This window comes from Pseudonocardia hispaniensis (assembly GCF_042658695.1).
GTDB classification, from domain to species: Bacteria; Actinomycetota; Actinomycetes; order Mycobacteriales; family Pseudonocardiaceae; genus Pseudonocardia; species Pseudonocardia hispaniensis.
Genome location: NZ_JBHSQW010000031.1, coordinates 114,931 through 172,466 on the forward strand (window position 1 = coordinate 114,931; position 57,536 = coordinate 172,466).

The following is a 57,536-nucleotide window of genomic DNA, read 5'->3' on the forward strand; positions in this document are numbered from 1 at the left end:
TCGTGGCTGTGCACAGCAACCTCGTCGAGCAGGAAGCTGCAGCGTCGCAGCACGGCGGCGAACTCGCTGCCGTGCCGCTCGCGCAGCGCGGCGAGCAGGTCGGCGATCGTGCTGCCCGCGGCCAGCGCCATCGCTTCCTCGTCGACCCCGGCGGCCGCGCGTGCCGCCGCGTAGTAGCGGACCCGGACGGTTCCGGTCGTGGTCGAAGTCACCGCGCTAGCCGCCGATGGCGCTCATGGGGCGGTCGGGCTGCAGGAAGCCGGGTTCGTCGATGCCGTGGCCGGGGAGCTTGGCCCACATGGCGTCGCGCCAGCGGTCGGCGATCTCGGCGTCGGCGGCTCCACCGCGCAGCAGCGCGCGCAGGTCGGTCTCGGTGCGGGCGAACAGGCAGGAACGAACCTGGCCGTCCGCGGTCAACCGGGTGCGGTCGCAGGCGCCGCAGAAGGGACGGGTGACCGAGGCGATCACGCCGACGGCAGCGGGGCCGCCGTCGACGAGCCAACGCTCCGCGGGGGCGCCGCCGCGCTCGGCCCGGTCGGGCTCCAGGGTGAAGGCGGTACGCAGCATCTGCATGATCTCCCCGGCGGTGACCATCTCGGAACGCTGCCAGCTGTGCTGGGCATCGAGCGGCATCTGCTCGATGAAACGCAGCTCGTAGCCGTTGTCGAGGGCGAACCTGAGCAGGTCGACGGCCTCGTCGTCGTTCACCCCGCGCAACAGCACAGTGTTGATCTTCACGGGCTCCAGCCCCGCGGCACGGGCGGCGGCCAGGCCGTCGAGCACGTCGGTGAGGCGGTCCCGATGGGTGATGGTGAGGAACCGCTCGCGACGCAGGGTGTCCATCGAGACGTTGAGCCGGTTGACCCCGGCGTCGGCCAGGGCCTTGGCACGCCGGGCGAGGCCGACGCCGTTGGTCGTCAGCGAGATGTCGGGGCGTGGGGTCAACGCCGCCGACGCGGCGATGATCTTCTCGAGACCCCGGCGCAGCAGCGGCTCGCCGCCGGTGAAGCGCAGTTCGTCGACGCCGAGATCGGTGACGGCGATCCGGATCAGCCGGATGAGCTCGTCGTCGGTGAGCTCATCGGCCCGGTCCATCCAGTCCAGGCCCTCTTCGGGCATGCAGTATGAACACCGCAGGTTGCACCGGTCGGTCAGCGAGATGCGCAGGTCGGTTGCTACTCGGCCGTACCGATCGATGAGCCGGGGATCGTCCGGCCGAGCCGGGTCTCGGGTGATGGCCTGCCGCATGGCGGGAAGGCCCAGCTCCGTTGGTGTCACGGCATGAGCCTATCCGGCGCGTGGGATCTTCAGCCACATCCGCAGAGGCTCATCTTATTCTGATCCGTACCTGCGCTGCAAGAAGGGCGATATCAACGCAAAATCGGATCTCAGAGGTCGACCTTCGCGGTCCGGGGCGCTGGGGCAAATGCCCGACGGACCGTCCCGGCCGGCCCACGGCGCGCGGCCACGCCCACCCGGGGTGACACGGCGTTACCCGGGCGACGGCGCCTCGTCGGGCCGGCTGACGAGGGCCGAGAGCAACTGCGGCAGCAACTGGGTGAGGAACGGGTCGTCGCGCGCGGGTTGCCTGCCCTCGAGCGCGGCGTGGCGCAGCACCGCCTCGTAGACCCCGGTCATGGCGATGACCGCGTCGCGCGCCGGCACGGTCAGAGTCAGTCCGAACCGGTCGAGCGCGGCGACCAGCGCCTGGCCGAAGGCGGCACAGAGCCGGTCCTGCACGGCCGCGACCTGCGCGCGCAGCCCGGGCTGGCGCAGCACGTGGACGTGGAACTCGCTGGTGAGCAGGTACCACTGCGGGTCGTCGATCGGCTCCATGAACAGACTGGCGACCTCAGCGATCGCCTCGCGCAGCGCGGCCTCGTCGCGGATTGCGTTGCGGTGCACCACCTTCTCGACGATGGCGGTGAGCCGCCGCAGGCGCCGCTCGGTCTGTTCCTCGTCGAGGGCCAGGAACAGCGCCTCCTTGCTGTCGAAGTTCGAGTAGAACGCGCCCCGGGTGAATCCGGCGCGTTCGCAGATGGCTTCGACGGGGGTGTCGGCGATGCCGCGTTCGGCGAACACCTCGTAGGCCGCGGCGATCAAGCGCCGCCGGGTGTCGGCGCGCCGCCGGGTGGTGCGGACCGGAGCCGCCGGGTCGGTGGCGGTGGCCTCGGGCTCCTGCTGCAGGCGCATGTCATGTCCTTCACTGTTGTGCCCTGAGGGTAGTGGATACGTCCTGCATTAGATACATACTGTATTCAATACGGTCTGTATCAAGTTCGGTCGCCGCGGGAGCCTGCTCGTGTCCTCAGTCCTCTACCGCCTCGGCAGGACGGCCGCGCGCCGGCGCGCGGCCGTCCTCGCCCTGTGGATCCTGCTGCTCTGCGTGGTCGGCGGCGCCGCCGTCGGCCTCGGCCGCGGCACCGACGACGCCTTCGCCATCCCCGGCTCCGAGTCCCAGGACGCCCTCGACCATCTCGCGCGGATCTTCCCGCAGGTCAGCGGCGCCACGGCGCAGCTGGTCGTGGTGGTGCCCGACGGCGCACGGGTGGATACGCCGGCCGTCGCCGCGGCCGTCCACGCGGCCGCCGAGCGGATCGAGCGGATCGACCAGGTCGCCGCCGTCGTCGACCCGTTCGGCGAGCACGCGCGCGACGCCGTCTCGCCCGACGGGCGGGCGGCGTGGATCCCGGTGCCGCTCGACGTCAAACAGGCCGAGATCACCCAGGAGACCCGGGACGCGCTCACCGGCGTTGCGGGGGAGCTGCAGGCGCAGCTGGGCGACGGCACCCGCGTCTACACCGGCGGTGACGCCTTCGCCGAGCTCGTGCCGTCGCTCGGGGTGACCGAGATCGTCGGCGTGATCGCCGCACTCGTCATCCTGGTGGTGCTCTTCCGGTCGATCATCGCGGCCGGTCTGCCGCTGGTGACCGCGGTCGTGGGGGTCGGGGTGGCCGCGGGCCTGATCTACGCGGCCACCGCGGTGCTGCCGATCTCGTCGACCGCACCGATGCTCGCCGTGATGATCGGGCTCGCGGTCGGCATCGACTACGCGCTGTTCATCCTGTCCCGACATCGCGACCAGCTCGCCGAGGGACTCGCCGTCGAGGAGTCCATCGCCCGCGCCGTCGCGACCGCAGGCTCCGCCGTCGTCTTCGCCGGGCTGACGGTCCTCATCGCGCTGCTCGGCCTCGCCGTCGCCCGGATCCCCTTCCTCACCACGATGGGCATCGCCGCGGCGCTCGGGGTCAGCATCGGCGTGCTCGTCGCCATCACGCTGGTCCCCGCGCTGCTGGCGTTCGCGGGCACCCGGCTGCGGCCGCGCCCGGCCCGCCGTCGCCTGCTGCGGCTGCGGCCGCGCGGCCGCCACGACCACGCCCGCCCCTCGCTCGGCCTGCGGTGGGTGCGACTGGTCACCAAGGCGCCGCTGGTCACCGTTCTCGTCGTGGTCGCCGGGCTCGGCGTCACCGCGATCCCGGCGGTCGAGCTGCAACTCGCCCTGCCCGACAACGCGAGCCAGCCCGAATCCAGCCCGGCGCGCGAGGCCTACGACGTCGTCTCGCGACACTTCGGGCCCGGCTACAACGGGCCGCTGCTGGTCAGCGTCGACGTTCTCGCCACCACCGACCCGGTCGGGATCACCGAGGCCATCGCCGACGACATCAGGGCCCTCGACGGAGTCGCGTCGGTCCCGCTGGCCACCCCGGACCCGAAGGGGCAGGTCGGCATCGTCCAGGTCGTCCCCACGACCGCCCCGGACGCACCGGAGACCGCGGCCCTCGTGCGGGCGCTGCGCTCGATGCACGAGCAGTTCCGCGACCGGTACGGCGTCCACACCGCGGTCACGGGCTTCACCGCCGTCGGTATCGACGTCTCCGCGCAGCTCGGCGACGCCCTGCTCCCGTTCGGAATCCTCGTCGTCGGCCTCTCGCTCGTGCTGCTGGCGATGGTGTTCCGCTCGATCGCGGTCCCGATCAAGGCCACCGCCGGGTTCCTGCTGAGCGTCGGTGCGGCGTTCGGCGCCACCTCCTTCGTCTTCGGGCAGGGCCATTTCGCCGACGCGCTGCACATCACCCGGACCGGCAGCGTCATCAGCTTCCTGCCGATCATCCTCATGGGCGTCCTGTTCGGTCTCGCCATGGACTACGAGGTCTTCCTCGTCTCCCGGATCCGGGAGCACTACGCCCACAACGGCGATCCGGAGCAGGCGATCGAGGTCGGGTTCGTCTCCGCCTCGCGGGTCGTCGTCGCCGCCGCGTTGATCATGTTCGCGGTGTTCGCGGCGTTCGTGCCGGAGGGGAGCTCCACGATCAAACCGATCGCGTTCAGCCTCGCTGTCGGCGTCTTCGTCGACGCCTTCGCCGTGCGCATGACCCTGGTGCCCGCCGTGCTGGCCCTGCTCGGTCGCCGGGCCTGGTGGCTGCCCGGCTGGCTGGATCGGCGGCTGCCGGTCTTCGACGCCGAGGGGGACGCGCTCATGCACGAGCTGCGGCTGGCCGACTGGCCCGGGCCCGGTTCGCGCGAGCTGGTCAGCGCCCGCGACCTGCGCCTGGGTGACGACCGCGGCCGCACCGTCGTCGACGGGATCGAGATCCACCTCGAACCCGGCGAGGTCCTCGGCATCCACGGTGCGGGGCCGTGCGGCAAGACGGCGCTGCTCGCTGCCCTCGGCGGCCGGGTCCCGACGATCGAGGGCGACCTCAAGGTCTGCGGGAAGGTGCTGCCCCAGCACGGGTCCGCGGTGCGCAAGCGGGTCGCTCTCGTCTCGTGCCGGGACACCACGGATCCGGCCGGCGAGGTCCGCCGCGCCCTCGCCGACGGCGTCCCGCTGCTGCTGCTCGACGACCTCGACACGGTCGTCCGGGCCGATCAGCGCCGGATGCTGGCCGACCTGCTCGCCGAGGCCACCGCGGGCCCGGACCCCGTCGCGGTCGTCGTCACCTGCCAACACCCCGCGTCGTTGTGGGAGGTCCTGCCGGACCGCGCCCGCGATGTCGCGCTGACCGGTTCCGTCCTCGAGGTCGTCTGATGCGCAACCACGTCGCCCGATCCGCCGCGGGCTCCCCGACCTGGCGGACCTGGATCGGCCTGATCTTCGTCCCGTTGCTGGTCGCGGGCCTGCTGGCCTGGGCATTCTGGTCCCCGCTGCAGCGCGACGGCGCCGCCACCGCCGCGGTGGTCAACAACGACCAACCCGTCACCGTGAACGGGCAGATCGTGCCGCTGGGCCGTGAGCTCGCCGGTGAGCTCGCCGCGCGCGACGACGGCTACACCTGGGTGCTCACCAGCGCCGACGACGCCCGCACCGGTCTTGCCGACGGCAGCTACGCCGCGGCGGTCACCATCCCTGAGGACTTCTCGGCCAAGGCCACCTCGACCGCGGCGGACCAGCCGATGGACGCGCAGCGGGCCGTCGTGCGGATCGAGACCTCGCGCAACGCCGGGCTCGTCGATCCGGTCGCGAGCAACGCGGTCGCCGGCGCGACGCTGGCGGCCCTGAACCGGCAGGTCGTCCAGACCTACCTGGAGAACGTCTACGTCGGGTTCAGCGAGCTGCACACCACGCTCGGCGAGGCCGCGGACGGGGCGGGCCAGCTCGCCGAGGGCGCGGGCCGGCTCGCCGGCGGGGCGACGGCGCTGTCCGACGGCAGCGGCGCACTGGTCGTCGGTCTCGGCCAGCTCAGTGACGGGGCCGGACGGGTTGCGACCGGCGCCGACGAACTCGCGAGCGGCGCCGGCCGGCTGAGCAGCTCGGTGTCCCAGCTGTCTGCGGGGGCCGCCGAGCTCGCCGCGGGTACCGAGCGGCTCGTCACCGGCTCGGCCCAGCTCGCCGACGGCCTCGACAAGGCCGCCGCGGACACCGCGGCGCTGCCCGCGCTCACCGCACAGCTCGCCGAGGGCGCGCGCCAGGTCGCCGCGGGTAACCGCCAGATGGCCGACACCGTGGCTCCGCTCGCGGACCGCGTCATCGCGGCGGTGGACGCGCTGCCGTCCGGGACGGCCGCGGCTCAGCAGATCAGCGAGCTGGCTGCGCGGTGCGCGGCCAACGGAGGCCAGGCCGGCTTCTGCGCGGACCTCGCCAGGGCGGCCGACCGCGCCGCGGCGTCAGCGGGGGCGATCGACGGTGAACGCGCGAAGATTCGCTCCGCCGCGACCGAGGTGAAGGCCTCGGTCGCGGCGCTGGCCGGCGGTGCCGAACGGGTCGCCGACGGCAACGCGCAACTGGCCGCCAACGCCAAGGACCTCGTGGGCGGTCTGGCCGGCGCCGCCGCGGGCGCCCGCGAGCTGAACACCGGGGTGGAGCGGGTGAACACCGGCGCCCACCAGCTGGCCTCCGGCGCTGATCAGCTCGGCTCGGGTGCCGCAGCGCTGGCCACCGGTGCCGGCCAGCTCGCCACGGGGGCGTCCGGGGTGGCCGACGGCGCCGGGCAGGCCGCAGGCGGCGCCCGGGAGCTGGCCACCGGCGCGGATCGGCTCGCCGACGGCGCGACCCAGGTTGACGGCGGTGCCGCGGAGCTCGCCTCCGGGCTCACCCAGGGCCGCAACCAGGTGCCCAGCTACTCCGACGCCGAACGCACCCGCCTCGCCTCCGTCGTCGCCGAGCCCACCGCGTTCGACTCCGGCGGGCTCGCCGACTTCAGCCGGGGCGCCGCGGCGTTCATCCTCGTGCTCGCGCTGTGGTCGAGCGCGCTGGCCACGTACCTGAGAGTCGGCGCCGTCCCGCCGGACGTGCGCACCGCGCGCGGCGCCACCTGGCGGATCGTCGCGCGGGCGGCGCTTCCGGGTGCAGCCGTGGCCACGGGCGCCGCGATGCTGCTCGGGTTGCTGTTCGCCCCGTTGCTCGGGCTCAACGCCGGCGAATGGCTCGCCCTGCTCGGCGTCCTGCTGCTGAGCGCGCTGACGTTCCACGCCGTGCACCAGGCGGTCGTGGCGCTGCTCGGGCGGCCGGGACAGATCGTCTCGGTCGCGGTGCTCGTCCTGACGCTGGCCACGGGGGTGATCTCGACGGTTCCCGCGTTCCTCGCGGGTGTCCTGCCCTTCCTGCCGACGCACGGCGCGCTGGTGGCGGTGCGCGCCGTGACCGCGGGTGCGGACGGCGCGTTCGGCGGCGTCGTCGAGTTGCTGGGGTGGCTCGTCGCGGGTCTCGTCGTCACGCTCGTCGCCACCGACCGGCGCCGCATCCTGTCGGCGCGGGAGCTGCGCCTTTCGGCGCCGTGGTCGACGGGATCACCCCGGCGCTTCGGCGAGTCGCGCATCCCCTCCCGGTGACGGGTGGTTATCGATACCGGGCTCCCGCGGGTTCACCGGGCGCCCAGAGCGCGACGCCGTTCGTCCGCGCTCAGGACCCGTCAGAGCCCGCCGGTGTAGAGCAGCCGGTTCGCCGTGCCCCCGGCGCTGCCGCCGCTGACGATGCCCGGTGTGGCGGTGTCGAGGATCCACTGGCGCACCGTCGCGCTCGGGGCATCGCCGAAGCGCTGCTTGTAGAGCGCGGCGACGCCCGCGGCGAACGGGGCGGCCATCGAGGTCCCCGAGTACGACGCCGTCCGTCCGCCCGGGGTGGTCGAGACGATCCCGGTGCCCGGCGCGTAGAGGCCGACGCAGGGGCCGGTGCTGGAACTGCCGGCGCGCTGGTCCTCGATCGTGGAGTTGGCGACGGCGAGGACGCCGTCGGCGTTCCGCGGGGCGACCGCGCAGTCGTTGGCGGCGGTGTTGCCCGCCGAGACGGCGACGAAGACCCCGGAGGCGACGAGCTGCGACACGGCCCTGGTCAGCACGTCCGATGGGCCGTAGCTCCACGACATCACGGCCACCGACGGGCCCTGCCGGTTGCGCGCCACCCAGTCGATGCCCCCGAGCAGCGAGGACAGCGTCCCGGTGCCGTTGCAGTCGAGCACCTTCACCGAGCGCACCTGGGCCTTCTTGGCCACTCCGTAGGTCCGCCCGGCCGCGATCCCGGCGACGACCGTGCCGTGGCCGTCGCAGTCGCCCGCGATGTTGTCGATGGTGTTGGTGCCGATCGTGGCGCGGCCCTGGAAGTCGGGATGGCTGACGTCGACGCCGGTGTCGAGCACGTAGACGGTGACCCCCGCGCCCGTTGCCTCGGTGCGGTACTGCCCGTCGAGCGGGCGGTTGCGCTGGTCGATACGGTCGAGGCCCCAGTTCGGCGGGTCCTCCTGCACCGCCTCCGCGGCCTCCGGCGTGGTGGACTCGAGCGATCGGGTCGGCCGGTCCTGCTCGACACCCAGGACGCCGGGCCGCCGCTGCAGCTGGGCGACCTGCGCGGGGGTCAGCCTGGCCGCGAATCCGCTGACGGCCTGGGTGAAGGTGACCGTCGGCTGGACGCCGACGGCCTGCGCGGCCGCGGTCGCCTCCGCTCCGGAGCGGGCGTGCACGACGTAGGCCGACGGGCGACCGGTCGGCTCTGCGCCTTCGGCGGCACCGCCGAGCAGAGCACCGAAAAGCTGCAGCACGATCGCGGCCGGGAGGACCCGGACGAGGAATCGAGTCACGGTGAGCGACGTTACGGCGGCGGCCTTGTGAGCAAAAGCCACACATCCGGGTTGAGTGATGCGGGTGTGTCACGTGTTGCGGCACATTGGGCAGCGCCCTGACCCATCCGGGTGGTCAGCCGCCCACGGCGTGGATCTCCACCTCGGTGGCCTTGACCGCGAACCACACCTCGGCCCCCGGCTCGACACCGAGGTCGGCCATGGCCGCGGGTGTGACGTCGGCGGCGAGCCCATCCACCCAGCTCGGGCCGCCCGGTCCGGCACCCGCGCGCAGCCGGACGGTGTCCCCGCGAGGCTCCATCGCCGCCAGCCGGACCGACAGGACGTTGCGCGGACTACCGTGTGGCCGGTCGGCGTAGACGGCCACCGCCGACGGTGGGAACACCGCTACCGCCCGGTCGCCCGCGGCGACATCGGCGTCACCGCGACCGAAGACCACCGGGCCGTCAGCGGTGCGCAGGCCGCCCGCACAGGCCGTTCCCGGCACCAGGTTCAGTCCGGCGATCCGCGCGGCGAAGGGACTGCGCGGACGCGCCAGGACCTCCCGGGTCGGGCCCTGCTCGACCACCCGCCCCGCCGTCAGCACCACGACCCGGTCGGCCAGCACCAGCGCGTCCAGGGCGGAGTGGGTGACCAGCACGGCCGTCTGTTTCGCGTCGCGAATCATCCGGCGCAGCAGCGCGCGCATCGCCGGGGTCGCGTCGACGTCGAGGGCCGCCAGCGGCTCGTCGAGCAACATCACGCTCGGTTCCGGCGCCAGCGCGCGAGCCAGCGCGACCCGCTGCTGCTGGCCGCCGGACAGCTTGGCGGGTTTGCGCCCGGCGAACTCGGCCGCGTCCACCTCGGCCAGCAGCATGCGGGCGCGTTCCTCGGCCGCCGCCGGGCGCATCCCCTGGGCGCGCGGACCGAAGGCGACGTTGGCCAGCACGGTGAGGTGGGGAAACAGCAGGCCCTTCTGGGCGAGCAGGCCCACCCCCCTGCGGTGCGGTGGCACCAGCAGTCCCGAGGCGGTGTCGGTGACCAGCCGATCCCCCAGCCGCACGTACCCGGAGTCCGGCCGCAGCAGACCGGCCAGCACCCCGAGCAGGGTGGACTTGCCCGAGCCGTTGGGGCCGAGCACGGCGAGCACCTCGCCGGGCTCGGCGGAGATCGCCACGTCCAGGGTGAACTCGGGGCGGCGCAGCTGCACCGCCAGCTCGAAGGCGGTCATCGGAGCCCCTCGGCGGCCCGCGGGCGCACCACGATGATGACCAGCAGCGAGACCAGAACGATCATCAGTGAGATCGCTATCGCGGATTCCACATCGACCTCGCGCTCCTGGTAGACCAGCAGGGGCAGGGTTCGGGTGGTGCCCTCCAAGCTACCGGCGAAGGCGATCGTCGCGCCGAACTCGCCCATCGCCCGCGCGAACGCGAGCACAGCCCCGGACACCAGACCGGGCAGGACCAGCGGGACGGTGACGCGCCGGAACACCGTCGCGGGCGACGCGCCGAGGGTGGCGGCGACGGACTCGTAGCGCTGGCCCGCGGTGCGCAACGCCCCCTCCAGGCTCACCACCAGGAACGGCATGGCCACGAAGGTCTGGGCGAGGATCACCGCCGCGGTGGTGAACGGAATGCTGATCCCGAACCACAGATCCAGGGTCCGTCCGATCCATCCGGTTCGACCGACCGTGAACAGCAGGGCGAGACCACCCACCACCGGGGGCAGGACGAGCGGCAGCAGCACCAGCGACCGCAGCATCCGCAGGCCGGGTGGCCGGCCGCGGGCGAGGACCGCGGCCAGCGGACCGCCGAGCAGCACACAGAGCAGCGTCGAGATCCCGGCGGTCTCCAGCGACAGCCGCAGCGCCGTGAGCGCGGACCGGCTGAGCAGCAGCTCGGGCATCCGGGCCCAGTCCGCCTCCAGGACGAGCCCGACCACCGGCAGCGCGACCAGTGCATACGCGGCGACCGCCGGCAGCCAGAGCCACCGGGGCAGGCCGACGCCGACGTGGTGCCGGTCGTGGGCCTTGCGCTCGGCCCCGGCCTGCCCCGGCAGGGTCACCGTCACGAGGCGGCGGGTGTCCCGAATCCGGCCGCCCCCAGGACCTTCTGCCCGTCCTCGCTACGGACGAGCTCGACGAACTGCTTGGCCAGGTCCTGGTTCTTGCTCGAGGTCACGACACCGATCGGGTACTCGTTGATCGCCTTCTCCGCCTCGGGGAAGTTCACCCCGTCCACCTTGTCCTTCTCGGCGGCGACGTCGGTGACGTAGACGAGGCCGGCGTCGGCGTTACCGCTGCTCACCTTGCCCAGGACCGAGCGGACATCCGGTTCCTCGCTGACCGGCTTGAGGTCCACGCCGGTGGCCTGTTCGACCTTCTGCGTCGCGGAACCGCACGGCACCTGCGGCGCGCAGACCACGAGGGTGACGTCCGGCTTGGACAGATCGGCAAAGCTCGCGATGCCCTTCGGGTTGCCCGGTGCGACCGCGATCTGCAGCTGGTTGGTCACGAAGATCTCCGGCTGCCCGACGATCATGTTCTGCTCGGTGACCACACCCATCTGCTTGGTGTTGGCCGAGGCGAACACGTCGACCGGTGCGCCGTTGACGATCTGCTGGGCCAGGTCCGAGGATCCGGCGAAGTTGAACCGTACCGTCACCCCTGGGTGATCGGTTTCGAAGCGCTTTCCGAGCTCGGTGAAGGTCTCGGTGAGCGAGGCCGCGGCGAAGACCGTGAGGGTCTGGTCCGGTGTGCCGGACCCACCCGCCGCATCCGAACCCGTCGAGCCGCCACCGCATGCGGCCAGCACCAGGCCGAGCCCGGCGATGACGGCTCCCAGCATCCTTCTCATGAACTTCCCCCAGGGGTTTCCACCACGACGGTCGTCGACTTGACGACAGCCACCGCCAGTACTCCGGGTTCGAGCCCGAGCTGCCGGACGGCCTCGCTGCTCATCAGGGACACCACCCGGTGCGGACCGCACTGCATCTCGACCTGCGCCATCACCGTGTCGGTGAGCACCGAGGTGACGAGCCCGACGAACCGGTTGCGCGCGGAGGTCTGCACGTCCGAGGGATCGGGCGCGGCATGGGCGTGCTCCCGGGCGAACGCGGCCAGCGCGGCGCCGTCGATGACCTTGCGGTTCGACGCGTCCGGCTGCACCGGCAGCGTTCCCGCATCGACCCAGCGTCGGACGGTGTCGTCGCTGACGCCGAGCAGCCGCGCTGCCTCGGCGATCCTGAACTGCGGCACGCGGGGCATCATATGTCCGCGCATACGGATCTCACTAGCGGGTGGTCATCGTGTGGTTTGCTGCCGGTCGTGGACTTCGAACCGAGTGCGGTGGCTGCCGACTACACCAAGCGAATGCGGGAGTTCCTCGAGGAGAAGGTGCTGCCGGCCGAAGCCGGCTACGAGGCGTGGCGGGCGCAGCGGCGGGGCACGCCGCAGGAGTGGGACCTGCCGCCGGTTGTCGAGGAGCTCAAGGCCGAGGCGCGGTCCCGCGGGCTGTGGAACCTGTTCCTGCCTGCCGTCTCCGGGCTGTCCAATCTGGATTATGCGCCGGTTGCTGAAGTGTCGGGCTGGTCGCCGGTGATCGCCCCGGAGGCGATCAACTGCCAGGCGCCCGACACCGGGAACATGGAGACGCTGCACCTGTTCGGGACCCCGCAGCAGAAGGCGCGCTGGTTGGAACCGCTGCTGGCCGGACAGATCCGCTCGGCGTTCGCGATGACCGAGCCCGACGTCGCGTCCTCGGACGCCACGAACGTGCGCACGACCATTCGGCGCGAGGGGGACGAGTACGTCATCTCCGGTACGAAGTGGTGGATCTCCGGCGCCGCGGACTCCCGCTGCACGATCTTCATCGTCATGGGCAAGACGGACCCGGACGCCCCGACGCACCGCCAGCAGTCGATGGTGCTCGTGCCGCGCGACACCCCGGGGCTGGAGATCAAGCGGCACCTGCCGACGTTCGGCTACCAGGACCAGCACGGGCATTCCGAACTGGAGTTCCACGACGTCCGGGTGCCGGTCGAGAACCTGCTGGGCGAGGAGGGCGGCGGGTTCGCCATCGCCCAGGCCCGGCTCGGCCCCGGCCGCATCCACCACTGCATGCGGCTCATCGGGATGGCCGAACGAGCGATCGACCTCATGGTCCGCCGGGCGCGCGAGCGTGTCGCGTTCGGCCGTCCGCTGGCCGACCAGGGTGTGGTGCGCGAACAGATCGCGCAGTCGCGGATCGAGGTCGAGCAGGCCCGGCTGCTGGTGCTCAAGACGGCGTGGCTGATCGACAAGGCCGGCGCCAAGGGGGCCGCCACCGAGATCGCCGCGATCAAGGCGGTGTGCCCGCGGATGGCCTGCGACGTCCTCGACCGGGCCATCCAGATCCACGGCGGCGGCGGGATGAGCGACGACTTCCCGCTGGCCTACTTCTACACCTGGGCCAGGGCGCTGCGGCTGGCCGACGGCCCCGACGAGGTGCATCTGCGCTCGGTGGCCCGCCAGGAGATCGGGCGGCACTAGCCGATCTCGACCCGGGGGCTGGGCCGGTCCGCCGGACGCCCGCCCCGCCGGGCCGAGATCGGCGTTTCGGCGGGACGGGCCGCGGAGTGCGCGGCTCCCGCCTCCCCAACGTCGATCTTCATCGGACGAGCGACCCAGGACGACCAGGCGCCGGACGCCACGGCGCGGCGCTCAGGCGGGCGTCAGGACGTCGAAGCCGGTGTAGGGCACCAGCGCCTCGGGGATGCGCACCGAGCCGTCGGCCTGCTGGCCCTGCTCCAGGATCGCGACCAGCGTGCGCCCGATCGGCATCCCCGAGCTGTTGAGGGTGGCGGCGAAGCCGCGGGTGCCGTCCTTGGCCTTGGTGCGGATCCCGGCGCGGCGGGCCTGGAACGTGCCGCAGTCCGACGCCGAGGCGATCTCGCGGTAGCGCTGCTGGCCGGGCAGCCACACCTCGACGTCGTAGGTGAACTCGGCGGAGAAACCGATATCCCCCGCGGCCAGCTTCACCACCCGGTAGGCGAGGCCGAGCCCGCGCATGACGGCCTCGGCGTGCCCGAGCAGCACCTCCAGCTCGGCGCGGGAGCGCGCCGGGTCGACGATGCGGACGAGCTCGACCTTGGAGAACTCGTGCATGCGGATCAGCCCGCGGGTGTCCTTGCCGTACGAACCCGCCTCCGAACGGAAGCACGGGGTGTGCGCCGTGTAGGCCAACGGCAGGTCCTCCAGCGCGAGGGTCTCGCGGGCGTGCAGGTTCGTCAGCGGCACCTCGGCGGTGGGGATGAGGAAGAGCTCCCGGTCGCCCACGCCGGTCTTGAACAGGTCCTGCTCGAACTTCGGCAACTGCCCGGTGCCGGTCATCGTCTCGCGGTTGACCAGCGTCGGCACCGAGAACTCGGTGTAGCCGTGCTCGGTGGCCAGGTCGAGGAAGTAACGGGCCAGCGCGCGTTCGAGCGCGGGGCCCTTGCCGCGCAGCACGGTGAACCGCGGTCCGGAGAGTTTGGTCGCCCGTGGCAGGTCGAGGATGCCGAGCCTCTCGCCGAGGTCGACGTGGTCGAGCGGCGTGAAGTCGAACGCGGGCGGCTCACCCCAGACACGGACGACCTCGGCGTCGGCATCGCTGGCGCCGTCGGGCAGCTCGTCGGCGGGCAGGTTCGGGATGCCCAGCAGGAGGTCCTGCAGCTGTGCCTCGAGCTCGCGGTGCTCCGACTCCGCCGCCGAGACGACGGCCTTGAGCTCGCGGGCCCGCTCGACGAGCGCGGGGCGCTCCTGCGGGGTGGCCGACTTGACCGCCGCCGCGGTCCGCTTCGCCTCCGCGCGCGCCTCGTCACCCCGATGAATCGCCGAGTTACGGGACGTCAGGAGCTTCTCGAGGGACTCGACATCGAGGTGGAAGCCGCGCCGGGCGAGCCTGCGCACGGCGTCGGTCGCGGGGTCGAGCAGGACGCGGGGGTCGTGCATGGTCCGAGGGTATCGCCTGCGCGGGGCGGCGATTACCGCGCGGCGTGCCCTCCCCACCTGGGGGTGGCGAACGATCTCGCCGCGGGGACACGATGAGCTCTGGAACACCCTGCGAGGTGCGAGGCCTCGCACTGCACCGAGGAGTACAACGCCGTGACTTCCGCTGGCGCCCCTGCCGTTCCGTCCTACGCCTCCGGGATTTCCGAGGTTCCGTTGCTGGGGGACACGATCGGCGACAACTTCGATCGGATGGCGGCCGCGCAACCCGACGTCGAGGCGCTCGTCGAGGTGCCGACCGGTCGTCGCTGGACCTACGGCCAGCTGCGGGAGGAGCTGGACACGCTGGCGCTGGGCCTGCTCGCCGCCGGCCTGTCCAAGGGCGACCGGCTGGGGATCTGGGCGCCGAACATGGCCGAGTGGACCCTGGTCCAGTACGCCACGGCGAAGATCGGCGTCATCCTGGTCAACATCAACCCGGCGTACCGGACCCACGAGCTGGAGTACGTGCTCAACCAGGCCGGGATCTCGGTGCTGGTGGCCGCGCGGTCGTTCAAGACCTCCGACTACGCCGCGATGATCGAGCAGGTCCGGCCGCGCTGTGAGCAGCTGCGCCAGGTGGTGCTCATCGGTTCGCCGGAGTGGGACGCGCTGGTCGCCGCGGGCCGGGACGGGGACCGCGCCGAGCTGGCGCGGCTGCAGGCGCAGCTGAGCCCGGACGACCCGATCAACATCCAGTACACCTCGGGTACGACGGGGTTCCCGAAGGGCGCGACGCTGTCGCATCACAACATCCTCAACAACGGCTATTTCGTCGGCCGGCTATGCGGCTACACCCCACAGGACCGGGTGTGCATCCCGGTGCCCTTCTACCACTGCTTCGGCATGGTGATGGGCAACCTGGGCGCCACCACGAACGGCTCGACGATGGTCATCCCCGCCCAGGGATTCGACCCCGAGGCCACCCTGGCCGCCGTCGCGCAGGAGCGGTGCACCTCGCTGTACGGGGTACCGACGATGTTCATCGCCGAGCTCAACCACCCGGAGTTCGACTCCTTCGACCTGTCCAGCCTGCGCACCGGGATCATGGCGGGGTCGCCGTGCCCGGTCGAGGTGATGAAGCAGGTGGTGGACCGGATGGGGATGACCGAGGTGACGATCTGCTACGGCATGACCGAGACCTCCCCGGTGTCCACTCAGACCCGGGCCGATGACTCGCTGGACCGGCGGGTCTCCACGGTCGGCCGGGTGCATCCGCATCTCGAGGTCAAGATCGTCGATCCGGAGACCGGGTTGACGGTGCCCCGCGGGACGCCCGGGGAGTTCTGCACCCGCGGCTACTCGGTCATGCTCGGGTACTGGAACGAGCCGCAGAAGACGGCCGAGGCGATCGACCCGGCGCGCTGGATGCACACCGGGGACCTCGCCGTGATGGACTCCGACGGCTATGTCAACATCACCGGCCGGATCAAGGACATGGTCATCCGGGGTGGGGAGAACATCTACCCGCGGGAGATCGAGGAGTTCCTCTACACCCACCCCGACATCCTCGACGCGCAGGTCATCGGCGTGCCGGATGCCAGGTTCGGCGAGGAGCTGTGCGCCTGGGTGACGCTTCGCGAGGGTGCGCCCGAGCTCACCGCCGAGGCGTTGCGCGAGTTCGCCGGTGGCAAGCTCGCCCACTACAAGATCCCGCGCTACGTCGTGGTCGTCGAGGAGTTCCCGATGACGGTCACCGGCAAGGTGCGTAAGGTCGAAATGCGCGAGCGATCGGTGGAGATGCTCGGTCTCGCCGACGCCGCCGCGATCCGTAACGCCTGACCCGGCCGTCGCTCGGACGGCGTCGTGTCACCGGACGGGCCGCGCGGAGTGTCGTTCGTCCGGTGAAGAGGGGGCATTTGGCCGGTGCGCGCAGTGGGGGGCGCTACTAGGCTGTACTGCGCGCGTCCCGGTGTCGCTCGATGAGCCGACCTGAGTAGGCGGACCAGGCACCAGGGGCGCGTTTGTCGTGTGGACGCCGGGTATCCGGCGCGCGCCGCGCGGCAGCGGGATCGATCGAGGAACGGGTGAGCAAGGTGCCGACCGGCAGGGTCAAGTGGTACGACGCCGAGAAGGGCTTCGGTTTCCTCGCCCAGGACGGGGGCGAGGACGTCTATGTCCGCAAGTCCGCGCTGCCGCCCGGGGTACAGGCGCTCAAACCCGGTCAGCGGGTGGAGTTCGGGATGGCCGAGGGCCGGCGTGGCCCGCAGGCGCTTTCGGTCCGGCTGGTCGAGACGCCGCCGTCGGTCGTGGAGGCCACCCGGCGGCCCGCGGAGGAACTACACGGCTTGATCGAAGACATGATCAAGCTCCTCGATGCGCGGGTGCAGCCCGACCTGCGCCGCGGCCGCTACCCCGATCGCAAGACCTGCAAGCTGGCGGCCGAGGTGGTCCGCGCCGTGGCCCGCGACCTGGACGGCTAGCCCTGTGAGTGCGTCACAGTGTTAGAACACTGTGACGCACTCACAGGGGCTACTGACCTGCGACAAGGACCCAGCTGCCGCGGACCGGAAAGTCGATCTCTCCGGTCTGTTCGTTCGCGACCGGCGCGGGCCCGAACTGCTGCACCTGCGCAGTGATCATCGTGTCGCCCGGGTCGGGCAGGACGAGCGTGTAGTCGCGCTGGGAATTCGGCGCGAACACCGGGGTGCGCCCGTCGACCTGCTGACCGTCCGGGCGGTGGTAGCTGAACACGATGTGCCACGGGGTGGCGGACACCTCCTGCGGGACGGCGATCCGCACCGGTGTGCCCGGGGGCACCGGCAGATGCACCTCGGCGGCCGCGTCGGCGGAGCAGTCGGCGAGCTTCAGATCGCAGTACTGCGTCGGACCGGTGGTCCGCTCCTGCCCGTTGACGGTGAACGTCACCTTCGGCGGCGCCTCGGAACCGCATCCGGCGAGGAGCGCAGCGACCGTGGCCAGCAGGGCCGGGAACAGGCGACGGGACACGACGACCACCCTACGGAGCGGGCTCAGTGCGCCACCGGCTGCGGGTCCGGTTGTGTGTCGCGAACCCCCAGCCCGGGCACCAGGGTTCGCCCGCGACTGATCATGAAGGACTGGGCGCCCACCACCGCGACGATGGCGGAGACCACCGTGAACCCGATCCAGAACGTGCTGTGCGGCATCAGCACCCCGAGCGCGCCGCCGAACACCCAGGCCAGTTGCAGCACCGTTTCCGAGCGGCCGAATGCGGACGCGCGGGACTCCTCGGGCAGGTCACGCTGGATGACCGCGTCCAGGCAGACCTTGGCCAGCGCGCTGGAGGTCGCCCCGACGAGCCCCACGACGGCGGCCGTCAGGATCCCCGGGAACAGCGCCGCGACTACCGCCGACGCACAGGCCGCGGCGACGGCGGTGACCACGACGGCGTCCGCGTGCCGGAACGACGAGCGCGAGCCCACGGCATTGCCGGTGAACGAGCCGACACCGGCCGCCGCCCCCACGATGCCGATCAAGAACAGCTGCCGCGCGGGTTCCTGCTCGGTCTGGGCCTTGACCACGAACGCCACGAACAGCGTGAGAAAGCCGGTGAGCACCCGGATCGATCCGTTGGCCCACAACGCCACGTGCACCCGCTGGCCCATCGGTGTGCGCCGCCCGCGCCGGGTGTTGCGAAGCGCTGCGGGCACCTCGCCCGCGGTGACCTCCACCCATCGCGGGATCCGCAGGCACAGCGCGGTTCCGATCAGCGCCAGCGCGGCGGTGTAGAACAGCGCACCCGACGAGCCGAACAGCCCGGCCACACCGGCTCCGATCCCGCCGAACACCGCTCCCGCGGCCAGCCCGAACACCGTCAGCCGGGAGTTGGTGGTGACCAGGGTGATTCGCTCGGGCAGCACCCGGGGGGTGACCGCCGCCTTGAGCACCACGAACGACTTGCTCAGCACCATCGCGCCCAGCGCGGCGGGATAGAGCAGCCAGTTGTCGTAGTTCAAGGCCATCACCACGGCCAGCGCCGCGCGCCCGGCGAACGACAGGGCCAGCGCGGCGCGGCGTCCCCGCTGGACCCGGTCCAGCAGCGGGCCGATCACCGGTGCGATCAGGGCGAACGGCGCGACCGTGATCGCCAGGTACAGCGCGACGTTGGTCTTGGACTCCGCCGTGGCCGCGGCGAAGAACAGCGTGTTGGCCAGTGCGACGGCGACCGCGGCGTCGACGGCATAGGTCATCATCGTCGCGTAGGTCAGCGCGGTGAGCCCCGAACGGTCGGCGCCGTCGGCGGTCGCGGCCCGGTGGAAGGTGCGGACCGCGTTCTCGGTGAGCTGCCTGCTGCGCATCGCTGCGACCCGGGTGACCGTCAGCTTGGTCGGGACTCGGGGCCCGCGCGGGCGGTCGACGGGTTCGTCGCGGTCCGGCGCGACCTCCTCCGTGGCGTTGCCGGGATCTTCGGGATCGCCGGGCTCGGGCGGCCGCCATCGGGGCGGGGGCGGCGGGTTGCGCCGGTACTCCGACGGGTCGTAGTCCGGGTCGTCGTGCCAGGGGTAGCGGCGGCGGACCACCGGCTCGACCAGTGGCGGCAGCGGGGGCGACGCCGAGCCGGACGGCTCGGGTTCGGACGGGCCGGACGGCTCGGGTTCGGCCGGGCCGGCCGGGTCCGGGGGCCGCGAATCGCGGGTCACCGGCCCTCCGTCGATGGTCACCCAGGTCCGCCGCGGGCCGGAACGACGGCCGCGGTGGGGACGGGGAAATCCGGACCTGGGCACGGCTCCATTCTGTCCCATCGAGTTGGCCGGGACGCGCTCGTCGAGGCTCAGGACACGAAGCGCACCCGGAAGGCCGCGGGCCATCGTTTCCCGGTCAGCAGGAACGTCCCGTCGCCGAGCGCGGCGATGCCGTTGAGGGCGTCGGCGCGGTCGCGCCGGGACGGGTCGAGCAGGCCACCGGCCTCGACGACCGCGCTCACCCGGCCGTCCGCCGGGTCGATGCGGACGAGCCGATCGGTCGGCCAGACGTTGGCCCACACCTGCCCGTCGACGCATTCGAGCTCGTTGAGCCCGGATATCGGCCGCTCGTCGAGCCGCACCCGCACCGAACCGGTCTCGGCGAAGCTGACCGGGTCGTGGAAGCGCAGCCGATCGGTGCCGTCGGAGCGCACGAGCCGAGCCGGATCGGACTGGCTGCACAGTCCCCAGCCCTCGCCGTCGATGCGGACTTCGCGCAGCGGCCGCAGCGTCGCCCGGTCCCATTCGAGCACGACGCCGTCGCGCCAGGTCAGCTGCCAGATCCGGGGACCCAGGACGGTGAGGCCCTCGCCGAACAGCGTCCCGGGAAGGCTCGCGGCGCGGCGGACGGCCCCGGTCGTCGGGTCGAGCTCGCGCAGCTGTGAGCGGCCCGCCAGACCGGTGCCCTCGTACAGGGCATCGCCGGCCAGTTCGAGGCCCTGGGTGAACGCGGCGGGATCGTGGGGCAGCTCGGCGAGCACCTGTGGCCGCCACACCGGGACGGGCGGCACCGGGGCGGTACATCCGGCCAGAACCGAGGCCGCGAGCAGGAACGCGGCCGGGAGCGCACACCGGACCGTCACGATGGGCGAGGGTGGCACAATCAGGCGGGTGAGCGCCGCTATGCCCAACGATCCGACGTGTCTGCTCACGGACGCGGTTGCCGTGGCCCGGTCCGCCGCGGTCGACGAGGCAGCTCTCGACGTCGGCCCGGAGGCCGCCGAGCAGGCTGTCGGCGAGCACCTGGGCAGCGAACCCGAGGGCGAGTCCGCCCGCACCCACCTGTTCGCCACCACCCACAGCGGTTATCGCGGCTGGCGGTGGGCGGTCACGCTGGCCTGCGTGGGTGCCGACGAGCAGGTGACGGTCAGCGAGGTCGTGCTGCTGCCCGGGCCGGACGCGCTCGTCGCGCCGTCGTGGGTGCCGTGGCAGGAACGGGTCCGCCCCGGCGACCTCGGCGTCGGCGATCTGCTGCCCACGGCGCCGGGTGATCATCGCCTCGTCCCCGGTTACGTCCAGTCCGACGATCCCGCGGTCGAGGAGGTCGCGGCGGAGGTGGGCCTCGGGCGCCGCCGCGTGCTGAGCCGGGTCGGCCGCCTCGAGGCCGTGCAGCGCTGGCAGGCCGGTCCGCACGGCCCGTCGGCCGCGATGGCCAAGGCCGCACCGGGACCGTGCGGCACCTGCGGGTTCTTCCTGCCGCTGGCCGGTTCGCTGCGCGGGCTCTTCGGTGTCTGCGGCAATGAGTACGCCCCGGCCGACGGGTCGGTGGTGGCCGTCGAGTACGGGTGCGGGGCGCATTCGGACGTCGCACCCGACCCGGGATCGCCGGTGCAGGTCGCCGCGGTGGTCTACGACGACGGTGTGGATCTGGCCGCCGACCTGGAGCAGATCGGTACCTGAGTGCGGTGGCCGGCTCCGAGCGCCGCGAGCCCGACGGCGACCCCTTCGGCACCGCTGCGCTGCGCGCCGCTGTCCTGGACACCTGGGGCGGGTCGCCGACCCGGTTCCGCGAGGACGCGAACGCCGAGGAGGACCTGCTGCTCGGCGGCTACGCCGACGCGTGGCTGGTCGAGCTGGCTCAGAACGCCGCCGACGCCGCCCGCGCCGCGGGTCGTCCGGGGCGGCTGCGCGTCGCGCTCGCCGGTCCCGGGGCCGAGTCCGGATGCGACACCGAGCTGCGCATCGCCAACACCGGCGCCCCGCTGAGCGCGGCCGGTGTCGCCGCGCTGGCGTCGCTGCGCGCGTCGGCCAAACGCGACGACGAGGGCGCGGTCGGGCGCTTCGGGATCGGGTTCGCCGCGGTGCTGCGGATCTCGCGGGAGCCGCGCGTCGTCAGCGGCGCGGGCCGCGGCGTCCGGTTCTCCGCGACGGCGACCGCGGCCGCGGCGCGGGTGCTGCCCGGGCCCGCGGCCGAGCTCGCCCGCCGCGGCGGCCAGCTGCCGGTGCTGCGGCTGGTCTGGCCGGTGGAGGCGGACGAACCCGCGCCACCGCCGGGGTACGACACCGAGGTCAGGCTCCCGCTCGGCGCCGGGGGCACCGAGGGTCCGGAACTGCTCACCGCAGCCGCCGAGGCGGCCCCGGACCTGCTGCTCACGCTGCCGGAGCTGACCGAGATCACGGTGGGGGACCGGGTGTTCCGCCGGATCGAGGAGGGCCAGGGCCGGGTCCGGATCGGGGACCGGCGCTGGCTGCTGGCCCGGGTGGCGGGGCGGCTGGAGGCCGCCGACGCGCAGACCCAGGCCGTCGAGCAGCGCGGCCGCCGCGCCTGGTCGGTGACCTGGGCGCTGCCGGTGGATGAGGCCGGGCGTCCGCAGGCGTTGCAGGTCGATGTGCTGCACGCGCCGACCGCCAGCACCGAGGCCCTCTCGCTGCCCGCGCGGCTGATCGCGACGGTGCCGCTGGAGCCGGACCGTCGCCGGGTCCGCCCCGGCCCGGTGACCGATCGGGTGCTGGCCGCCGCCGGGCCCGCCTATCTCGACCTGGTCCGCGCGGTTGAGCCCGGCCATCGCGGGGCGTTGGTCCCGGCACCGGGGTTCCCGCGGTCGCAGATCGACGGCCGGGTGCGCGCGCTGCTGTTCGACACGTTGCGGACGGCGGCGTGGCTACCGGCGGCGGGCGGAGGCGAGCTCGTCCCGGTCCGCGCCGAATGGCTGGACATCCCCGGTGCCGAAGGCCTGGCCCGGCTGCTGGCCGTCACCGAGGACTTCGCCGGGCTCGCCGACCCCGTCGCGGTGGCCGGAATACCCGCGAACGTGCTGGGCGAGCTCGGAGTCCGACGGCTCGGCACGGCCGACCTGGTCGACCGGCTGGTCGGTCTGCGCCGTCCGGCGAGCTGGTGGCGGGCGGTGTACGTGGCGCTGGAGCCGGCCGCCGAGACCGTCCCCGGCGTGCTCGAGGAGCTGCGCGGGCTTGCGGTGCCGCTGGCGGACGGGCGGACCGTCGCGGGGCCCGAGTCGGTGCTCCTGCCCGTCGGGGAGTCGGACGGGCCGGTCGCGGCGCTGGCCGGGTTGGGGTTGCCTGGTCTGCGCGTCGCCGACCCGGAGGCGACCCATCCGCTGCTGGCCCGGCTCGGGGCGGTTCCGGCCGATCCGGGGGCTGTCCTGGAGCGGCCCGAGCTGCGGGAGGCCGTCGAGCGCTCCGTCGACGACGCCGAGGCGGGCCTGGACACCGCGCCGCTCGCCGAGGCCGTCCTGGCGCTGGTGGCCGAGGTGGGTCCGGCGACGGCGGCCCGGCATCGCTGGCTCGGTGCCCTCGCGCTTGCCGACGACGAGGGCAACCCCGCCCGGGCCGACGAGCTCGTCCTGCCCGACGCCGCGCTGCGCCCGCTGCTGGCGGACGACGCCCCGGTCGGCGTGCTCGACCCCGGATGGGCCGAGCGGGTGCCGCGCGCGGTGCTGAGCGCAGCCGGCGTGCTCGACGGTTTCACCGTCCTCGTCGATGACGAACCGGCGGGACCCGACCACGATCTGCACGACGAGGACCTGTGGTGGGACAGCTGCGACGTGCCGCCGATGCGGATGGTCGCCGTCGCGGATCTCGACCTCGTCGCCGACGGGGCCTGGCCCGCGGCGCTGCGGATGCTGGCCGATGAGCCCGCCACCCGAGCCGCGGTCCTCGACGGGGGCTATACGGCGTGGTGGCTCGCGCAGCACGCGCGGCTGGGCGGGCGCCGCCCCGGGCACTGGCGGCTGCGGTCGGCGACCGAGCTGGCGGCGCTGTACGACCCGGCGCCGGTCGAGGACGTCGACGAGGCGCTGCTCTATGCCATCGGGGTGCGTGCAGCGCTGGCGGTGGACGGTTGTGAGGACGCTGCGGACCTGCTCGAACGGCTCGCCGACCCGGCCCGCCGCCCCGATGTCGCGCTGATCGCGGCCGCGCATACCGAGCTCGCGGAGGCGGTCGCCGATGGCTGCGTCGACCCGGGCGAGATCCCCCCGATCGAGCGGGTCCGGGCGTTGGACGGCTCGGTCATCCCGGTCGACGAGGCGATGGTGCTCGACCACCCATGGCTGGCCGCCGTGGTGCCTTCGGCCGACCTGGTGGCCGGTGGCGACCCCGGACCGCTTGCGGAACTGTTGGACCTGCCGCTGGCCTCCGACGTCGTGGAGGCCGTGGTCGTCGGCCGGGGTGAGTCGCGACGCTGGTCCGACTCCACCGACGTGGTAGTGGCCTGCGCCACACTCGGGGTTGAGGTCCCGCCCGGCGAAATGATCGTCCATCAGAACCTGATGATCGACATACATCGCCCGCCCATGGGTCGTCGCAGCGTTCCGGCCTGGCCCGATGCCGACGGCCGGTGGCATGTCACCGACCCGGTCCGAGCCCTGCTGGGCGCGCTGGCCTGCGGTTCGCGGGCCGTTCTGGGCGCCGAATGACGCCGTGGGCCGCGTGCTAGGAAATACACCGTGAACGATCGTCTCGGCCGTCTGCTGCCGCCCGTGCCCCCGAACCGGGTGAGCGTGCTGTCGGTCCACACCTCCCCGCTGGAGCAGCCGGGGACCGGTGACGCCGGCGGCATGAACGTCTACATCGTGCAGACCGCGTTGCGCATGGCCGACAGGGGTGTCGACGTCGAGATCTTCACGCGCGCCACGTCGTCAGAGCTGCCGCCGGTGGTCGAGATGGCGCCCGGTGTGCTCGTCCGGCACGTCGCGGCCGGGCCGTACGAGGGCCTCGGCAAGAACGACCTGCCCGGGCAGTTGTGCGCGTTCACCGCCGGGGTGCTGCGCGCCGAGGCGCGGCACGACCCCGGCTACTACGACGTCGTGCACTCCCACTACTGGCTGTCCGGCCAGGTCGGCTGGCTGGCCCGCGACCGCTGGGGGGTGCCGCTGGTGCACAGCGCGCACACCTTGGCCCGGGTCAAGAACACCGCCCTCGCCGACGGTGACCCGCCCGAGCCGATGGTGCGGGTGATCGGTGAGGACCAGGTCGTCGCCGAGGCCGACCGGCTGGTCGGCAACACCGAGGCCGAGGCGCGGCAGCTCGTCGAGCTCTACGGGGCCGATCCCTGCCGGATCGTCACCATTCCGCCCGGCGTCGATCTGGACCGCTTCACCCCGGGTGATTCGATGGCCGCCCGCGCCGCGCTCGGCATCGCGCCGGACGCCGTCGTGCTCGCCTTCGTCGGCCGGGTCCAACCGCTCAAGGCGCCGGACGTGCTGCTGCGTGCCGCGGCCGAGCTGTTGCGCCGCGACCCGGGCCTGCGGTCCAGGCTGGTCGTGCTCGTCGTCGGCGGGCCGTCGGGCAGCGGGCTGACCGAGCCGACGGCGCTGCAGAGCCTGGGGTCCACGCTGGGGCTGACCGGTGCCGACGGCGTGCTGCGGTTTCTCCCGCCGCAGTCCGGGGCGGCGCTGGCGAACGTCTACCGTGCGGCCGACGTCGTCGCCGTGCCGAGTCACAACGAGTCGTTCGGCCTGGTCGCGCTGGAGGCGCAGGCGTGCGGCACGCCGGTCGTCGCGGCGGCGGTCGGCGGGCTGCCGGTCGCGGTGGCCGACGGACGGTCGGGGCTGCTGGTACCCGGTCACGGCGCCGAGCAGTGGGCCGACGCGCTGGCGCAGGTCGCGCTCGTCCCCGGTCGGCGCGACGAGCTGGCCGCCGGTGCCCTCGAGCACGCCCACGACTTCTCCTGGGACCGGACGACCGATGCGCTGCTCGCGACGTACGCCGAGGTGGGGGCCGAGTTCGCGGCCCGGCAGCCGGCCGGCGTGCTGGCGAGCTGATCGACCGTGGCCGCCGTGGGTACCGAGGATCTCGACGACCTGATCGGTGCGGTCCTGCGCGGGCTGGAGGTCGACCACCACCGGCGCGAGCCGGGCCAGTTCCTGGTCACGCTGCCGGGGACCCACCGGCTGAACACCCAGTGTTGGCTGGTGGTGCGCGAGCACACGCTGTTCGTGCAGGCCTTCGTGTGTCGTCAGCCTGACGAAAACCATGAGGGCGTCTACCGGTTCCTGCTGCAGCGCAACGCGCGGCTCTACGGCGTGCACTATGCGCTCGACCGGATCGGCGATATTCACCTCGTCGGGCGGGTGGCGCTGCACGCGGTCACCGCCGCGGAGCTCGACCGTGTCCTCGGCCAGATCCTCGAGGCCGCCGACGGTGATTTCAACACCCTGCTGGAACTGGGTTTCGCCGCGTCGATCCGGCGGGAGTACGCCTGGCGTTCCGAGCGCGGGGAGTCGCTGGCCAACCTGCGGGCGTTCGAGCGCCTGTTCGACTGACCCGGTCGACACCTCCGACCTCGACCCCGGCCGGCTCGGCCTCACCAGCCGTTGGTCGTAACACCTTTGTGATCTACCTCGGCCCAACCCGCACGGCGCCGGCCTCCGTCCCATTCGTGCAGGGGCTGCCGGCCGAGGAGGCGGACGTGGGACGAGGGCGCTGGATCGTCGCGGGCATCGCGATCCTGGCGGTGGTGGGGGCGGTCACGGCCGGGCTGCTGCTCGGACCGCCCGGGACGTCGGGCGGCGGTTCGCTGAGCACGGCCACCGATGCAGCAGCGCAGGCACGCGCGGGGGCCCCGGGGTTCGACGGGGAGCTGGCCCCGGCCGCCCCGCCTGGGTCCCCGATCGTGGATCGCACGGTGGTGCGGACCGCCGAGGTCCGCGTCGAGGTCACCGACGTGGCGGCCGTCGCCCGGAGCGCGCGCGGCGCGGCCACGGCGCTGGGTGGGTTCGTCGCTGACGAGAACATCGACGACACCGGCGCCAGGCTGTCGCTGCGGGTTCCGGCCGACCAACTGGATCCGTTGGTGGAGCGGGTGAGCGCGATGGGCCGGGTGCTGAACAGCAGCGGCACCGTGCAGGACGTCACCGAGCAGTCGGTGGACCTGGAGGCCCGGGTCGGCAGCCAGCAGGCCAGTGTGGACCGGTTGCGCTCGCTGCTGGCCAGGGCGCAGACGATCGGCGAGGTCGTGGCGGTCGAGTCGGAGCTGGCCCGCCGGGAGGCGGAGCTGGAGTCGCTGCAGCGTCGCCTGACAGCCCTGCGCGATCGGGTGAGGCTGTCCACTCTCGACGTCGACCTGCGACCCGCACCCGGGGCGGGCGGCGGTTCGGGGTTCGGCAGCGGGCTCGACGCGGGTCTGGACGGGCTCCGGGCCCTCGGTGCCGGACTCGCGACCGCGATCGGTTTCCTGCTGCCATTCCTACCGGTCCTGGCCGTCCTCGCCGGGGCGGGCTGGTTCGGGTGGCGACGGATCCGCGCGCGGCATCGGAAAAGGCGTGCGGCCGCGCCGATGCCGGAGGGCTGACGGCGCGTGGTCTGATGTTCCGGTGACGGCGCAGGAGGGGCGGCCGGAGACGGCGCCGCTGACCAAACGCGACTTCGAGGCGTTGGCCGAGTTCCGCTTCGGGATCCGCCGATACCTGCGGTTCAGCGAGGAGACGGTGCGGCACCACGGTCTCACCCCCCAGCAGTACCAGCTCCTGCTGGCGCTCAAGGGGTTCCCCGGGCGGGAGTGGGCGACGGTCGGGGAGCTGGCCGATCGCCTCCAGCTGCGCCACCACAGCACCGTGGAGCTGGTCGACCGGGCGCACGGAAAGGGGCTTGTGGATCGGGTGGCGCATCCGCAGGATGCGCGCGCGGTCCAGGTGGTGCTGACCGAGCAGGGGGAGCAGGTCCTGGGTCGGCTCAGCGCGTTGCACCGCGACCAGCTCGGCCGGATGCGCACCGTTCTCACACTGCCGACGTGGCAGGAGGCCGACGAAGGATGATCCGAGCGCAGCCGCTCGGTCACCCTGCGTCAAGGGTGCGGTGGTTTCACCATCACGGTCCGAATCCGCGATTAAATGATCGCGGCCCCGGGTCGTTGCCGGAGTCGCATCTGTCGGTCGTGAGGGAGCATTGATGACCATCCGCAGCTCGTATCCAGAGGTCGAGATTCCGGACGTCTCGCTGTTCGAGTTTCTGTTCGCTGATGGTTTCGGGGACCGTGCCGACGCCCCGGCCCTGATCGACGGCAGCTCGGGCGCGTCGCTGACCTTCGCCCAGCTGCACGGAATGGTCGTGAAGATCGCGGCGGCGCTGGCCGAGCGGGGCATCGGTGCCGGGGACGTGGTGGGGCTGTTCGCGCCGAACACCCCGTACTGGGTGGCCGTCTTCCACGGGGTTCTGCGCGCCAACGCCATCGTGACCAGCGCGAACTCGCTCTACACTGCCCGTGAGCTGGCCCACCAGCTCGTCGACTCCTCAGCCAAACTGCTGATCACGATCTCGCCGTTCCTCGACCGGGCGACCGCCGCTGCCGAGCAGGCCGGGCTGGGGCCCGACGCGGTCATCACGATGGACCCGGCCGAGGGTCACACCTCGCTGGCCGACCTGCTGGCCACGACCGCCGAACCGCCCGCCCTCACCGTCACCGCGACCGACATCGCCGTGCTCCCGTACTCCTCGGGTACCACCGGCAAGGCCAAGGGTGTCGTGCTGACCCACCGCAACCTGGTGGCGAACCTGCTGCAGATCGGGCCGTTGCTGCACGTCACCCCGGAGACGCGGCTGCTGGCCGTGTTGCCGTTCTTCCACATCTACGGCATGACGGTGATGATGAACCACGGCCTGCTCGCCCGGTCGACCGTGATCACGATGCCCAAGTTCGATCTGGAGGAGTTCCTCCGGATCATTTCCACCCACAAGATCCAGCTCGTCTTCATCGCCCCGCCGGTCGCCGTCGCGCTGGCCAAACATCCGCTGGTCGACGCCTACGACCTCTCCTGCGTCGAGGTGATCCTCTCCGGGGCCGCGCCCCTGGACGCCGAGCTCGGCCACGCGGTCGCGAAGCGGCTGGGCTGCCGGGTGTTGCAGGGCTACGGCATGACCGAGATGAGCCCGGTGAGCCACTGCATTCCGGACGACCGCTCGGGAATCGATCTCAACAGCGTCGGCTACCTGGTGCCGAACATGGAGTGCAAGCTGGTCGACCCCGGAACGGGCGAGGAGGTCGGACCCGGTGAGCGCGGGGAGCTGTGGTGCCGAGGGCCGAACGTCATGACCGGCTACCTGAACAACCCGGAGGCCACCGCGGAGACGCTGGACGCCGAGGGTTTCCTGCACACCGGAGACGTGGCCGTGGTCACCGAGGACGGGGTGTTCACGATCGTCGACCGGGTCAAGGAACTGATCAAGTACAAGGGCTACCAGGTGCCGCCCGCCGAACTGGAGGCACTGCTGCTGACCAACGACAAGATTGCCGACGCCGCCGTCATCGGGGTCCGCGACGCCGAGGGTGAGGAGGTGCCCAAGGCGTTCGTCGTCCGGCAGCCGGGGGCCACCCTCACCGAGGACGACGTGATGGCCTTCGTGGCGGAGCGGATCGCCCCGCACAAGAAGGTCCGCGTCGTCGAGTTCATCGACGCGGTGCCCAAGTCCGCGTCGGGCAAGATCCTGCGCAAGGACCTGCGCGCCCGGGAGACCAGCGCACGCTGATCGGCTCGACCGGCAGAAACGGCGCCGTGACCGGTGCAAACGGTTCCCGGGCCGGGTTCGGGTGGCGGTGAGGGGCCGGAGCTTCATCCACGGGGCCGGTACGGAACGCGAGGGGGCCTCGGCCTCCACAGTGGATTGTTCGCTGTGGACGGCCGGGGCCTCCGTCGTCTCGCCCGGTGCGGTACCGCTGTGCTCGGAGAGGCGCCGCCGACCCGTCGGTGGGGTGACATCGATCCACCCCGAGGAATCCCCGTGGCCACTTCCTGGAACGACGCGGTGTCTGGCCGGTACGTAGGGTCGGGTCGTGAGATCTCCGCAGACGCTGAGTGAGGCCGACCGACGTCGTGTCGCCCTGTGGGCCGCCGCCTGCGCTGAGCGAGTTCTGGGGCTGTTCGAGGCAGCGGCCCCAACTGATGACCGTCCTCGCGCTGCCATCGCCCGCACCCGGGCGTTCGCCCGCGGAGAGCTGGATACCGCCGAGGAGATCCGCCGTCGATTCACCGGCGGTGTGCCTGCTGACGAGGTGAAGGCTCCCGCGGCAGCTGCCGCTGCCCGAGCCGCCGGTCAAGCCGTAGCCGTGTGCCATATGGGCGCGCACGCATTGGGCGCCGCCGCGTATGCCGTCAAGGCCGTCAGCCTGGCGGCTCCCGACCGGCCAGAAGCCGCCGATGACGAGATCCGCTGGCAGCTCACCCACATGACCGCGGAGGTTCGGGCTGCACTGCGGTCGCTGCCGCCTGTCGGCGAGAACCGGTCAGGCCCGCTCGGGCCGGGGCTCCTCGCATCGGGCCAACTCGGCATGATCATCCGTGACCTCCAAGCCGGTCTCACCCGGTCCGACCCGAGGACGTCACAACCCGGTAGTTGACAATCGCTCACGATGCTCGCCCGCAGAGCGCAGGGGAGGCGCGGAGGCGGTCGGCGTTTCCGGCAGCTAGAGCTGCTGGGTGAGGTTGACCGTGTTCCCATCCGGATCCTGGATGTGCGCAACTCGCTGGCCCCACGGCATGTCCTTCGCCGCGGCGCCCGTGCCGCCGAACCGTTCGACGCGGTCGAGAGCTGCATCGACGTCGTCGACGCCGATGCTGATGAGGAGGCGTTGCGGGCCGGTGGGGGCGTCGGCTCTCGCAACGATGCCGAGCTCCGACGTCCCGATCTGGAGGACGGCGTAGAACGTGTCGCCCTCCTTCGGGTACCGCATCGACTCCGTCGCGTCGAACACGTCGCAGTAGAAGCGGACCAGGCGTTCCAGGCCCGCCGTTGTGATGATCGGCTGGATGCTCATGCCGGTAGGACGCCTGGCCTGAGGTCGACTCAGCGGTCGCGTGCATGATCGCGGGACCGGAAACGGACCGCAGGAGCGGAGCCCGATGTCCCCCGCGACAGCGCTCGCGCCGCCGCGAGCATCGTCAAGGCCTACCGGCTGGCCCGGTCCGGTCGTCGGGTCGAGATCGCCTGCATGAGCATCCTCGCCGGACATCCACCCGCCGACGCCGTGAGCTGGACCCGCCGCCTCTACCGGCCCCGCGCCGTGGACCGGCCGCAGCGCTCACGCCGCGGCGGCTGCGCGCCGGGCGTGGCGGTGGTCGGCGGCCACCCGCAGCGCGACGACTGCCCAGACCGGGCCGCTCATGGCGACGACCGCCCAGGGCAGGGCGAGCCCGACCGCGGTCGCGGCGCCGATCCCGCCCAGGAGGACGCAGGCGGCCAGGACGTAGCCGAGCTTCTCGGTGGGCGCCGCCTCCAGCGGCGCGTGCAGCGCCCACACGAGCAGCAGGTAGACGCTGACGGGGACGGCGATGGCGAACCCCGCGACGCCGGCCGGCGCGGCGATGGGGTGAGTCAGTGTCTCCGCCACCACCTCCAGGCCCGCCCCGAGGGCCGCGAGCGCGGCGAAGATCCCGTAGTGGCCGTACCCCCACCAGAACGACAGCTCGCGGTGCCGGGTCAGCCCCGTGCCGGCCGGCGCGAGGAAGTACAGCCACCAACAGGCGAACAGCAGGATCAGGCCACCGCCGCCGACGAGGACGGTGTCGCGGTTGACGCCCGCCGCAACGGCCGGGGCGAGCGCGCGGGAGGCGGCCAGGACGCTCTCGCCCAGCACGATGATGGTGAACAGCCCGTAGCGCTCCGCGATGTGGTGGGGGTGCCACGGCGTGCCGCTGTGCCGTTCGGCCAGGAAGGGCACCGCAAGCTCCGCGACGACGAGGACCAGGAACCCGATGAACCCCGCGGTCTCCGGCAGTGCCAGCCGCAGGAGCCACCCGACCTGCACCGCGGCGGTGCCGAGCGCGTACCGGTGGGCGGTCGCCCGGTGCGCCGGATCGTTGCGCGCCGCGCGCAACCACTGCACCAGCATGGCCACGCGCATGATCACGTAGCCGATCGTCACCGCGGTGAAGTTCTTGTCGTTGAAGGCGGCCGGGACGCCCACCGCGAGCACGAGCACCCCGCCCATCTGCAGCAGGGTCAGCAGGCGGTAGGGCGTGTCGTCGCAGTCGTAGGCGGAGGCGAACCAGGTGAAGTTCATCCACGCCCACCAGATCGCGAAGAACACCATCAGGTAGCCGAGCAAGCCCGCCGCCGCGTGGTTCTCGACGACGGCATGGGCGAGCTGCGCCGCCGCGGCGGCGACCGCCACGACGAACGTCAGGTCGAACAGCAGCTCCAAGGGGGTCGCGGCGCGATGAGGTTCCTCCGTGTCCCGAGGCAGCATCGGAACCCGCCATCGCCGGCCGCTCGCCGCCGTCATCCCAGAATGGTCACTCATCGAGTGCCGTCCTCCTCCCGAGCTGCGTCTCGACTGCGTGCCGCCCGATCGTCGACGGGCTCGACCACGCGATTGCAGCAGCCGGTGGACTCCTCGACCGCGGTGGTCAGCGAATCCTCGCGTACGACGAGCGAGCGGCCAACACACGAATGATCGAAGATCGACATCTGCCGAGGGTTGTCTGCCTACCTTCTGGAAGGTAGTCTTCGGCGCGTGGCGGATACCAGAACCAGGCTGCTGGACGCGGCAACCGAACTCGTGCGCAGCCGTGGGTACTCCGCGTTCAGCTACGCCGACCTGGCCGCCGCCGTGAAGATCAGGAAGGCGAGCATCCACTACCATTTCCCCACCAAGGAGGACCTCGGGGCGGAGCTGGTCAGTTCCTGGCGGGCAGAGTCATTGGCCTCGATGGAGCGGATCGGCCGGGACGGTGTCGACACGTTCGACAAGCTGGAGCGTTACGCGACGCTCTACCGCGCCGATCTGCCGCACGGGTTGATCTGCCCGTGCGGCGCGCTGGCCGCCGAGGCCGATGCGATCCCGGGGCGGGTCCGGGCGGAGGTCGACCGGTTCTTCGCCGCCAGCATCGGGTGGCTGACGCGAATCCTGGAAGAGGGGGCGGCTCGGGCGGAGGTGCGGGCCGACGTCGATCCCGCCCGGTCGGCCCGGTCCATCTTTTCCTCATTCCAGGGGGCGTTGATCGTGGCCCGGTCCATGGCCGACGCCGAGTTCTTCGACGAGGTCGTCTCGACCACGCTCGCCAGGCTCCGTGCCTGAGCGGCACTGACTCGATGACATCCCGCCCGAACCCGAATCCGCCCCATGCCTACCAACTAGTTGGTAGATATCGGGGTGCGGCGAGCACTTCCCTCCACCACTGCGCCGCATGACATGCGATGCCGCGCAGGAGCACCGAAAGGAACGATCATGACCACAGCGAACACGGTCGGTAGCACCCGTCCCTACGCCGACGCGAAAGGATTGCGGGACAACGCCGAGGCGGTTCGTGGCAACCCGAGCCTCGGGCATACCGTCTTCCGGGTCTCGGGTGTCTCCGCCGGCGGCCTGGCCGTTGACGGCCGGACCGGTCCGCTGACCCAAGCCGGGCAGACCGAGCAAGCCCGGTCCGGGCGGTTCACGTTCCGGGTCGACGAGCCGGTCAGCCTGGGTGGCGAGGACACGGCGACCTCCCCGGCCGAGTACCTGCTGCAGGCCCTCGTCGGTTGCTATGCGGTCACGATCACCTCGCTCGCGGCTCTGCGGGAGATCGAACTCGACAGCTTCACGATCGAGACGGACTTCCACCTCAACCTGGCTGGTTTCCTCGGGGTCGATCCGCAGGCCCGCCCCGGTGCCGAGAGCATCAACATCGAGGTGTCGCTGGTCAGCCCCACGGCCACCCGCGCCGAGCTGGAAGATCTGATCAAGGCCGTCGAGCAGCACTCGCCCATCCGCGACACGATCGCCAACCCGGTCCCCGTCACGACCACCCTCAGGTAGCCGATCCGCACGCAGGGGCGCCGCCTGCACACCGCGCGGCCGCGCCCCTGCCGCACCGGGCTCTCGTCGTGGCGTTCCGGCGGGAGTCGACCGCACGAAAGGCGACGGAGCAGCCGATGACGCTCGGACATCGTCATGTCCAACTTGGACTTATCGCGACGGTGCAGGTGCTGGGCATGGCCATGTGGTTCTCCGCCTCCGCGGTCGTGCCCGCCCTGCGCGAGGCCTGGCACATCGGTGACCTTCAGGCGGTGTGGCTGACGGCCTCGGTGCAGGTCGGATTCGTCATCGGAGCGGCCGCCTCGACCCTGCTCAACCTGCCGGATCGCGTCCCGCCCCAGTACGTCACCGCGGGTAGCGCACTCGCCGCGGCGGCGAGCACCGCGGCCGTTCCGGCCCTCGCCGATGGGTTCGCGACCGCGGTGGCGCTCCGCCTGCTCACCGGCGCGTTCCTCGCCGGGATCTATCCCGTGGGCATGAAGCTGATGGCGTCCTGGTTCGGGGCGTCGGGCAGGGGGCAGGCGCTGGGTGTCCTGGTCGGCGCGCTCACCCTGGGCTCAGCGTTGCCCCATCTGATCAACGGGTTCGGCAGGCTGCCGTGGCACGCCGTCCTGTTCGCCGCCGCCGCGCTGGGGGTGGTCGCCGCGGCGGTGGCCGGGCTCCTGGTGCGGCAGGGGCCGCATATCGGCGTGACGGGTGCGCGTCTGCACCCCCGGTACGCGATCGAGATGTTCCGGGAGCGTGGCCCCCGGCTGGCGAACCTGGGGTACTTCGGCCACATGTGGGAGCTCTACGCCCTGTGGACGTGGCTGCCGGCCTTCCTGCTCGCCAGCCGGGCAGACAGCGGCGCGGTGGGGCCACCGCAGGCGTCGCTCGGCCTGATCGCGTTCGTCGTGATCGGTGGCGCGGGAGCGGTCGGCTGCCTCGTGGGAGGGGTGGGGGCGGACCGGTATGGCCGCGCTCCGGTGGCCGCGGCGGCGCTGGTGGTCAGCGGCGCCTGCTGCCTGGTGTCGCCGCTGATCTACGGGGCGCCGATGGTCGTCCTTCTCCCCGTGCTGCTGGTGTGGGGCGCCGCGGTGATCGCGGACTCCGGCGTGTTCTCCACCGCGCTGAGTGAGGTGGCCGACCACCGCTACGTCGGTACCGCGCTGACCGCCCAGACCGCGATCGGGTTCCTGCTGACCGTCGTGAGCATGAACGTCGTCCCTCTGCTGGCGGCTCAGCTCGGCTGGCGGTACGCCTTCCTGCTGCTCGCGCCCGGGCCGGTGCTGGGCGCCCTGGCGATGCGATCACTCGGCCGCCGGCTCCGGTCTGAGGCCTCGGACGGGCGCAGCGCCGATCCGGTGGCACGGGGGAGCTGAGCGCGGACCCGGCCGGGGCACGGCGCTCCCACCGGTGGGGAAGAGGCGCAGGAGACCCACCTCGCTCGTGCGCATCCGGCCGGGAGGACCCGGTACCCGGGTTTCGGGTCACGAGGTCCCGACATCGACGGCCGAAGTCCGGTACTCTTTTGCAAGTCTCTTGCAGTTGCTATGAGACAGCGTTGGTGGTCGTTCTGGCCGTTCGACTCCGCCGACGTCGCGGGTCGGCCCGTCCTGCGGGCCGACCTGCACTGCGCACGGGCCCGGCTCACGTCGAGGCGGGCACGGATATCCCCACTCCACCGCGGGTCTGGGCGCCGTACTCGGCGATCGCGGCATCGAGGTCGAGCGGCGCGGTGATCATCTCGACGTGCGCCGGGAGCCGGTCGGCCGGGACGAGCCAGCTGACCTCGAACTCGATGCCGTCCGGGTCCTTTGCGTAGAGCGCCTTGGTGGTGCCGTGGTCGGAGGCGCCGACGAGCGCGCCGCGCTCGGTCAGTACGCCGGCGATGCGCTTGAGCTCGGCGAGGGTGTCGACCTCCCAGGCCAGATGGTAGAGCCCGACGGTCGCCCGCCCGGCCTGCGAGGCGCCCGCCTTCTCGCCGATCGCGAACAGGCCGAGGTCGTGGTCGTTGGTCGAGTCCTCGGCCTGCAGGAAGGCGGCCCGGCCGGGGATGGAGACCTTGGTGCGAAAGCCGAGGGTCTCGGTGTAGAAACCGACGCTGCGGTCGACGTCGCGGACGTAGAGGACGGCGTGGTTCAGGCGCTGGATGGGCATCGAAGCCTCCCAAGAAAGTTGAGCTTTCAACGAGGAGTGTAGAAGCGAATATGTGAAGGTTCAAGCAAACTCGGTAGGCTGGTCGCCGTGGACGGTGGTACCCGCTGGCTGGACTCCGACGAACGGCGCGCCTGGTTGTCGTTCCTCGCGATGGTGTCACTGCTCGAGGCCGCCCTGGACCGCCAGCTGCAACGCGACGCCGGGATGCCGCACGCCTACTACCGGATCCTGGCGATGCTCTCCGAGGTACCCGACCGTACGCTGCGGATGAGCGACCTCGCCTCGATCACCCACAGCTCGCAGAGCCGGCTCTCCCACGCGGTGGCCAGGCTCGAACGCAACGGGTGGGTACGCCGTCGGCCCTGTCCGGACGACGGGCGCAGCACGCTCGCCGAGCTCACGAGCGTCGGGTATAGCGTGCTCGCCGCGGCGGCGCCGGGTCATGTGCACTGCGTCCGCGAGAACCTGTTCGATGTGCTGACCGCCGAGCAGATCGGGCAGCTGCACGACATCTGCCAGGCGGCGCTGGCGCGGCTGGCCGCGGCGCCCGGGGCGGTCCCGATCCCGGGCGCCTGCGAACCCGTGACCGACCCCGCCCCGGGCTGACCCGGATCGGTCCACCTCGCCCCGACCGAGGCTGGCAAGCTGGGCCCATGGGAATACTGGTCCTGCTCCGACACGGGCAGAGCGTGTGGAACGCCGAGAACCTGTTCACCGGATGGGTCGACGTGCCGCTGTCCGAGCTCGGTGAGAAGGAGGCGCGCCGAGGCGGCGAGCTGATGCGCGAGGCCGGCCTGCTCCCCGATGTCGTGCACACGTCCCTCCTCCGCCGGGCGATCTCCACGGCCAACCTCGCGCTGGATGTGGCCGACCGGCACTGGATCCCGGTCCGCCGCGACTGGCGGCTCAACGAGCGGCACTACGGTGCGCTGCAAGGCAAGAACAAGAAGCAGACCCAGGAGGCCTACGGCGCGGAGCAGTTCATGCTCTGGCGCCGCTCCTACGCCGTCCCGCCACCGCCGATCGAGCTCGGCTCCGAGTTCTCCCAGGACGGGGACCCGCGCTATGCGGACCTCGGTGACAGCCTCCCGCGCACCGAATGCCTCGCCGATGTCGTCGCACGGTTCCTGCCGTACTGGGAGTCTGCGGTCGTGCCGGACCTGCGGGCCGGGCGGACGGTCCTGATCGCCGCGCACGGCAACTCGCTGCGCGCACTGGTGAAGCACCTCGATGGCATCTCCGACGACGACATCGCCGAACTGAACATCCCGACCGGCATTCCGCTGCGCTACGACCTCGACGGCGAACTGCGCCCCACCAACCCGGGCGGCACCTATCTCGATCCCGACGCCGCGGCCGCCGCGATCACGGCGGTGGCGAACCAGGGACGCTGAGCGGCCGAAGCACTCCGCCGTTGCGTAAACGGATGGTAAACGGCGGCGGAAATGTGGCATCCCGGACAGTCGGCAGCGTCACGACCGGCCGTTCGGGCTGGCCGCCGGGGCGCCCCGCAAGCCTACGATGCCGCCGTGACTGCCCTGGCCTGCTCGGCGCTAGCGGCCGCGGCCCTCGTGCTCGGCCTCATGATCGGCCTCGTCTGGGGCGGGAAGTTGGCCCGCGCCCGTTCCCGGCGCCGTGACGACGAAGGGACGCCGACGCTCGGCGCCCTGCTGCAGCGGGTGTTCCGCTCCTCGGGAGCGGGGCTCGCGGTGCTCGCGGACACCGGCGATGTGGTGCTGCACAACCCGCGCGCCGCCGACCTCGGAGTCGTCCACTCGGGCCTGCCCGATGCCCGCGCATGGGCGGTCTGCCAGCAGGTTGTGGAGAAGGGGACGCCACAGGACGTCGACCTCTCACCGCTGGCATACCGCGGCAGGCAGCCCGCCGCGGTGCTGGCCACGGTCCGGCCGCTCGGCGACGGGTTCACCGTGGTGGAGGCGGCCGACACGTCCGAGGCCGTCCGGTTGGAGGCGACCCGGCGCGACTTCGTGGCCAATGTCAGCCACGAGCTCAAGACCCCGGTCGGTGCGATCGGGCTCCTGGCCGAGGCGGTTCTCGATGCGGCCGACGATCCGGATGAGGTCCACCACTTCGGGTCCAAGATCCTCCACGAGGCCGCGCGGCTCGGCAACCTCGTCACCGAGCTGATCGCGCTGTCCCGCCTGACGGGGGCGGAGCGGCTTCCCGAGCTCGCCGCCGTTGAGATCGACGAGGTGGTGCGCGAGGCGCTGACCCGATCGCGGCTGTCGGCCGAGTCCGCCGGAATCGCCATCACCGTCGACGCCTCGTCGGGTCTGGTGGTCGACGGTGACCGGACGCTGCTGGTCACCGCGCTGTCCAACCTCGTCGAGAATGCGATCGCCTACTCCCCGCGAGGTGCCTCGGTGTCCGTGACCCGGCGGCGTAGGGGTGACGTGATCGAGGTTGCCGTCACCGACCGTGGCATCGGCATCGCTCCCGAGCACCAGGAGCGGGTGTTCGAGCGCTTCTTCCGCGTCGATCCCGCTCGCTCGCGGGCCACCGGCGGCACCGGGCTGGGGCTGGCCATCGTCAAGCACGTGCTCGCCAACCACGGGGGCGAGGTCCGGCTGTGGAGCCGGCCCGGGACCGGATCCACCTTCACCATGCGGCTGCCCGCTCGCGCCGCGGTGGACCAGGACCCGCTGCCCGGTGCCGGGCACGAGGAATCGCCCGATCCGGCACGGACTGCCGAGAGAGCTGGAGGACTGAAATGACGAGGGTTCTCATCGTGGAAGACGAGGAATCCTTCGCCGACCCACTGGCGTTCCTGCTGCGCAGGGAGGGCTTCACCACGGCGGTGGCCACGACGGGCCAGGCCGCGCTGGAGGAGTTCGACCGCAACGGAGCCGACATCGTTCTGCTCGATCTCATGCTGCCCGGGATGAGTGGAACCGACGTGTGCAAGGCGCTGCGCTCCCGCTCGACCGTCCCGGTGATCATGGTGACGGCGCGGGACAGCGAGATCGACAAGGTCGTCGGGCTCGAACTCGGCGCCGACGACTACGTGACCAAGCCCTACTCCGCGCGCGAGCTCATCGCTCGCGTACGTGCCGTGCTCCGGCGTGGCGGTGACGGCGGCTCCGAGGCGGAAGGTCTTCCCGGAGTGCTCGAGGCGGGCCCGGTGCGGATGGATGTCGAGCGGCACGTGGTGAGCGTGAACGGCGAGGAGGTCTCGCTGCCGCTCAAGGAGTTCGACCTGCTCGAGTACCTGCTGCGCAATGTGGGCCGGGTGCTGACCAGGGGGCAGCTCATCGACCGGGTATGGGGCGCCGACTACGTCGGGGACACCAAGACGCTCGACGTGCACGTCAAGCGGCTGCGCTCCAAGGTCGAGGCCGATCCCTCGGCGCCCCGGCATCTCGTCACCGTCCGCGGCCTCGGCTACAAGTTCGAGGGCTGAAACCGCGCCCGGCGATCGCGTGGACGACGTGTCCGGAGCAGGGGGAGGCCCGGGGTGCTGCCCGCTCGACGGAGCCCGCCGTCGGCGCGATGTGCTACGGGCTATCGCGATCGGTCGAGACAAGATCGAAACTCAACAGTAACCTGGTCGCATGAGTCCGGGTGTAGTTGACGTGGCTCCAGTCGTTCGTCGGTCGGTGGGATCGTCGGCCCCACGGCCGCGGCCGGTCGAGAGGCGGGACGCGGACCGGCGCGCGGCTCGACCCGACGTGGCGCTGCGGCGCACCGCCGAGGCGCGGCCGCCGGGTGGCCGCCGGTGGTCCCGGCGCACACAGCGGGACGGACGGGAGGGACCGTTCGGCGCAGAACTCAGCGGGAACGCTTGGACCCTTGACGTCGTTCGAGGCACGGTGTAGCCGATGAGCGCAGAGATCGACCCGCCGCGTCAGCGCACGGTTGCGGAGCTGCTTGCCGAGAACGGCGGGCCCGTGACCGGCCGTCGCCGCCGCCGGCGCGATGAGGACGAGGCGGACGGGACCGCTCCGCCGGACCTGCGCACGGCACCGCCGGCCTTCGACCCGTTCGCGCCCGCCGGGCGCCAGGGGCGGGCGCCCGAACCCCACGTCACCGGCCGGGGCGACGGCCCCGACCCACGGCCACCGGCCGCCGAGCAGGCTCGCAGGCTCGGCAGCATCGCCCCTGCCCCCGTGGCCTCTGGGCCCACCGCCCCGGCTTTTCCGGCCCCCCCGAAGGACCTGGGGTCCCCGTCCAACGGCATCTCGCTCAACGGCGGTCACGCCCCGCCCTCGGTGGGGGCGCCGGAACAGCCGCCTTCGCGGTTCGCCGCTCCCCAGGCCCCGCCCGAGCGCCCCACCGAGGTACTGCCACGGGTCCGGGACGTCCCGAACGCCACCCCCCGGCCATCGGTCGAGGACTTCACCGGCCCGATCGACCGCTATCCGGGGACGGCGACCACCGGTCTTCCGCCGGGTGGCCAGCTCCCGCCGGCCGACCCCGCCGACCCGGACAGCCGCGGCCACCACGGCAGCGACGGCCACCCCGAGCCCGACGGCCGCGCCGCGCCCGTCGCCGACCCGGGCCCCCCGACCCAGGCGGCACGTCTCGACTCCTACGACGACCACCCCGCGGGCCTGCCCCCCGACGTCGACCCGCCGGGCGGGCTGCATCCGGACCTCGACCCGACCGAGATCCAGCCCGCGCGCCGCCTCGGCCGTCCCCGAGAGGACGAGTCCACCGGTGGGGCATGGGCAGCGGTCATCGTGCAGTGGATCGCGGGCGCGCTCGCCGGTGCGGGCCTGTGGGTCGGGTTCCGCTTCCTGTGGTTCAACCTGCCGGTCGTCGCGCTCGCCGCGGCGGTGCTGGTCACCGTCGGGCTCGTGCTCGGTGTCCGGACCTTGCTGCGCAACGACGACCTGCGCACCACGATCTTCGCGGTGCTGGTCGGGCTGTTGCTCACCGTGTCCCCGGCCATACTCGTGCTGCTCGGTCGGTGACCCGTGGTGGCTCTGCCGGTCTCGCCCGTCGCACTCTCGACCGCGTCGGTGTATCCGGAGCCGGTCGCGGCCGCGTTCGAGATCGCCGCAGAGCTCGGCTACGACGGTGTCGAGTTGATGGTCTGGAACGACCCGGTGAGCCAGGACATCATGGCCGTGCATCGGTTGGCCGACCGGCACGACCTCCCGGTCCGCGCGGTGCACGCACCCTGCCTGGCGATCACCCAGCGGGTGTGGAGCGCCGACCCCGTGATCCGGATCCGCCGTTCCGTGGCGGCGGCGGCGGACCTCGGCGCCAGCACGGTTGTCGTGCATCCCCCGTTCCGCTGGCAGCGTCGGTACGCCCGGCTCTTCGCCGGCGAGACGGCGCGCGCCCATGAGCGCAGCGGCGTACGGCTGGCTGTGGAGAACATGTTCCCGGTCGTTCGCGGTGGGCTCTCGGTCGATCCGTACGACCCCGGATTCGACCCGAGCGGCAACCCGTATCCACATTTCACCCTCGACCTTTCGCATACGGCCGCCGCGGGCACCGACGCGCTCGCGATGCTCGACCGCATGGGTGAGCGCCTCGTCCACCTGCACCTCGCCGACGGCAGCGGCGCCTCCCGCGATGAGCATCTGGTGCCCGGCCGGGGGACCCAGCCCTGCGCCGAGGTGTGCCAGCGGCTGGCCGCGGGTTCGTTCGCCCAGGCGGGTGGCACCGTCGTCGTCGAGGTCAGCACGCGGCGCCGCCGTACCCGGCAGGAGCGGGTCGAGGCGCTCGCGGAGGCACTGCTGTTCGCGACGCTGCATCTGAGGCCCACGACCGCCGCGGCCCCGGGGCCGTGATCCGCCGGTGAACCCGCTCCGTTGGGCCATCCTGACCGCTGCGGACAGTGCAGCGCTCAAGAGCGCGATCACGAGGATGCGGCCGACCAGGGCGGTCGTCGAGCGGTTCGTCGCGGGCGAGACCACCGCCGATGCGCTGCGGGTCGCCGGTGAACTGGTCGGCGCCGGACGTCTGGTCAGTCTCGACCATCTCGGCGAGGACGTCACCGAGCCGGCCGCGGCGGCGCTCGCCGTCGAGGCGTACACCGAACTCCTGGCCGGGCTGACCGACGCGGGCCTCGCCGGGCAGGTCGAGGTGAGCGTCAAGCTCAGCGCCCTGGGCCAGGCCATCGACGAGGACCTCGCCGCCGGGCACGCCGAGCGGATCTGCGCCGCCGCCGCGGCCGCCGGATCCATGGTCACCCTCGATGCCGAGAACCACGCCACGACCGACTCCACGCTGCGCGTGCTGCGCTCGCTGCGGGAGCGGTGGCCGTGGGTGGGGGCGGTACTGCAGGCCTACCTGCGGCGCACCGAGGACGACTGTCGCGCGCTGGCCGGTCCCGGATCTCGGGTACGGCTGTGCAAGGGCGCCTACGCCGAGCCGCCGTCGGTCGCGTTCACCACCGTCGGGCAGGTGCGCGACAGCTACGTTCGCTGTGCCGACGTCCTGCTCGCCGGGCGGTGCCTCCCCATGTTCGCCACCCACGACCCGGTACTCGTCGACGCGGTCACCGACCGGATCGCAGCGACCGGGCGGGGGCGCGACGAGGTCGAGTTCCAGATGCTCTACGGCGTCCGACCCGATGAGCAGCACAGGCTGGTCGGGGCCGGGCACACCGTGCGGGTATACGTCCCGTACGGCCGGCAGTGGTACGGCTATCTCATGCGGCGGCTCGCCGAACGGCCGGCCAACGCGGCGTTCTTCCTGCGCGCACTGACCGGACGGACCCACACGATGCGGCGACGATCGGTCTTCTGAGATTCTCGGGGGGTGCCCGCCCGACTCCTGCGCGTCCCCCTGACTTCGCCCGGCGCGGCGCCGCCGCTCGCCGACGCAGCCAGCCTCGGCCCGTTCGACCCGCACCAGCCGCCCTGGCCGGGCCGGGAGATCACCTCCGGCGAGGTGACGATGCACGTTCGGGAAACCCCGGGCGCCGCGGGCGCGCCCGCGGCGGTCTACGTCCACGGGCTCGCCGGGTCGGCCACCAACTGGACCGACCTCGCCGGGCTGCTGGCCACCCGTGCCGCGGGACTCGCCGTCGATCTTCCCGGGTTCGGTCTCTCGCGCCCCCTGACCACCGGGGGGTACACCCCCGCCGCGCACACGGAGGCTCTGCTGGGATTCCTCGCCGGTCGTGGCCGTCCGGTGCATCTGCTCGGCAACTCCCTCGGCGGCGCGGTGGCGCTGGCCGTCGCGGCCCGTCGTCCGGACCTCGTGCGCACCCTCACGCTGATCTCCCCGGCCATGCCCGATCGCCGTCCCGACCCGCGCCGGATGTCCGATCCGTGGATGGCGTTGGCGATGCTGCCCGGGGTCGGGCGCCGCGCCCGCGTCCGGCTCGCCGCGACCAGCCCGCGGACCCGCGCCGAGCAGGTCATGCGGCTGTGCTTCGGTGACCCCTCGCTGGCGCTCGAGCACCGGCTGGAGGAGGCCGCCGCCGAGATGGCGGCCCGCGCTCAACTGGAGTGGGCGAGCGAGGCGGTGACCAAGGCGAGCCTGGGCCTGTTCGCGCTGTGGCTGCGTCCGGGCAACGGTTCGCTCTGGTCGGTGGCCCGGCGGGTGACCGTGCCCACGCTCGTGGTCTGGGGTGACCGGGACCGGCTGGTCGCGCCGCGGCTGGCGGACCGGACCGTCCGGTCGCTGCCGCGGGGCCGGCTGCTCATGCTGCCCGGAGTAGGGCATACCGCCCAGATGGAATGCCCGGAACGGGTGGCGGTGGCGGTGGCGGGGATGTGGGACGCGGTCGGGTGCGGAGAGTGGGAAGATCCTGGGTGACCGCTGCGTTGCCGGAGTCGGACGACGCATACGCAATCCGAGGAGCATCGCTATGGCGCTACCGCCGCTCGTGGAGCCGGCCGCCGAACTGACCAAGGACGAGGTGGTGCGCTACAGCCGTCACCTGATCATCCCCGATGTCGGGATGGAAGGCCAGCGGCGGCTGAAGAACGCCAAGGTTCTGGTCATCGGCGCGGGTGGACTGGGCTCGCCGGCGCTGCTGTATCTGGCCGCGGCGGGCGTGGGCACGCTCGGCATCGTCGAGTTCGACGTCGTCGACGAGTCGAACCTGCAACGACAGGTCATCCACGGCCAGTCCGACATCGGCCGGTCGAAGGCCGAGTCCGCCCGCGACTCGATCGCCGAGATCAACCCGTATGTCGAGGTGCGGCTGCACCAGGTGCGGCTGACCTCGGAGAACGCGTTGGACATCTTCCGGGACTACGACCTCATCCTGGACGGCACCGACAACTTCGCCACCCGCTACCTGGTCAACGACGCGGCTGTGCTCCTCGGCAAGCCGTACGTCTGGGGCTCGATCTTCCGGTTCGAGGGCCAGGTCTCGGTGTTCTGGGACGACGCCCCCAACGGCAAGGGGCTCAACTACCGGGACCTCTACCCCGAGCCGCCCCCGCCCGGGATGGTGCCTTCCTGCGCCGAGGGCGGCGTGCTGGGCGTGCTCTGCGCGGCCATCGGCTCGACCATGGTCAACGAGGCGATCAAGCTGATCACCGGGATCGGTGAGCCGCTGCTGGGCAGGCTCGTCGCCTACGACGCGCTGGAGAGCACCTGGCGGACGATCACGATTCGTAAGGACCCGCAGACCCCGCCGATCACCGAATTGATCGACTACGACTCGTTCTGCGGTGTGGTGTCCGACGATGCACAGGCGGCCGCCGCCGGTCACACGATCACCGCGACCGAGCTCAAGGAGATGATGGACGCGGGCAAGGACTTCGCGTTGATCGACGTCCGCGAGCCGCACGAGTACGCGATCGTCAGCATCCCGGGTTCGATCCTCATCCCGAAGGACCGGATCCTCTCCGGAGAGGCGCTTTCCGAACTGCCCCAAGGAAAGCCCGTCGTGCTGCACTGCAAGTCCGGCGGTCGTTCCGCGGAGGCGCTCGCGGCACTGCACCGGGCGGGCTTCGCCGACGCCGTGCACGTGGGTGGCGGGGTTCTCGCCTGGGTCAACCAGGTCGACCCCACCTTGCCGACCTACTGAGCCCCGGCCCGAAGGCTCGCTCGGGCCCGTCCGCGGCCTGCACGGACCGTGACGACCGGGCGAGTATCGATGCTCCACCCGGAGCAGTGACAAACGTCCATTGAGGCCAATAGGGTCCCCCCTTGAAGATCGAGACGGATCCGGGGATGTCGCGTCGCAGCGTCGCGAGCCGCAACCGCGGTGGTCTGTCACCGATGCTGCGGGGGGCTGTGGGCGTCGATGGGCGTTGCGATCGAGGAGAGTACGAGGCGATGCGCCCTGCCCGGGTGCGACGCGACGTTCGAGATCATTCCGGGCCGTCCGGAGCGGCGGTACTGCACAGCGGCGCACCGGGTCGCCGCGCGCCAGGCCAGGCGGGCGGCCGCGCAGTCGGGAGGTGACGCACGGCTCGCCGAGGCGCTGCCGTGGCTGCGTCCCGCCGATGGGCCGCCGGGTCCACCGGTGTCCCGGTCGGCCGTCGAGCCGTGCCTGCGCGTCGACGGGGCACCGCGCCACCCGATGCCCGACGGTGCCGTCCCAGGGAAGGGGCTGACGCGTCGCAGCCGTGCGGTTGCGGTGTTCGGTGCCGTCGGGCTGATCGTCGGCGGCTATCTGATCACCGCCTCGGAGCCGGCGCGCCCCGCGTCCGGGATCGCCGCGCAGGTCGCGCCCGGCTACGCCACCAACGACGACTGGGCCGCCCGCGCCCAGGTGGCCCTCGCCTCGGTCAACCAGCAGCTCGACGTGATCGCGCAGACCGAGGAGGTCTGGAACAGGGTCCCGGCTGCGCAGCGCTCCGGCCTCCCGCTGCCGGTGCGTCTGCTGCAGGAGCGCAAAGCCCTGCTGGAGCGGCAGAAGACGACCCTGCAGGCGCAGCTGGCCACCTACCATTCGCTCGAGCTGGCCGTCGAGGAGCTGCGCCGGGCCGAGGAACGGCTCGCCGTGGTGGAGAAGTCGCTGCGCGATGTCCCACCGGAGGCGCTGCGCACGCCGGAGCAGGCAGCCGTCATCGCCGCCCTGGAACAGCAGCGCGACACGCTGGTGCGCCATCGCGATGCGAAACGCGAGGCGCTGCGCAGTCTCAGCGACGGGGTGCAGGGCGCCACCCACACCCCGTTGCCCGACGACGGCCGCCGGACCACCGAGGTCAGCAACGAGGTGCTCGCGCTGGCGCACGACCCGCGCGGGGGTGAGGGCACCCCGAACGACCGGTCGAGCCTGCATCGGCCCGAGGTGACCGCCGGACGCGACGAGGAGGAGGCCAAACCGGGCGCACGGGTCGCCACCAGCGGTCCGCCCGACCCGCGGGGCCCCGGCCACGAGGCCGGCGAGCGGCGGGCAAACCCCGAGAACCGCGGGGGTGGCGGCGGACCGGTCGAGACGGTCACCAGCACGGTCGACGACGTCGCCGCCGGCGCCAACGAGGCGGTGGGCGCCCCGGCCGGGGGGTCCGGGAGCGCCGCCCAGGGACCGGCGGAGCGGGGCGCCGCCCCGCAGGCGGCCGCCCCGCGTTCCGGGTCGGCTCCCGGCACGGCCCCAGCGGGCACCCAGGCACAGTCGCCGGCGCCCGGCCCCGCCGCTGCGGCACCGGCACCGGCACCGGCCCCCGCCGGTGCCCCCGCGCAAGCCCCGAGCGCCATCGCCGGGCCCGCGATTCGCACCATGTCCGGCGGCCTCGCCGGCCCCTACACCGATGCCGCGTTGCAGCAGGCCGACCAGGAGGTCGCGGCCCGGTATGCGGCGTCGGAGGGGGCGCCCTCGGGCAACAACCGGACGGCCCCGGTGCAGTACGGCGGGAACCGCCCGGCCGGCGCGGGGACGGCCGAGTAGGGCCCGGCCGACCGGCGGTGGGCGGATCTTCGGGCCGATCCCGCGTGGCGGCGGTGCCTTCCGTGCCACCGCCGGTACCGTGCGAGATCGTGACCGCTGCTCACACACGCTCCACCGGTTCGCCCGGCCTCGGCGACCCCTTGCCGCAGCACGTCCGGACGGCCTTCAGGGTCGCTGATGATCAGCCCCGCCCGGTCGGGTGGGCAGGCATGCGGGCCTGGCAGTGCGGGGACGCGCTGATCCGCCCGGTGACCGACAACGCGATGGCCGCCTGGTCGGCGGGCGTCCTGGAGAACCTGGAGGTCGAGGGCGTGCGGATCGCCCGCCCGCTGCGGTCCTCCGACGGTCGCTGGGTCGTGGCAGGCTGGGCGGCCTGCCGCTTCCTGCCGGGCACCGCGGAACCCTGGCACGACGAGGTCGTCGCGGCGGCGATGCGCCTGCACGAGGCGACGGCCGCGGTACGGCGGCCGCGGTTGCTCGACGACCGCGACGACGTCCTGTCCCACTCGGCGGCGGCGGCGTTCGGCGAGCGGCGGCTCACCCTCGATCCGCGCACCGGCGGCGACCTGTTCACCGAGCTCGCCGCGTACCGGCGGCCGATCCGGCTCGTGCCGCAGGTCGTGCACGGCGAACTGTTCGGCGCCGTCCTTTTCGATGAGAGCCGCGGCCCCGCAGTGCTCGACCTCGTCCCGTTCTGGCGGCCTGCGGAGTGGGCCGCCGCAGTGATCGTCATCGACGCCCTGGCCTGGGGCGGAGCCGATGAGGCGATCCTGGACCGCTGGGCGCACCTCGACGAGTGGCCGCAGGCGCTGCTGCGTGCCATGCTCTACCGGCTTGCGCTGCACGCCCAGCACCCCGAGGGCACCGCGCAGACGCTGGCGGGGCTCGAACACGCGGCCGGGCTCGTCAGCAGCAGGCTCTGACGACCCGGGCCGCCCGATCGGGGTGGCCGCGCCCGCACAGCCGGGCCGGATCCAGGTTGAGAACCGATTTTCCCAACCGTCACACACGGCCATGAGCGGGTAACCCGCCGTTCCTACCGTCGGTCACCGACAGACCGATGAGCAGGGAGGGCCGTTGACCGGAACAGACGGCGAATCGCAGAGCGGGCGCCGACAAGGACTCCTGACCGGCCGATGGATCGAGCACTGGGACCCCGAGGACCCCGGGTTCTGGCAGCGGACCGGTCGGTCGATCGCCAACCGCAACCTCTGGGCGTCGATCTTCGTCGAGCACGTCGGGTTCTCGGTGTGGACACTGTGGTCGGTGTTCGTCCTGTTCATGGGCCCTGAATACGGGGTGGACGCGGCGGGCAAGTTCTTTCTCGGCGCGACGGCGACGCTGGTCGGTGCCCTGCTTCGACTGCCCTACGCGTTCGCGGTGGCCCGGTTCGGTGGGCGTAACTGGACGGTGATCAGCGCACTGCTGCTGCTGGTGCCGACCATCGCCGCGGCATTCGTGCTGCGGCCCGGCACGTCGTACACGACGTTCGTGGTGATGGCGGCGCTTGCCGGTCTGGGCGGCGGCAACTTCGCCTCGTCGATGACCAACATCAACACGTTCTTCCCCGAGCGCTGCAAGGGTGGCGCGCTGGGGCTCAACGCGGGCGGTGGAAACCTCGGCGTGGCGGTGATCCAGCTCGTCGCGCTGCTGGTGATCGCGGTGACCGGCGCCGCGCACCCGACGCTGCTGCTCGCGGTGTACATCCCGCTGATCGTCGTCAGCGCGGTGTGCGCGGCACTGTTCATGGACAACATCGCCAGCGTGCGCAACGACACCGGGGCGTTCGGGCTCGCCGCGACCGACAAGCACACGTCGATCATGGCGTTGCTCTACATCGGCACGTTCGGTTCGTTCCTGGGCTACAGCTTCGCGTTCGGCCTCGTGCTGCAGACCCAGTTCGGGCGCACTCCGCTGCAGGCCGCCGCCGTCACGTTCATCGGCCCGCTGCTCGGTTCGCTGGTTCGTCCGGTCGGTGGCAGGCTGGCCGACCGGGCAGGCGGCGCGCTCGTGACCACGTGGATGTTCCTGGCGATGGCGGCCAGCACGATGCTGTGCATCCAGGCCTCGATCGCGAACTCGCTGGCGCTGTTCACCACCGGGTTCATCTTCCTGTTCGTCTTCTCCGGTCTGGGCAACGGCTCCACCTACAAGATGATCCCGGCGATCTTCCACCGGCAGGCGCTCGACCGGATCGCCGGCGGCATGTCCGAGCAGGCCGCGTGGCAGTGGGCGCGGCGGATCTCCGGTGCGGCGATCGGCCTGATCTCGGCGGTCGGTGCGGTCGGTGGACTGCTGATCAACCTCGGGTTCCGGCAGTCCTTCTCGGCCACCGGCTCCGGGGTCCCCGCGTTCTGGATCTTCCTGGTCTTCTACCTGGTCTGCACGGGTGTGACCGTCACCGTCTACCTGCGCGACTCCGCAACCGTCCACACCGGTCGTCGGCAGGTCGTCCTCGCCCGGGTGTGAGCAGGACCTGCGCCGGGACACATCCCGGAAACGTCGCCGAACCACGAATGACATCGGAGCGATCGACGATGCCTGACATGACGACGCCCACGCATTGCCCGTACTGCGCGCTGCAGTGCGGCGCGGCGGTGAGAGCGACCGGGGAGGTGACTCCGAGGCAGTTCCCGACCAACCGGGGCGGGCTGTGTCAGAAGGGATGGACGGCCGGATCGCTGCTGAGCCATCCGGAGCGGCTCACCGCCCCGCTTCTGCGCCCCACCCGCTCCGCTCCGCTGGAGCCGGTGAGCTGGACCGCCGCCCTCGACCATGTCGCGCGACGGCTGGCGCGGCTGCGCGCCGCGCACGGCCCGGACGCGGTGGCCGTGTTCGGCGGGGGCGGGCTGACGAACGAAAAGTCCTATCTGCTCGGCAAGTTCGCCAGGGTGGCACTGGGCACCTCGCAGATCGACTACAACGGGCGGTTCTGCATGTCCTCGGCCGCCGTGGCGGGCAACCGTTCGTTCGGGATCGACCGCGGGCTGCCGTTCCCGGTCACCGATCTCGACGACGCCGAGGTCATCCTGCTCGCCGGGGCGAACGTCGCGGAGACGATGCCGCCGCTGCTCGGGCACCTCGGCGGGGCCCGGCTGGTGGTGGTCGATCCCCGCCGCACGCCGACCGCGGAGCGGGCGATCGCGAGCGGTGGTCTGCACCTGCAGCTGGTGCCCGGCACCGACCTGGTGCTGGCACTCGGGATGTTGCACGCCGCGGTCGCCGACGGGCACCTCGACACCGACTACCTCGCCGCGCGGACCAGCGGCCTGGAGGAGACGTGGCAGGTAGCGGCGCGGTGGTGGCCAGAACGCGCCGAGCGGGTGTGCGGGGTGGCCGCCACCGACATGCGGGCGGCCGTCGCGATGCTCGCCGGGGCGCAGCGGCGCTACGTGCTCACCGCCCGCGGTGCCGAACAGCACGCACACGGCGTCGACACGGTCACGGCGTGGATCAACCTCTCGCTCGCGCTGGGCCTGCCTGGCCGACCCGGCTCCGGTTTCGGGACGATCACCGGGCAGGGCAACGGCCAGGGCGGGCGCGAACACGGACAGAAGGCCGACCAGCTGCCCGGGTACCGCCGTATCGACGACCCCGCGGCGCGGGCGTACGTCGCCTCGGTGTGGGGAGTCGACGCGGCGGCGCTGCCGGGCCCCGGACGCAGCGCCACCGAGTTGCTCGATGCGCTCGGCCGGCCCGGGGGGCCGCGCGCGTTGCTGCTGTTCGGTTCGAACCCGCTGGTCTCCGCGCCCGATTCGACCGCCGTCGCCGAGCGGCTGGCCGCGCTCGACCTGCTGGTCGTCGCCGACTTCCTGCCCAGCGAGACCGCGCTGACGGCCGATGTCGTGTTGCCGGTGACCCAGTGGGCGGAGGAGGAGGGCACCTTGACCAACCTGGAGGGCAGGGTGCTGCGCCGCCGCCGGGCCGTCGACCCGCCGCCGGGGGTGCGCACCGACCTCGAGGTGATCGCCGGCCTGGCACAGCGGCTCGGTGCACGTGGCTTTTCGGCCGAACCGGAGCGGGTGTTCGACGAGCTCTGCGCGGCGTCGGCGGGTGGTCCGGCCGACTACTCCGGGATCAGCTACGCCCGGCTCGATGCGGGGGAGGCGTTGCACTGGCCGTGCCCCGGCCCCGACCACCCGGGTACCCCGCGGCTGTTCCTCGACCGCTTCGCGCATCCGGACGGGCGGGCGCGGCTCGTTCCGGTCGATCTCCCCGAGCCCGCCGAGCCACCCGATGACGAGTTCCCGCTGCGTGCGACGACCGGCCGGGTGCTCGTGCACTACCAGTCCGGGACGCAGACCCGCAGGGTCGACGAGCTGGCCGCGATCGTGCCGGAGTCGTTCATCGAGGTGCATCCCGACACCGCCGCGCGCGCCGGGCTCGCCGACGGCGAGTGGGCCCGGGTCGTCTCGCGGCGCGGAAGCGCCCTGGCCCGGGTGCGCTGCGTACCGAGCCTGCGCACCGACACGGTGTTCCTGCCGTTCCACTTCGGCGGCGAGCAGGCCGCCAACCGGGTGACCAGTCCGGTTCTCGACCCACTGAGCCGGATGCCGGAGTTCAAGGTCGCTGCGGTCCAGCTCACCCCCGGCCGTGAGTGCGTAACAGTGTTAGAACACTGTTACGCACTCACAGGTGCGGAGGGCCTGTGATGCGCAGACGGGTGGTGGTCCTCGGGTACGGAATGGTTGGGGCCCGGTTCGCCGAGGAGATCCGCAGACGGGACCCGCAGGGCGCCCGCGTCGCGCTGACCGTCCTCGGCGCGGAGCCCCACCCGGCCTACAACCGGGTGTTGCTGTCCACGGTCCTGGCCGGGGGACTGCAGGCCGACGCGGTCCGGCTGCACGGGCCCGACTGGGCCGAGCGGCAGCGCATCGACCTGCGCACCGGGGTGGTCGCCACCGCGATCGACCGTGACCGCAGGGTCGTGCACTGTTCCGATGGCCGCGTCGAGCCCTACGACGACCTCGTGTTGGCCACCGGCAGCCGGGCGTTCCTGCCCCCGCTGCCCGGCCTGCGCGGTGCCGACGGCGGTCCCGGCCCCGGGGTCGCCGTGTTTCGCGACCTCGACGACTGCATGCGCATCCTCGACATGGCTCGTCCCGGCGCGCGGATCGCGGTGCTCGGCGGCGGACTTCTGGGGTTGGAGGCGGCGCGCGGACTCGCCGGGCGCGGGGTCGAGGTCACCCTCGTGCACCCCTGCGGCCACCTCATGGAACGCCAACTCGACGCCGAGGCGGGGGCGGTGCTCGCCGCCGTCGTCGGCAGGCTCGGCATTGCCCTGCGGGTCGGCGCCGGGGCCGCGAGCTGGACCCCGGGAACCGGGCTCACCTGCGACGACGGTGAGCTACTCGATGTCGACGGCGTCGTGGTGGCCACCGGCGCGCTCGCCCGGACCGGGCTCGCGGCCGAGGCCGGGATCGCGGTGGACCGCGGGATCCTGGTCGACGACCGGCTGGCCACATCGGCGCCGAGGGTGTACGCGATCGGGGACTGCGCCCAGCACGCGGCGGCCCCGGCGGGCCTGGTGCAGCCGGGCTGGGAGCAGGCGGCGGTGCTGGCCGACCTGCTCAGCGGTCACGACCCGGCCGCGCGCTACCGCGGCACCCGGACGGTGACCCGGCTCAAGGCCCGCGACGTCGACCTCGCCGTGGTGGGTGACGGATTCGCCGGCGAGAAGGCCGACCCGGAGACGGAACTGCTGCGGTTCACCGATGCGCGGCGGGGCCGCTACGCATCGCTGGCACTGCGCGACGACCTCGTCGTCGGCGGCATCGTGATCGGGTTGCCGGACGCGGCCGCGGCGCTGATCCAGCTGCACGACAGCGGTCAGCCCGCCCCCACCGACCGCCTGGCGTTGCTGCTCGGCCGCGCGCTGCCCAGCGAGGCCGTCCGGACGCCGAGCCCGGGACGACTACCCGCGTCGGCGGTGGTGTGTCGATGCAACACCGTCACCAAGGGTGCGCTGGTGAGCGCCTGGCGCGCCGGGGCGACCGACGCGGGCGCGTTGCGCCGTGCCACCCGCGCCGGCACCGGCTGCGGAAGCTGCGTCGACACCGTCGCCGGAATCTGCGACTGGCTCGCCGGGGCCGACCCGGATCCGGCCGGAGCGCTCGTCGCGGTACCCGGTCCAGACGAACAGGAGGGAGCGGCATGACACGCCGTCTGGTGGTGGTGGGCCACGGCATGGTGGGGCACCGGCTGGTCGAGACCCTGCGCGCCAAGGACACCACGGGCATCTGGCGGATCACGGTGCTGGGCGAGGAGACGCGTCCCGCCTACGACCGGGTCGCGCTCTCGTCCTATATCGACACCGGGAGCCTGGAGGAGCTGGTCCTCGCCCGGCACGACGACGAGCTGGTCGAGGTCCGGCTCGGCGACCCGGTGGTTGCGCTCGACCGGGCCGCCCAGCGAGTGCGCACCGCGTCCGGGGCGACGGTGGGCTACGACGCCCTTGTGCTCGCCACCGGCTCGACGCCGTTCGTGCCGCCGGTGCCCGGCAACGACCTGCCCGGCTGCTTCGTCTACCGCACCCTCGACGACCTGGACGCGATCAAGGCGGCGGCCGCGGCGGCAATCGCCCGGCCCGGTCCCGGCCGCCGCTCCGCCGTGGTCGTCGGCGGTGGGCTGCTCGGGCTGGAGGCGGCCCGCGCGATGCGTCTGCTCGGACTGTCCCCGCAGGTCGTGGAGATCGCGCCGCGCCTGATGCCGGTCCAGGTCGACGAGGCGGGCGGGGCGCTGCTGCGCACCCTCGTCGAGGCCCAGGGCCTCGCGGTCCGGTGCGGGGTCTCGGTGACCGGGATCGACCGCGACGGCGACCGGCTGCTCGCCCGGCTCTCCGACGGCGTCGAGCTCGACGCCGACCTCGTCGTGTTCTCCGCGGGCATCCGCGCCGCCGACGGGCTCGCCCGCGCGTGCGGGCTGCCGGTCGGGGAGCGCGGCGGCGTGCTGGTCGACCGGCGCTGCCGGACCGTGGACGAGAACATCTGGGCGGTGGGCGAATGCGCGGCCCTGGAGGGGCAGACCTACGGTCTGGTCGCGCCGGGATACGCGATGGCCGAGGTCGTCGCCGACCGGCTGCTGGGCCTCGGCTCCACCATGTCGCCCGCGGACCTGGACATGTCCACCCAGCTCAAGCTGCTCGGCGTGGACATGGCCAGCTTCGGCGACGCGCATGCGAACACCGAGGGCGCGCTGGAGGTCGTCGTCGACGATCCGGTCGCGCGCAGCTACGCCAAGCTGGTCGTCTCCCGATCCGACACCGGCGGGTCGACCCTGCTCGGCGGCATTCTCGTCGGCGACGCGTCGAAGTACGCGGCGCTGCGCCCGCTGGTCGGTTCGCCGTTGCCCGCCGACCCGGTTGCGATGATCGCGCCGAACGGGGTGGAACTCGGCGCGGACGCGCTGCCCGACACCGCCCAGATCTGCTCCTGCAACGCGGTGACCAAGGGCGTGATCCGCACCGCCATCGCCACGGGCGCCCACGACGTCCCGGCGATCAAGGCGTGCACGCGGGCGGGGACCAGCTGCGGGTCGTGCGTGCCGATGCTCAAGACGCTGCTGGCGCAGGAGGGCGTCGAGGTCTCCACGGCGCTGTGCGAACACTTCGAGTACTCGCGCGCCGAGCTGTTCGAGATCATCGCCGGGGCGGGGATCCGGACGTTCTCCGAGCTCGTCGCGTCGCACGGAACCGGCCGCGGCTGCGACATCTGTAAGCCGGCCGTGGCCTCGATCCTGGCCTCGCTCGGTACCGGGCACGTGCTGGCGGGCGAACAGGCCTCGCTGCAGGACACCAACGACCATTTCCTGGCCAACCTGCAGCGCAACGGCACCTACAGCGTCGTCCCACGGATTCCCGGCGGGGAGATCACGCCCGCCGGGCTGATCACCATCGGGGAGGTGGCACGCGACTTCGGGCTCTACACCAAGATCACCGGCGGGCAGCGCATCGACATGTTCGGTGCCCGCGTCGAGCAGCTGCCTGCGATCTGGAAGCGGCTGGTGGACGCAGGGTTCGAGTCCGGGCACGCCTACGGCAAGGCCCTGCGGACGGTGAAGTCCTGCGTCGGCACGACCTGGTGCCGCTACGGGATGCAGGACTCGGTGGGGCTCGCGATCGCGCTGGAGCTGCGCTACCGCGGGCTGCGCAGCCCGCACAAGCTCAAGTCCGGGGTGTCGGGCTGTGCCCGCGAATGCGCCGAGGCCCGGTCCAAGGACTTCGGCGTGATCGCCACCGAGAACGGCTGGAACCTCTACGTCGGCGGCAATGGGGGGTTCACCCCGCGGCACGCCGACCTGCTGGTCTCCGACGTGGACACCGAGACCCTGGTGCGGATCATCGACCGGTTCCTCATGTTCTACATCCGCACGGCGGACCGGCTGCAGCGCACCTCGGCCTGGATCGAGGCCATGGAGGGCGGGCTCGATCACCTGCGCGCCGTGATCGTCGAGGACTCCCTCGGCATCTGCGCCGACCTGGAGGCCGCGATGGCGGCGCACGTCGCCGGATACGCCGACGAATGGGCCGGGGTGCTGGCCGACGAGGAGAAGCTCGCGCGGTTCGTCTCGTTCGTCAACGCGCCGGAGGTGCCTGATCCCACGGTGTCGTTCGTCAGCGAACGCGGCCAGCCGGTGCCGCTGCCGCTCGGGATGCCGGAGCTGGTCCGATGAGCCCCATCAGCCCCACGCTGGTCTGGTATCCGGTCTGCCCGCTCGAACGGCTGCAGCCCGAACGGGGCGCGGCAGCGCTGCTGGGCAACCGGCAGGTCGCCCTGTTCCGCACCTACGACGGCGCGGTCCATGCGATCGGGAACATCGACCCGTTCTCCGGCGCCGCGGTCCTGTCCCGCGGCATCGTCGGGGACCGCGGCGGGGTCCCGGTGGTCGCCTCCCCGGTCTACAAGCAGGCCTTCTCCCTGCTGGACGGCCGGTGTCTGGACGACCCGGACACCTCCGTGCCCTGCTTCCCGGTGCGGATCAGCGAGGGCCACGTCGAGGTCGGCCTACGGGTCGTGGACTCGTGACGACGTCCGGCGTTCCGCCGCTCGCGGGCTTCACCGTCGGGATCACCGCCGCTCGCCGGGCCGATGAGCTGGGCACGATGCTGGAACGGCGCGGCGCGGTCGTGCAGCACGGGCCCGCGATCCGCATCGTCGCGCTGCCCGATGACGAGCAGCTGCTCGAGAACACCCGGGCGCTCGCGCAGGAGCCCCCGGACATCACCGTGGCCACCACCGGGATCGGGTTCCGCGGCTGGATGGAGGCCGCCGACTGCTGGGGCCTGGGCGAGCGGCTGCGCGCCGCGCTCGGCCGCAGCACCCTGCTGGCCCGCGGGCCGAAGGCGCGCGGCGCGATCCGCGCCTCCGGGCTCGTCGACGCCTGGTCGCCGGAGTCGGAGTCGACGGCCGAGGTGCTTGACCACCTGCGGGCCACCGGGGTGGCCGGGCGGCGCATCGCCGTCCAGCTGCACGGGGATCCGCTGCCCGAGGTGGTGACGGCGCTGCGGCAGGCCGGGGCGCAGGTCGTCGAGGTGCCGGTGTACCGGTGGGCGCCACCCGTCGACACCGGTCCGATGGACCGGCTGACCGACGCCGCACTGGCCGGCGGCCTGGACGTGCTCACCTTCACCAGCGCCCCCGCCGCCACCAGCCTGCTGACCAGGGCCGCCGAGCGTGGGCTGCGGCCCGAGCTGGTCGAGGCCCTGCGCGGTCCGGTGCTCGCGCTGTGCGTCGGGCCGGTCACGGCGGCTCCGCTCGAGGCGCTCGACGTGCCCACCGTGCAGCCGCACCGCTGCCGGCTCGGTGCGATGGTCCGCACGCTCGAGGCCACGGCGCCCACGCGCGCCCGCCGGATGACGGCCGCCGGGCACCGGCTGGAGCTGCGCGGGCACGCCGTGCTGGTCGATGAGGTGCTGCGGCGGGTGCCGCCCACCCCGATGGCGCTGCTGCGGATGCTGGCGCGCCGACCGGGTTGGGTGGTCCCGCGAGCCGAGCTGCTGCGCGTGCTGCCCGGCGGTGGCGACGACGAGCACGCGGTGGAGGCCGCGGTGGCCCGGCTGCGGGCGGCCCTGGGCAGGCCCAGGATGGTGCAGACCGTGGTGAAGCGGGGTTACCGGCTCGCCCTTGAGGAGGCGGGTGACCCACGATGAGCCTGCCGCTGCTGCTGGTGGCGCACGGCAGCCGCTCGGCGGCCGGCGACGCCGAGATCCGGCAGATCGTGGCGGCCGTGGCGGCGCGGGGCATCGAGGCGCGGATCGGGTACGTCGCGGTCCGTGGGCCGACGGTCGCCGAGGCGGTCGCGGGGCTCGACGGCGCGGTCGTCGTCCCGGCGTTCCTGACCTCGGGATACCACGTGCGCCTCGACCTGCCCGCACAGCTCGCCGCCGCGGGAGCCGATCCGGCGCGGTTCCCGGTCACCGCGGCCCTCGGGCCCGATCCGATGCTGGCCAGAGCCGCCGCCTCCCGGCTGCTGGCGGCGGGTCTGCGGCGGGGGGACGCGGTGGTGCTCGCGGCGGCCGGGTCCGCGGACCCGGAGGCGCTGCGCCAGGTCGCGGCGGCGGCGCGGATGCTGTCGGCGGCGGTGGGTCGCCCCGTGCCGGTCGGTTTCGCCGCCGCCGCGCTCCCGCGGATCGAGGAGCTGGTCGCGGGGCTGCGCGCGGCCGGACGGCGGCGGATCGCGGTGGCTTCGTGGCTGCTGGCGGTGGGTGAGTTCCACGACCGGATCGCCGCCTGCGGCGCCGATGTCATCGCGGCGCCGCTGGCGGCACACCCGGATGTCGTCACCGCCGTCGTGCGGCGCTACCGATCGGCCGCGCGCCGAGCCGGCGCCACCGGACGCGAACTCGGCCCGCTGGTGACCGCTCGTCGCTGAGGCCTGGCCGTGGTGGGCGTGCTCAGGCCGTGTCGTGGTGCTCGCGCACCGGCGCCGTCGCCTGGGTGAGCACGCCGAGGCAGGTGCGAGCACGACGGTCGTCTCGTCGGCGGTGCTCCGGTGGCAACCGCCCGTCCACCAGCAGCACGCCCTCGGCGCGCAGCCGCGCGGCCTGCTCGATCGCCACCTGCGGCGCGCATGTCCCGTCGGCGCGCAGCACGCGGTGCCAGGGCAGGTCGTGGCCGTCCTCGGCCAGGATCCGGCCGACCAGCCGCGGCGAACGGATCCCGGCGCGGGCGGCGACCTCGCCGTAGCTCATCGTCTCGCCCGCCGGGATGGCGGCCACGACCGAGCGCACCGCCTCCACCGCCTGCTCGTCCATCAGCCCACCACGAACTCGCGGATGGCCGTCGCGACCTCGGCGGTGCGCTCCAGGAAGATCATGTGTCCGCTGTCGATCTCGGTGACGGTGAGGGCGTCCCCCAGCTCGGCGCGGCAGCGGTCGAGCCAGGCCGGTTCGACGAAATCGTCCCGGCTCGCCGGCATGATCAGGGTGGGGGTGCCGCGCGGTGGGGTGAGCGCCGGGCGGGCCATCTCGCTCCACGCGGTGATCGCGGCTGAG

Annotated in this window: 52 protein-coding genes (1 of these 52 running past the window's edge); 34 read left to right on the forward strand and 18 right to left on the reverse strand. The window is 72.6% G+C overall.

Annotation, left to right across the window (positions count from 1 at the left end; genetic code table 11):
- The 3 genes from ACFQE5_RS14785 to ACFQE5_RS14795 form a co-directional block, all read right to left on the reverse strand.
- A partial coding sequence (locus ACFQE5_RS14785) for a MoaD/ThiS family protein (RefSeq protein ID WP_379585536.1) occupies window positions 1-212 on the reverse strand: 212 nt, incomplete at its 3' end.
- A 4-nt stretch (window positions 213-216) separates the two neighbouring features.
- Complete coding sequence (moaA, locus tag ACFQE5_RS14790; protein WP_379585538.1) at window positions 217-1,278, reverse strand: GTP 3',8-cyclase MoaA; 1,062 nt, start codon at window positions 1,276-1,278, stop codon at window positions 217-219.
- 213 nt (window positions 1,279-1,491) lie between these two features.
- Window positions 1,492-2,193, reverse strand: coding sequence for a TetR/AcrR family transcriptional regulator (locus tag ACFQE5_RS14795; RefSeq protein WP_379585540.1), 702 nt, complete (start codon window positions 2,191-2,193; stop codon window positions 1,492-1,494).
- Between the two features lie 109 nt (window positions 2,194-2,302).
- On the opposite strand from ACFQE5_RS14795, the gene ACFQE5_RS14800 reads away from it, so the two are divergent.
- Both ACFQE5_RS14800 and ACFQE5_RS14805 read left to right on the forward strand, forming a co-directional pair.
- On the forward strand, window positions 2,303-5,029 hold the full coding sequence (locus ACFQE5_RS14800; protein ID WP_379585542.1) for an MMPL family transporter: 2,727 nt from the start codon (window positions 2,303-2,305) through the stop codon (window positions 5,027-5,029).
- Complete coding sequence (locus ACFQE5_RS14805) at window positions 5,029-7,269, forward strand: YhgE/Pip family protein (RefSeq protein ID WP_379585543.1); 2,241 nt, start codon at window positions 5,029-5,031, stop codon at window positions 7,267-7,269. The genes ACFQE5_RS14800 and ACFQE5_RS14805 overlap by 1 nt, the downstream gene beginning before the upstream one ends.
- 80 nt (window positions 7,270-7,349) lie before the next feature.
- Here the strand turns inward: ACFQE5_RS14805 and ACFQE5_RS14810 are convergent, their stop codons facing one another.
- The 5 genes from ACFQE5_RS14810 to ACFQE5_RS14830 form a co-directional block, all read right to left on the reverse strand.
- On the reverse strand, window positions 7,350-8,510 hold the full coding sequence (locus tag ACFQE5_RS14810; protein WP_379585545.1) for a S8 family peptidase: 1,161 nt from the start codon (window positions 8,508-8,510) through the stop codon (window positions 7,350-7,352).
- A gap of 115 nt (window positions 8,511-8,625) precedes the next feature.
- Window positions 8,626-9,720, reverse strand: a complete 1,095-nt coding sequence (locus ACFQE5_RS14815; protein ID WP_379585547.1) for a sulfate/molybdate ABC transporter ATP-binding protein — start codon at window positions 9,718-9,720, stop codon at window positions 8,626-8,628.
- Window positions 9,717-10,490, reverse strand: coding sequence for an ABC transporter permease (locus ACFQE5_RS14820; RefSeq protein ID WP_379585700.1), 774 nt, complete (start codon window positions 10,488-10,490; stop codon window positions 9,717-9,719). The genes ACFQE5_RS14815 and ACFQE5_RS14820 overlap by 4 nt, the downstream gene beginning before the upstream one ends.
- A 68-nt stretch (window positions 10,491-10,558) precedes the next feature.
- Window positions 10,559-11,347: a molybdate ABC transporter substrate-binding protein gene (modA, locus tag ACFQE5_RS14825; RefSeq protein ID WP_379585548.1), complete on the reverse strand. Its 789-nt coding sequence runs from the start codon at window positions 11,345-11,347 to the stop codon at window positions 10,559-10,561.
- A complete protein-coding gene (locus ACFQE5_RS14830; protein ID WP_379585550.1) occupies window positions 11,344-11,772 on the reverse strand; it encodes a TOBE domain-containing protein in 429 nt (142 codons plus the stop codon). The genes modA and ACFQE5_RS14830 overlap by 4 nt, the downstream gene beginning before the upstream one ends.
- A gap of 45 nt (window positions 11,773-11,817) precedes the next feature.
- Here ACFQE5_RS14830 and ACFQE5_RS14835 point away from each other — a divergent pair, with 45 nt between their 5' ends.
- Window positions 11,818-13,020 (forward strand): acyl-CoA dehydrogenase family protein, encoded by a 1,203-nt coding sequence (locus tag ACFQE5_RS14835; RefSeq protein ID WP_379585551.1) that lies wholly within the window; start codon window positions 11,818-11,820, stop codon window positions 13,018-13,020.
- A gap of 171 nt (window positions 13,021-13,191) precedes the next feature.
- On the opposite strand, the gene serS is transcribed toward ACFQE5_RS14835, so the two are convergent.
- Window positions 13,192-14,460 carry a serine--tRNA ligase gene (gene serS, locus ACFQE5_RS14840; RefSeq protein ID WP_379585552.1) on the reverse strand — a complete coding sequence of 423 codons (1,269 nt, stop codon included), beginning with the start codon at window positions 14,458-14,460 and terminating at the stop codon, window positions 13,192-13,194.
- Window positions 14,461-14,613: 153 nt separating this feature from the next.
- Here serS and ACFQE5_RS14845 point away from each other — a divergent pair, with 153 nt between their 5' ends.
- Both ACFQE5_RS14845 and ACFQE5_RS14850 read left to right on the forward strand, forming a co-directional pair.
- Complete coding sequence (locus ACFQE5_RS14845) at window positions 14,614-16,278, forward strand: AMP-binding protein (protein ID WP_379585554.1); 1,665 nt, start codon at window positions 14,614-14,616, stop codon at window positions 16,276-16,278.
- A gap of 254 nt (window positions 16,279-16,532) precedes the next feature.
- Window positions 16,533-16,919, forward strand: a complete 387-nt coding sequence (locus ACFQE5_RS14850) for a cold-shock protein (RefSeq protein ID WP_379585702.1) — start codon at window positions 16,533-16,535, stop codon at window positions 16,917-16,919.
- Window positions 16,920-16,968: 49 nt separating this feature from the next.
- On the opposite strand, the gene ACFQE5_RS14855 is transcribed toward ACFQE5_RS14850, so the two are convergent.
- From ACFQE5_RS14855 to ACFQE5_RS14865, 3 genes are read right to left on the reverse strand one after another with little or no spacing between them, the layout of a single operon-like run.
- On the reverse strand, window positions 16,969-17,445 hold the full coding sequence (locus ACFQE5_RS14855; protein WP_379585556.1) for a DUF2771 family protein: 477 nt from the start codon (window positions 17,443-17,445) through the stop codon (window positions 16,969-16,971).
- 23 nt (window positions 17,446-17,468) lie between these two features.
- Window positions 17,469-19,220: an MFS transporter gene (locus ACFQE5_RS14860; protein ID WP_379585704.1), complete on the reverse strand. Its 1,752-nt coding sequence runs from the start codon at window positions 19,218-19,220 to the stop codon at window positions 17,469-17,471.
- A gap of 29 nt (window positions 19,221-19,249) precedes the next feature.
- Window positions 19,250-20,023, reverse strand: coding sequence for a glutaminyl-peptide cyclotransferase (locus ACFQE5_RS14865; RefSeq protein WP_379585557.1), 774 nt, complete (start codon window positions 20,021-20,023; stop codon window positions 19,250-19,252).
- 28 nt (window positions 20,024-20,051) lie between these two features.
- Between ACFQE5_RS14865 and ACFQE5_RS14870 the strand changes: the two genes are divergently transcribed.
- The 8 genes from ACFQE5_RS14870 (at window position 20,052) to ACFQE5_RS14905 (ending at window position 29,730) form a co-directional block, all read left to right on the forward strand.
- Entirely contained in the window at window positions 20,052-20,840 is a 789-nt protein-coding gene (locus ACFQE5_RS14870; RefSeq protein WP_379585559.1) for a DUF3027 domain-containing protein, read from the forward strand.
- A 5-nt stretch (window positions 20,841-20,845) separates the two neighbouring features.
- Window positions 20,846-23,815 carry a sacsin N-terminal ATP-binding-like domain-containing protein gene (locus tag ACFQE5_RS14875; RefSeq protein ID WP_379585560.1) on the forward strand — a complete coding sequence of 990 codons (2,970 nt, stop codon included), beginning with the start codon at window positions 20,846-20,848 and terminating at the stop codon, window positions 23,813-23,815.
- A 30-nt stretch (window positions 23,816-23,845) separates the two neighbouring features.
- Complete coding sequence (gene mshA, locus ACFQE5_RS14880) at window positions 23,846-25,162, forward strand: D-inositol-3-phosphate glycosyltransferase (RefSeq protein WP_379585562.1); 1,317 nt, start codon at window positions 23,846-23,848, stop codon at window positions 25,160-25,162.
- Window positions 25,163-25,177: 15 nt separating this feature from the next.
- A complete protein-coding gene (locus tag ACFQE5_RS14885) occupies window positions 25,178-25,663 on the forward strand; it encodes a type III secretion system chaperone family protein (protein WP_379585563.1) in 486 nt (161 codons plus the stop codon).
- A 146-nt stretch (window positions 25,664-25,809) separates the two neighbouring features.
- Window positions 25,810-26,691 carry a DUF4349 domain-containing protein gene (locus ACFQE5_RS14890; RefSeq protein WP_379585565.1) on the forward strand — a complete coding sequence of 294 codons (882 nt, stop codon included), beginning with the start codon at window positions 25,810-25,812 and terminating at the stop codon, window positions 26,689-26,691.
- Window positions 26,692-26,713: 22 nt separating this feature from the next.
- A complete protein-coding gene (locus ACFQE5_RS14895; RefSeq protein ID WP_379585567.1) occupies window positions 26,714-27,154 on the forward strand; it encodes a MarR family winged helix-turn-helix transcriptional regulator in 441 nt (146 codons plus the stop codon).
- 133 nt (window positions 27,155-27,287) lie between these two features.
- Window positions 27,288-28,862, forward strand: a complete 1,575-nt coding sequence (locus tag ACFQE5_RS14900; protein WP_379585569.1) for an AMP-binding protein — start codon at window positions 27,288-27,290, stop codon at window positions 28,860-28,862.
- Window positions 28,863-29,166: 304 nt separating this feature from the next.
- Entirely contained in the window at window positions 29,167-29,730 is a 564-nt protein-coding gene (locus ACFQE5_RS14905; RefSeq protein ID WP_379585570.1) for a putative immunity protein, read from the forward strand.
- A 66-nt stretch (window positions 29,731-29,796) separates the two neighbouring features.
- On the opposite strand, the gene ACFQE5_RS14910 is transcribed toward ACFQE5_RS14905, so the two are convergent.
- From ACFQE5_RS14910 to ACFQE5_RS14920, 3 genes are all read right to left on the reverse strand, one after another.
- Window positions 29,797-30,147, reverse strand: a complete 351-nt coding sequence (locus tag ACFQE5_RS14910; protein WP_379585571.1) for a VOC family protein — start codon at window positions 30,145-30,147, stop codon at window positions 29,797-29,799.
- A 264-nt stretch (window positions 30,148-30,411) separates the two neighbouring features.
- Window positions 30,412-31,632: a low temperature requirement protein A gene (locus tag ACFQE5_RS14915; protein WP_379585573.1), complete on the reverse strand. Its 1,221-nt coding sequence runs from the start codon at window positions 31,630-31,632 to the stop codon at window positions 30,412-30,414.
- A complete protein-coding gene (locus ACFQE5_RS14920; protein ID WP_379585574.1) occupies window positions 31,629-31,799 on the reverse strand; it encodes a hypothetical protein in 171 nt (56 codons plus the stop codon). Before ACFQE5_RS14920 ends, ACFQE5_RS14915 begins: the two co-directional genes overlap by 4 nt.
- Window positions 31,800-31,845: 46 nt before the next feature.
- On the opposite strand from ACFQE5_RS14920, the gene ACFQE5_RS14925 reads away from it, so the two are divergent.
- The 3 genes from ACFQE5_RS14925 (at window position 31,846) to ACFQE5_RS14935 (ending at window position 34,493) form a co-directional block, all read left to right on the forward strand.
- Complete coding sequence (locus tag ACFQE5_RS14925; protein WP_379585576.1) at window positions 31,846-32,409, forward strand: TetR/AcrR family transcriptional regulator; 564 nt, start codon at window positions 31,846-31,848, stop codon at window positions 32,407-32,409.
- 150 nt (window positions 32,410-32,559) lie between these two features.
- Window positions 32,560-33,132, forward strand: coding sequence for an OsmC family protein (locus ACFQE5_RS14930; protein ID WP_379585577.1), 573 nt, complete (start codon window positions 32,560-32,562; stop codon window positions 33,130-33,132).
- Window positions 33,133-33,248: 116 nt separating this feature from the next.
- Window positions 33,249-34,493, forward strand: a complete 1,245-nt coding sequence (locus tag ACFQE5_RS14935) for an MFS transporter (RefSeq protein WP_379585578.1) — start codon at window positions 33,249-33,251, stop codon at window positions 34,491-34,493.
- Window positions 34,494-34,761: 268 nt separating this feature from the next.
- Here ACFQE5_RS14935 and ACFQE5_RS14940 read toward each other — a convergent pair whose 3' ends face one another.
- Window positions 34,762-35,271, reverse strand: a complete 510-nt coding sequence (locus ACFQE5_RS14940; RefSeq protein WP_379585579.1) for a VOC family protein — start codon at window positions 35,269-35,271, stop codon at window positions 34,762-34,764.
- An 87-nt stretch (window positions 35,272-35,358) separates the two neighbouring features.
- Here ACFQE5_RS14940 and ACFQE5_RS14945 point away from each other — a divergent pair, with 87 nt between their 5' ends.
- The 18 genes from ACFQE5_RS14945 (at window position 35,359) to ACFQE5_RS15030 (ending at window position 56,914) form a co-directional block, all read left to right on the forward strand.
- Window positions 35,359-35,877, forward strand: a complete 519-nt coding sequence (locus ACFQE5_RS14945) for a MarR family winged helix-turn-helix transcriptional regulator (RefSeq protein WP_379585580.1) — start codon at window positions 35,359-35,361, stop codon at window positions 35,875-35,877.
- 47 nt (window positions 35,878-35,924) lie between these two features.
- Window positions 35,925-36,665 (forward strand): phosphoglyceromutase, encoded by a 741-nt coding sequence (locus tag ACFQE5_RS14950; RefSeq protein ID WP_379585581.1) that lies wholly within the window; start codon window positions 35,925-35,927, stop codon window positions 36,663-36,665.
- A 189-nt stretch (window positions 36,666-36,854) separates the two neighbouring features.
- A complete protein-coding gene (locus tag ACFQE5_RS14955; RefSeq protein ID WP_379585706.1) occupies window positions 36,855-38,006 on the forward strand; it encodes a sensor histidine kinase in 1,152 nt (383 codons plus the stop codon).
- Entirely contained in the window at window positions 38,003-38,692 is a 690-nt protein-coding gene (locus ACFQE5_RS14960) for a response regulator (RefSeq protein ID WP_379585582.1), read from the forward strand. Before ACFQE5_RS14955 ends, ACFQE5_RS14960 begins: the two co-directional genes overlap by 4 nt.
- 418 nt (window positions 38,693-39,110) lie before the next feature.
- On the forward strand, window positions 39,111-40,205 hold the full coding sequence (locus tag ACFQE5_RS14965) for a hypothetical protein (RefSeq protein WP_379585583.1): 1,095 nt from the start codon (window positions 39,111-39,113) through the stop codon (window positions 40,203-40,205).
- Window positions 40,206-40,211: 6 nt separating this feature from the next.
- The gene (locus ACFQE5_RS14970) at window positions 40,212-41,033 is read left to right on the forward strand and encodes a sugar phosphate isomerase/epimerase family protein (RefSeq protein WP_449301277.1); all 822 of its coding nucleotides are present in this window, start codon (window positions 40,212-40,214) and stop codon (window positions 41,031-41,033) included.
- A 76-nt stretch (window positions 41,034-41,109) separates the two neighbouring features.
- On the forward strand, window positions 41,110-41,994 hold the full coding sequence (locus ACFQE5_RS14975; protein WP_379585585.1) for a proline dehydrogenase family protein: 885 nt from the start codon (window positions 41,110-41,112) through the stop codon (window positions 41,992-41,994).
- Window positions 41,995-42,006: 12 nt separating this feature from the next.
- On the forward strand, window positions 42,007-43,011 hold the full coding sequence (locus tag ACFQE5_RS14980; protein WP_379585586.1) for an alpha/beta fold hydrolase: 1,005 nt from the start codon (window positions 42,007-42,009) through the stop codon (window positions 43,009-43,011).
- A gap of 52 nt (window positions 43,012-43,063) precedes the next feature.
- Entirely contained in the window at window positions 43,064-44,236 is a 1,173-nt protein-coding gene (moeZ, locus tag ACFQE5_RS14985; RefSeq protein ID WP_379585587.1) for an adenylyltransferase/sulfurtransferase MoeZ, read from the forward strand.
- Window positions 44,237-44,455: 219 nt separating this feature from the next.
- Window positions 44,456-46,045: a hypothetical protein gene (locus ACFQE5_RS14990; protein WP_379585588.1), complete on the forward strand. Its 1,590-nt coding sequence runs from the start codon at window positions 44,456-44,458 to the stop codon at window positions 46,043-46,045.
- 140 nt (window positions 46,046-46,185) lie between these two features.
- On the forward strand, window positions 46,186-46,968 hold the full coding sequence (locus ACFQE5_RS14995; protein WP_379585708.1) for a TIGR02569 family protein: 783 nt from the start codon (window positions 46,186-46,188) through the stop codon (window positions 46,966-46,968).
- A 154-nt stretch (window positions 46,969-47,122) separates the two neighbouring features.
- The gene (locus ACFQE5_RS15000; RefSeq protein WP_379585589.1) at window positions 47,123-48,514 is read left to right on the forward strand and encodes a nitrate/nitrite transporter; all 1,392 of its coding nucleotides are present in this window, start codon (window positions 47,123-47,125) and stop codon (window positions 48,512-48,514) included.
- Between the two features lie 68 nt (window positions 48,515-48,582).
- Entirely contained in the window at window positions 48,583-50,697 is a 2,115-nt protein-coding gene (locus tag ACFQE5_RS15005) for a molybdopterin oxidoreductase family protein (protein ID WP_379585590.1), read from the forward strand.
- Entirely contained in the window at window positions 50,697-52,202 is a 1,506-nt protein-coding gene (locus ACFQE5_RS15010) for an FAD-dependent oxidoreductase (RefSeq protein WP_379585591.1), read from the forward strand. The genes ACFQE5_RS15005 and ACFQE5_RS15010 overlap by 1 nt, the downstream gene beginning before the upstream one ends.
- Window positions 52,199-54,715: a nitrite reductase large subunit NirB gene (gene nirB / locus ACFQE5_RS15015; protein ID WP_379585592.1), complete on the forward strand. Its 2,517-nt coding sequence runs from the start codon at window positions 52,199-52,201 to the stop codon at window positions 54,713-54,715. The genes ACFQE5_RS15010 and nirB overlap by 4 nt, the downstream gene beginning before the upstream one ends.
- A complete protein-coding gene (gene nirD, locus ACFQE5_RS15020; protein ID WP_379585593.1) occupies window positions 54,712-55,068 on the forward strand; it encodes a nitrite reductase small subunit NirD in 357 nt (118 codons plus the stop codon). Before nirB ends, nirD begins: the two co-directional genes overlap by 4 nt.
- The gene (locus ACFQE5_RS15025) at window positions 55,065-56,192 is read left to right on the forward strand and encodes a uroporphyrinogen-III synthase (protein WP_379585594.1); all 1,128 of its coding nucleotides are present in this window, start codon (window positions 55,065-55,067) and stop codon (window positions 56,190-56,192) included. The genes nirD and ACFQE5_RS15025 overlap by 4 nt, the downstream gene beginning before the upstream one ends.
- Entirely contained in the window at window positions 56,189-56,914 is a 726-nt protein-coding gene (locus ACFQE5_RS15030; protein ID WP_379585595.1) for a sirohydrochlorin chelatase, read from the forward strand. The genes ACFQE5_RS15025 and ACFQE5_RS15030 overlap by 4 nt, the downstream gene beginning before the upstream one ends.
- Window positions 56,915-56,936: 22 nt before the next feature.
- Here the strand turns inward: ACFQE5_RS15030 and ACFQE5_RS15035 are convergent, their stop codons facing one another.
- Together ACFQE5_RS15035 and ACFQE5_RS15040 are read right to left on the reverse strand one after the other, a co-directional pair.
- The gene (locus ACFQE5_RS15035) at window positions 56,937-57,296 is read right to left on the reverse strand and encodes an MGMT family protein (protein ID WP_379585596.1); all 360 of its coding nucleotides are present in this window, start codon (window positions 57,294-57,296) and stop codon (window positions 56,937-56,939) included.
- On the reverse strand, window positions 57,296-57,536 hold the end of the coding sequence (locus tag ACFQE5_RS15040; RefSeq protein ID WP_379585597.1) for an alpha/beta fold hydrolase. Its footprint extends 542 nt past the window's final position; 241 of the gene's 783 nt are visible here — the last part of the coding sequence; its start codon lies beyond the right edge, outside the window; the stop codon is at window positions 57,296-57,298. Before ACFQE5_RS15040 ends, ACFQE5_RS15035 begins: the two co-directional genes overlap by 1 nt.

Excerpts from the sequence above, each read along its gene's own strand:
- ACFQE5_RS14795 (WP_379585540.1), bottom strand. The coding sequence starts at position 2,193 with ATGCGCCTGCAGCAGGAGCCCGAGGCCACCGCCACCGACCCGGCGGCT.
- ACFQE5_RS14805 (WP_379585543.1), top strand. The coding sequence starts at position 5,029 with ATGCGCAACCACGTCGCCCGATCCGCCGCGGGCTCCCCGACCTGGCGG.
- ACFQE5_RS14815 (WP_379585547.1), bottom strand. The coding sequence starts at position 9,720 with ATGACCGCCTTCGAGCTGGCGGTGCAGCTGCGCCGCCCCGAGTTCACC.
- modA (WP_379585548.1), bottom strand. The coding sequence starts at position 11,347 with ATGAGAAGGATGCTGGGAGCCGTCATCGCCGGGCTCGGCCTGGTGCTG.
- ACFQE5_RS14830 (WP_379585550.1), bottom strand. The coding sequence starts at position 11,772 with ATGCGCGGACATATGATGCCCCGCGTGCCGCAGTTCAGGATCGCCGAG.
- serS (WP_379585552.1), bottom strand. The coding sequence starts at position 14,460 with ATGCACGACCCCCGCGTCCTGCTCGACCCCGCGACCGACGCCGTGCGC.
- ACFQE5_RS14860 (WP_379585704.1), bottom strand. The coding sequence starts at position 19,220 with ATGGGACAGAATGGAGCCGTGCCCAGGTCCGGATTTCCCCGTCCCCAC.
- ACFQE5_RS14900 (WP_379585569.1), top strand. The coding sequence starts at position 27,288 with ATGACCATCCGCAGCTCGTATCCAGAGGTCGAGATTCCGGACGTCTCG.
- ACFQE5_RS14910 (WP_379585571.1), bottom strand. The coding sequence starts at position 30,147 with ATGAGCATCCAGCCGATCATCACAACGGCGGGCCTGGAACGCCTGGTC.
- ACFQE5_RS14915 (WP_379585573.1), bottom strand. The coding sequence starts at position 31,632 with ATGAGTGACCATTCTGGGATGACGGCGGCGAGCGGCCGGCGATGGCGG.
- ACFQE5_RS14920 (WP_379585574.1), bottom strand. The coding sequence starts at position 31,799 with ATGTCGATCTTCGATCATTCGTGTGTTGGCCGCTCGCTCGTCGTACGC.
- ACFQE5_RS14930 (WP_379585577.1), top strand. The coding sequence starts at position 32,560 with ATGACCACAGCGAACACGGTCGGTAGCACCCGTCCCTACGCCGACGCG.
- ACFQE5_RS14935 (WP_379585578.1), top strand. The coding sequence starts at position 33,249 with ATGACGCTCGGACATCGTCATGTCCAACTTGGACTTATCGCGACGGTG.
- ACFQE5_RS14940 (WP_379585579.1), bottom strand. The coding sequence starts at position 35,271 with ATGCCCATCCAGCGCCTGAACCACGCCGTCCTCTACGTCCGCGACGTC.
- ACFQE5_RS14950 (WP_379585581.1), top strand. The coding sequence starts at position 35,925 with ATGGGAATACTGGTCCTGCTCCGACACGGGCAGAGCGTGTGGAACGCC.
- ACFQE5_RS14955 (WP_379585706.1), top strand. The coding sequence starts at position 36,855 with ATGATCGGCCTCGTCTGGGGCGGGAAGTTGGCCCGCGCCCGTTCCCGG.
- ACFQE5_RS14960 (WP_379585582.1), top strand. The coding sequence starts at position 38,003 with ATGACGAGGGTTCTCATCGTGGAAGACGAGGAATCCTTCGCCGACCCA.
- ACFQE5_RS14965 (WP_379585583.1), top strand. The coding sequence starts at position 39,111 with ATGAGCGCAGAGATCGACCCGCCGCGTCAGCGCACGGTTGCGGAGCTG.
- ACFQE5_RS14975 (WP_379585585.1), top strand. The coding sequence starts at position 41,110 with ATGCGGCCGACCAGGGCGGTCGTCGAGCGGTTCGTCGCGGGCGAGACC.
- moeZ (WP_379585587.1), top strand. The coding sequence starts at position 43,064 with ATGGCGCTACCGCCGCTCGTGGAGCCGGCCGCCGAACTGACCAAGGAC.
- ACFQE5_RS14990 (WP_379585588.1), top strand. The coding sequence starts at position 44,456 with ATGGGCGTTGCGATCGAGGAGAGTACGAGGCGATGCGCCCTGCCCGGG.
- ACFQE5_RS15005 (WP_379585590.1), top strand. The coding sequence starts at position 48,583 with ATGCCTGACATGACGACGCCCACGCATTGCCCGTACTGCGCGCTGCAG.
- ACFQE5_RS15010 (WP_379585591.1), top strand. The coding sequence starts at position 50,697 with ATGCGCAGACGGGTGGTGGTCCTCGGGTACGGAATGGTTGGGGCCCGG.
- nirB (WP_379585592.1), top strand. The coding sequence starts at position 52,199 with ATGACACGCCGTCTGGTGGTGGTGGGCCACGGCATGGTGGGGCACCGG.
- nirD (WP_379585593.1), top strand. The coding sequence starts at position 54,712 with ATGAGCCCCATCAGCCCCACGCTGGTCTGGTATCCGGTCTGCCCGCTC.
- ACFQE5_RS15030 (WP_379585595.1), top strand. The coding sequence starts at position 56,189 with ATGAGCCTGCCGCTGCTGCTGGTGGCGCACGGCAGCCGCTCGGCGGCC.
- ACFQE5_RS15035 (WP_379585596.1), bottom strand. The coding sequence starts at position 57,296 with ATGGACGAGCAGGCGGTGGAGGCGGTGCGCTCGGTCGTGGCCGCCATC.